The sequence below is a fragment of the Bifidobacterium callitrichos genome (assembly GCF_008698085.1).
GTDB classification, from domain to species: Bacteria; Actinomycetota; Actinomycetes; order Actinomycetales; family Bifidobacteriaceae; genus Bifidobacterium; species Bifidobacterium callitrichos.
In genome coordinates, this window is sequence record NZ_RZJP01000004.1 from 115,344 (window position 1) to 173,014 (window position 57,671).

Annotated in this window: 37 protein-coding genes, 1 tRNA gene and 3 pseudogenes (2 of these 41 cut by a window edge); 33 read left to right on the forward strand and 8 right to left on the reverse strand. The window is 64.0% G+C overall.

Annotated elements, in window-relative coordinates; all coding sequences use genetic code 11:
• The 9 genes from dnaK to EMB92_RS09360 form a co-directional block, all read left to right on the forward strand.
• Window positions 1–425, forward strand: partial view of a molecular chaperone DnaK gene (gene dnaK / locus EMB92_RS09320; RefSeq protein ID WP_150394664.1) — the 3' portion only. It extends 1,462 nt beyond the left edge of the window; 425 of the gene's 1,887 nt are visible here — the last part of the coding sequence; its start codon lies beyond the left edge, outside the window; its stop codon occupies window positions 423–425.
• An 11-nt stretch (window positions 426–436) separates the two neighbouring features.
• Entirely contained in the window at window positions 437–1,156 is a 720-nt protein-coding gene (gene grpE, locus EMB92_RS09325; RefSeq protein ID WP_150394665.1) for a nucleotide exchange factor GrpE, read from the forward strand.
• A 61-nt stretch (window positions 1,157–1,217) separates the two neighbouring features.
• Entirely contained in the window at window positions 1,218–2,228 is a 1,011-nt protein-coding gene (locus EMB92_RS09330; protein ID WP_043166076.1) for a DnaJ C-terminal domain-containing protein, read from the forward strand.
• Window positions 2,229–2,262: 34 nt separating this feature from the next.
• Window positions 2,263–2,856 (forward strand): heat shock protein transcriptional repressor HspR, encoded by a 594-nt coding sequence (locus EMB92_RS09335; protein WP_150394831.1) that lies wholly within the window; start codon window positions 2,263–2,265, stop codon window positions 2,854–2,856.
• A 185-nt stretch (window positions 2,857–3,041) separates the two neighbouring features.
• Complete coding sequence (locus tag EMB92_RS09340; RefSeq protein WP_150394666.1) at window positions 3,042–3,713, forward strand: HAD family hydrolase; 672 nt, start codon at window positions 3,042–3,044, stop codon at window positions 3,711–3,713.
• 44 nt (window positions 3,714–3,757) lie between these two features.
• The gene (locus tag EMB92_RS09345; RefSeq protein ID WP_150394667.1) at window positions 3,758–4,441 is read left to right on the forward strand and encodes a DedA family protein; all 684 of its coding nucleotides are present in this window, start codon (window positions 3,758–3,760) and stop codon (window positions 4,439–4,441) included.
• Window positions 4,442–4,680: 239 nt separating this feature from the next.
• Window positions 4,681–5,229 carry an AAA family ATPase gene (locus EMB92_RS09350; RefSeq protein ID WP_223847676.1) on the forward strand — a complete coding sequence of 183 codons (549 nt, stop codon included), beginning with the start codon at window positions 4,681–4,683 and terminating at the stop codon, window positions 5,227–5,229.
• Window positions 5,230–5,514: 285 nt separating this feature from the next.
• Window positions 5,515–5,587, forward strand: a tRNA-Ala gene (locus EMB92_RS09355).
• A 560-nt stretch (window positions 5,588–6,147) separates the two neighbouring features.
• A complete protein-coding gene (locus EMB92_RS09360; protein WP_150394668.1) occupies window positions 6,148–7,767 on the forward strand; it encodes a C69 family dipeptidase in 1,620 nt (539 codons plus the stop codon).
• 117 nt (window positions 7,768–7,884) lie between these two features.
• On the opposite strand, the gene EMB92_RS09365 is transcribed toward EMB92_RS09360, so the two are convergent.
• Together EMB92_RS09365 and EMB92_RS09370 are read right to left on the reverse strand one after the other, a co-directional pair.
• A complete protein-coding gene (locus tag EMB92_RS09365) occupies window positions 7,885–10,254 on the reverse strand; it encodes a YhgE/Pip domain-containing protein (RefSeq protein WP_150394669.1) in 2,370 nt (789 codons plus the stop codon).
• Window positions 10,251–12,887, reverse strand: a complete 2,637-nt coding sequence (locus EMB92_RS09370) for a YhgE/Pip domain-containing protein (protein WP_150394670.1) — start codon at window positions 12,885–12,887, stop codon at window positions 10,251–10,253. The genes EMB92_RS09365 and EMB92_RS09370 overlap by 4 nt, the downstream gene beginning before the upstream one ends.
• Before the next feature lie 256 nt (window positions 12,888–13,143).
• Between EMB92_RS09370 and rsmI the strand changes: the two genes are divergently transcribed.
• Entirely contained in the window at window positions 13,144–14,106 is a 963-nt protein-coding gene (gene rsmI / locus EMB92_RS09375; protein ID WP_190973642.1) for a 16S rRNA (cytidine(1402)-2'-O)-methyltransferase, read from the forward strand.
• On the opposite strand, the gene EMB92_RS09380 is transcribed toward rsmI, so the two are convergent.
• On the reverse strand, window positions 14,093–14,779 hold the full coding sequence (locus EMB92_RS09380) for a hypothetical protein (protein WP_150394672.1): 687 nt from the start codon (window positions 14,777–14,779) through the stop codon (window positions 14,093–14,095). The genes rsmI and EMB92_RS09380 overlap by 14 nt on opposite strands.
• 1,359 nt (window positions 14,780–16,138) lie before the next feature.
• On the opposite strand from EMB92_RS09380, the gene metG reads away from it, so the two are divergent.
• From metG to EMB92_RS09420, 8 genes and pseudogenes are all read left to right on the forward strand, one after another.
• Complete coding sequence (gene metG, locus EMB92_RS09390) at window positions 16,139–18,037, forward strand: methionine--tRNA ligase (RefSeq protein WP_150394674.1); 1,899 nt, start codon at window positions 16,139–16,141, stop codon at window positions 18,035–18,037.
• Window positions 18,038–18,478: 441 nt separating this feature from the next.
• Window positions 18,479–19,483, forward strand: a pseudogene (locus tag EMB92_RS11940) (ABC transporter transmembrane domain-containing protein); the annotation flags it as partial.
• Between the two features lie 102 nt (window positions 19,484–19,585).
• Window positions 19,586–20,401 (forward strand): annotated as a pseudogene (locus tag EMB92_RS11945) (ABC transporter ATP-binding protein); the annotation flags it as partial.
• Between the two features lie 16 nt (window positions 20,402–20,417).
• Entirely contained in the window at window positions 20,418–22,205 is a 1,788-nt protein-coding gene (locus EMB92_RS09400) for an ABC transporter ATP-binding protein (RefSeq protein WP_150394675.1), read from the forward strand.
• A 535-nt stretch (window positions 22,206–22,740) separates the two neighbouring features.
• Window positions 22,741–24,972: a glycoside hydrolase family 127 protein gene (locus EMB92_RS09405; protein ID WP_150394676.1), complete on the forward strand. Its 2,232-nt coding sequence runs from the start codon at window positions 22,741–22,743 to the stop codon at window positions 24,970–24,972.
• Window positions 24,973–25,005: 33 nt separating this feature from the next.
• Window positions 25,006–25,854: a hypothetical protein gene (locus tag EMB92_RS09410; RefSeq protein WP_150394677.1), complete on the forward strand. Its 849-nt coding sequence runs from the start codon at window positions 25,006–25,008 to the stop codon at window positions 25,852–25,854.
• A 101-nt stretch (window positions 25,855–25,955) separates the two neighbouring features.
• Window positions 25,956–27,275, forward strand: coding sequence for an ATP-binding protein (locus EMB92_RS09415; protein ID WP_223847677.1), 1,320 nt, complete (start codon window positions 25,956–25,958; stop codon window positions 27,273–27,275).
• Between the two features lie 92 nt (window positions 27,276–27,367).
• Entirely contained in the window at window positions 27,368–28,459 is a 1,092-nt protein-coding gene (locus tag EMB92_RS09420) for a LacI family DNA-binding transcriptional regulator (protein WP_107044720.1), read from the forward strand.
• Here EMB92_RS09420 and EMB92_RS09425 read toward each other — a convergent pair.
• On the reverse strand, window positions 28,423–30,933 hold the full coding sequence (locus tag EMB92_RS09425) for an alpha-L-rhamnosidase (protein ID WP_150394678.1): 2,511 nt from the start codon (window positions 30,931–30,933) through the stop codon (window positions 28,423–28,425). The two genes, EMB92_RS09420 and EMB92_RS09425, sit on opposite strands and share 37 nt — an antisense overlap.
• A 246-nt stretch (window positions 30,934–31,179) precedes the next feature.
• On the opposite strand from EMB92_RS09425, the gene EMB92_RS09430 reads away from it, so the two are divergent.
• Window positions 31,180–33,324, forward strand: coding sequence for a beta-galactosidase (locus EMB92_RS09430; RefSeq protein WP_150394679.1), 2,145 nt, complete (start codon window positions 31,180–31,182; stop codon window positions 33,322–33,324).
• Between the two features lie 691 nt (window positions 33,325–34,015).
• Here EMB92_RS09430 and EMB92_RS09435 read toward each other — a convergent pair.
• A complete protein-coding gene (locus EMB92_RS09435) occupies window positions 34,016–34,360 on the reverse strand; it encodes a hypothetical protein (RefSeq protein ID WP_150394680.1) in 345 nt (114 codons plus the stop codon).
• Window positions 34,361–34,386: 26 nt separating this feature from the next.
• Here EMB92_RS09435 and EMB92_RS09440 point away from each other — a divergent pair, with 26 nt between their 5' ends.
• Window positions 34,387–34,929 carry a hypothetical protein gene (locus EMB92_RS09440; RefSeq protein WP_150394681.1) on the forward strand — a complete coding sequence of 181 codons (543 nt, stop codon included), beginning with the start codon at window positions 34,387–34,389 and terminating at the stop codon, window positions 34,927–34,929.
• Between the two features lie 458 nt (window positions 34,930–35,387).
• On the opposite strand, the pseudogene EMB92_RS09445 reads toward EMB92_RS09440, so the two are convergent.
• Window positions 35,388–36,384: pseudogene (locus EMB92_RS09445) on the reverse strand (Fic family protein).
• A gap of 52 nt (window positions 36,385–36,436) precedes the next feature.
• On the opposite strand from EMB92_RS09445, the gene EMB92_RS09450 reads away from it, so the two are divergent.
• From EMB92_RS09450 to EMB92_RS09460, 3 genes are all read left to right on the forward strand, one after another.
• A complete protein-coding gene (locus EMB92_RS09450; protein WP_150394682.1) occupies window positions 36,437–37,015 on the forward strand; it encodes an IS607 family transposase in 579 nt (192 codons plus the stop codon).
• A complete protein-coding gene (tnpB, locus tag EMB92_RS09455) occupies window positions 37,008–38,309 on the forward strand; it encodes an IS607 family element RNA-guided endonuclease TnpB (protein WP_150394683.1) in 1,302 nt (433 codons plus the stop codon). Before EMB92_RS09450 ends, tnpB begins: the two co-directional genes overlap by 8 nt.
• A 522-nt stretch (window positions 38,310–38,831) precedes the next feature.
• Entirely contained in the window at window positions 38,832–39,722 is an 891-nt protein-coding gene (locus EMB92_RS09460) for a DUF8612 domain-containing protein (protein ID WP_150394684.1), read from the forward strand.
• Between the two features lie 98 nt (window positions 39,723–39,820).
• Here EMB92_RS09460 and EMB92_RS09465 read toward each other — a convergent pair whose 3' ends face one another.
• On the reverse strand, window positions 39,821–40,861 hold the full coding sequence (locus EMB92_RS09465) for a LacI family DNA-binding transcriptional regulator (protein ID WP_150394685.1): 1,041 nt from the start codon (window positions 40,859–40,861) through the stop codon (window positions 39,821–39,823).
• 444 nt (window positions 40,862–41,305) lie between these two features.
• Here EMB92_RS09465 and EMB92_RS09470 point away from each other — a divergent pair, with 444 nt between their 5' ends.
• The 9 genes from EMB92_RS09470 to EMB92_RS09510 all read left to right on the forward strand — a co-directional run bounded on the left by EMB92_RS09470 (window position 41,306) and on the right by EMB92_RS09510 (window position 55,239).
• On the forward strand, window positions 41,306–42,925 hold the full coding sequence (locus EMB92_RS09470; protein WP_150394686.1) for a type 2 periplasmic-binding domain-containing protein: 1,620 nt from the start codon (window positions 41,306–41,308) through the stop codon (window positions 42,923–42,925).
• Window positions 42,926–43,125: 200 nt separating this feature from the next.
• Window positions 43,126–44,025, forward strand: a complete 900-nt coding sequence (locus tag EMB92_RS09475; RefSeq protein ID WP_107044938.1) for an ABC transporter permease — start codon at window positions 43,126–43,128, stop codon at window positions 44,023–44,025.
• Between the two features lie 18 nt (window positions 44,026–44,043).
• On the forward strand, window positions 44,044–45,009 hold the full coding sequence (locus EMB92_RS09480; protein ID WP_150394687.1) for a carbohydrate ABC transporter permease: 966 nt from the start codon (window positions 44,044–44,046) through the stop codon (window positions 45,007–45,009).
• A gap of 329 nt (window positions 45,010–45,338) precedes the next feature.
• Window positions 45,339–46,445, forward strand: a complete 1,107-nt coding sequence (locus tag EMB92_RS09485; protein WP_150394688.1) for a glycoside hydrolase family 43 protein — start codon at window positions 45,339–45,341, stop codon at window positions 46,443–46,445.
• A 49-nt stretch (window positions 46,446–46,494) separates the two neighbouring features.
• Window positions 46,495–47,166 (forward strand): YesL family protein, encoded by a 672-nt coding sequence (locus EMB92_RS09490; RefSeq protein WP_150394689.1) that lies wholly within the window; start codon window positions 46,495–46,497, stop codon window positions 47,164–47,166.
• Between the two features lies 1 nt (window position 47,167).
• Window positions 47,168–48,307, forward strand: a complete 1,140-nt coding sequence (locus tag EMB92_RS09495; RefSeq protein WP_150394690.1) for a glycoside hydrolase family 43 protein — start codon at window positions 47,168–47,170, stop codon at window positions 48,305–48,307.
• A gap of 32 nt (window positions 48,308–48,339) precedes the next feature.
• Window positions 48,340–51,525, forward strand: coding sequence for an alpha-L-rhamnosidase-related protein (locus tag EMB92_RS09500; protein WP_150394691.1), 3,186 nt, complete (start codon window positions 48,340–48,342; stop codon window positions 51,523–51,525).
• A 164-nt stretch (window positions 51,526–51,689) separates the two neighbouring features.
• Complete coding sequence (locus EMB92_RS09505; RefSeq protein WP_223847679.1) at window positions 51,690–53,888, forward strand: glycoside hydrolase family 31 protein; 2,199 nt, start codon at window positions 51,690–51,692, stop codon at window positions 53,886–53,888.
• A gap of 52 nt (window positions 53,889–53,940) precedes the next feature.
• Window positions 53,941–55,239, forward strand: a complete 1,299-nt coding sequence (locus EMB92_RS09510) for a LacI family DNA-binding transcriptional regulator (RefSeq protein ID WP_150394692.1) — start codon at window positions 53,941–53,943, stop codon at window positions 55,237–55,239.
• 518 nt (window positions 55,240–55,757) lie between these two features.
• On the opposite strand, the gene EMB92_RS09515 is transcribed toward EMB92_RS09510, so the two are convergent.
• Window positions 55,758–56,816, reverse strand: coding sequence for an alpha-arabinofuranosidase (locus EMB92_RS09515; RefSeq protein ID WP_150394693.1), 1,059 nt, complete (start codon window positions 56,814–56,816; stop codon window positions 55,758–55,760).
• A 333-nt stretch (window positions 56,817–57,149) separates the two neighbouring features.
• Between EMB92_RS09515 and EMB92_RS09520 the strand changes: the two genes are divergently transcribed.
• Window positions 57,150–57,671: the 5' end (the start) of a glycoside hydrolase family 27 protein gene (locus tag EMB92_RS09520; RefSeq protein ID WP_190973657.1), read on the forward strand. The gene runs 840 nt beyond the window's last position; 522 of the gene's 1,362 nt are visible here — the first part of the coding sequence; it begins with the start codon at window positions 57,150–57,152; its stop codon lies off the right edge, out of view.

The window sequence follows — 57,671 nt, forward strand, 5'->3', positions numbered from 1 at the left end:
AGGACGAGATCGACCGCATGGTCAAGGAGGCCGAGGCTCACGAGGCCGAGGACAAGAAGCGCAAGGAGGATGCCGAGACCCGCAACCAGGCCGAGGCGTTCGCCTACTCCACCGAGAAGCTCGTCAACGACAACAAGGAGAAGCTGTCCGACGAGGTGGCCAACGAGGTCACCGAGAAGGTCAACGCCTTGAAGGAGGCCCTGAAGGGCGACGACATCGAGAAGGTCAAGACCGCGCAGAGCGAGCTGATGACCTCCGCCCAGAAGATCGGCCAGGCCCTCTACGCCCAGCAGGGCGCCGAAGGTGCGGCTGGCGCGGCTGGTGCCGGTGCCGCCGGTGCCGCGTCGGGCTCCGCCTCCAACGGCGGTGACGACGACGTGGTGGACGCCGAAGTCGTGGATGACGACGACAAGGACAACAAGTAAGGTTCCGTCCGATGGCTGAATTCAACAAGGACGACTACCTGAAGGATCTGCCGGACCCCGACGACGCGCGCGACACCGCCGCGTCGTCGGCCCCGGCCGACACCCCCGCCGACGCCGCTGCCGCCAAGCAGTCCGCCCCCTCCGACGAGTCCGCCAAGACTTCGGCTCCCTCTTCTGCCGAGTCCGCTCAGACCTCGGCTCCCTCTGATGAGGGAGCTGGCGCGGCGAATGCCGCGACTGAGGGAGAGACCTCCGGCAAGACCGACGCCGCCGGCAAGGACTCCGACAACACCCTGACCCCGCTGGGCCAGGCCAAGAAGGAGGCCGCCGACTACCTCGAGGCCCTGCAGCGCGAGCGCGCGGAATTCATCAACTACCGCAATCGCGCGAAGAAGGAGCAGGAGCGCTTCCGCCAGCACGGCATCATCGACGTGCTGACCGCGCTGCTGCCCGCCCTCGACGACATCGACCGCATCCGGGCCAACAGCGAGATGGACGACTCCTTCAAGGCCGTCGCCGCGAAGATCGACAAGGCCTTCGAGAAGTTCGGCGTCGAGAAGTTCGGCGAGGCTGGCGAGGACTTCGACCCGACCAAGCACGACGCGATCCTGCACAAGCCGGACGCATCGGCCGAAAAGGAAACCGTCGACACCGTGGTGGAGGCCGGCTACCGCATCGGCGACCGCGTAATCCGCGCCGCCCGAGTAGTAGTCTCCTCCCCCCAAAACTGACCATTCGGCTCCCCTCGCAAACAGGGGAGCCAATTTATACGACTTACGAAAGGAGACATGAATGGCTGAGAACGAATGGCTGAGCAAAGACTTCTACAAAGTCCTTGGTGTCTCCAAGGACGCCACCCCCGAGCAGATCACCAAAGCCTACCGCAAGCTGGCGCGCAAGTACCACCCCGACCTCAACAAGACCAAGGAGGCGGAGGAGAAGTTCAAGGACATCTCCGAGGCCTATGACGTGTTGAGCAACAAGGATCAGCGCCAGAAGTACGATGCCATCCGCCAGTTCGGCATGGGCGGCGCCCGCTTCGCCGGCGGTTCCGGTCAGGGCGGCTTCGACGCCTCCGGATTCTCCGACATCTTCGGTTCGATGTTCGGACAGGGCTCCGGCATGGGCGGCAACGGGAACATCCGCTTCACCACGTCCGGCGGCGGCAATCCGAACCTCAACGACATCTTTTCGATGTTCGGCGGCGCGGCCGGTGCCGGGTCGCAGGGCGCGTACGGTGCTGGCCCCGGAGGCTACTCGTATGAGGAGCCTCCGACCCCTACCAAGGGCAAGGACCGCAACTCGAAGATCACCCTGACGCTTCGTCAGGCTGCCAAGGGCGCGACCGTCTCGCTGTCCGTGGACGGCTCGAAGTTCAAGACGCACATCCCCGCGGGCGTGCGCGACGGCCAGAAGATCCGTCTGGCCGGCAAGGGCCACGCGGGTTTGAACGGCGGTGCGCACGGTGACCTGTACCTGCAGGTCAGCGTCAAGCCGGATTCCAAGTTCACGATGCGCGGCCATGATCTGGTGATGGATCTGCCCGTGAGCGTGGGCGAGGCCGTGGCCGGTGCGAAGGTCGAGGCCACCGATATCGACGGCGAGACCGTCACGTTCAAGGTGCCCGCCGGCTCGTCCAGCGGCACCGAGGTGAAGGTCGCCGGCAAGGGCGTGCAGGTCGGCAACACGCCGGGCGATCTCATCGGCCGCGTGATGATCCAGGTCCCGGTCAAGCCGGGTCTGGGCGTCAAGCACGCCGCCAAGGAGTTCGACAAGGCCGCGGGCGACTACATCCCGCGCTGAGCGACAAGTGGCACAAGTGGTTTGGAGGTGAATGATGGCGAGGGTCGCGCGTGAACTGCGCCAGCTGTACGCGATGTGCGCGACGGCGATCGTGCTTGGTCGCGCCGATCTCGACGGCGCCGACGAGGCCGGCTTCGATCTTGAACTGCCGGTGTTCACGATCGGGCAGGCTGCCGAAGTCGCCAACATCCACCCTCAGACGCTCCGCCAGTACGATCGCGTCGGACTGGTCGTCCCGCAGCGTACGGAGGGCGGTGCCCGCCGCTACTGCCTGCGCGACATCGACCGCCTCGTCCAGGCGCAGCGAATGATCCAGACCGAGGGCATCAACCTGTCCGGCGTGACGCGCATCCTCACGCTGCAGGAGGAGAACCGGCAGCTGCGCCGTCAGGTGCGTCGTCTGCAGACGGCCGGCGAGGAGAGCGTGTTCGCCGCCGGGCGCGATGGCGACATCGTCGAGATGCAGCGGTCGAACAGCGCGCGCATGTGGCGTCGCGCGATCCGCACGCAGATGCGCGAGCTGCCGGGCCGCCCGGCGCCGCGCCCGTCGCGTGGCGTGGCGGACGCCGGCGACGCGTTCGGCTACGGTGATTCGCCCGACGACAAGTCGCTGGTCATCTGGCGCTGAATCGCAGATCTTTGTTGTCATTTCCGTACGCGAGGACCGTTATTGCCGGTCCCGCGTACGGTTTTTCTATTTCTCCGCACGATTCCGGCACGTCGCGCGCGGCGACTGTCGGGCTGGTTTGGTGTGATGGAACCGATGGAAAGCCGCGGGGGATCCGTGGCCTACGCGCGACGGACGGAGGAATCATGCTGCTCAAGGCGGTGTTCTGGGATCTCGACGGCACTCTGATCGATTCGGAGCCGCTGTGGCACAATGGCGAATTCGAAATCGCCGCGGCCAACAACGGCACGTGGAGCGAGGATCTCGGCTGGGAGTGCTCCGGCACGCCGGTGCCCGATGTGGCGCGGCGCATGATCGAGCACGGCTGCACGCTGTCGGTCGAGGAGATCGACAGGCAGCTCAAGCAGTACGTGTTCGATCAGGAGAAGATCCACATGCCGTGGATCGACGGCGTGACCGACGTGCTGCGCGCGCTCAAGGGGGCCGGCATTCCGTCGATGCTGGTGAGCACCTCCCCGCGTCCGATCGTCGAGAACGTGCTCGACGCCGCTCCCGGCCTGTTCGCGGGCTACGTGTGTGGCGACGACGACGCCAAGCACAAGCCGGATCCGGCGCCGTACCTGCTGGCCGCCTCCAAGCTCGGCATCGCGCGTGAGGACATGGCCAAGTGCGTGGTGCTCGAGGATACGCTCGTGGGTCTTACCGCGGGCGCCGCGTCCGGTGCGACGACGATCGCGCAGACCTGCACGATCCGCACCGACACGTCCGCCGGCCCGCAGTTCGCCTCGATCAACGGCTACGCGGGCATCGACCCGGCCGCGCTCGACGGTTTCGTGCGCCAGCGTCTGGAGGCGTGAGACAGTCCCGGCGTGACGCCCGCGGCTGATAGAGTGACAGCGCTATGGCTTTTATCAATTTCATTCTTGAACTTCTGAAGGATCCGCGCGCGGCGATCGCCGGGTGGATCGCGATGGGCGTGGCGCCCACGCTGGGCTTCATCTTCCTGATCGTCTTCATCGAGACGGGTGTGGTGTTCTTCCCGTTCCTGCCCGGCGACTCCCTGCTGTTCGCGGCGGGCGTGTTCGCTGCCCCCGACGCCATGACCGGCAAGGCCGCGCTGCCGTTGCACTTCCTGCTGCCGGTCGTCTGGCTCGCCCCGATCGTCGGCGACCAGTGCAACTACTTCATTGGCCACTTCTTCGGCCGCCGCATCATCCAGTCCGGCAAGGTCAAGGCGATGACCCCCGAGCGCATCGCCAAAACCGAGAAGATGATCGAGAAGTGGGGCCCTCTGGCCGTGTTCCTCGGCCGCTTCTTCCCGTTCATCCGCACGTTCATGCCGTTCATCTCCGGCATCTCCGGCATGCGATGGAGCCGTTTCGCGCCGTTCTCGGTGCTCGGCGGCCTCGTGTGGTCGTCGCTGTTCACGCTCCTCGGCTACTTCTTCGGCAACATTCCGGCCGTGCAGGATCACTTCGAGCTGGTGATCGTCCTCATCCTGCTGGTCTCGCTCGCTCCGACGATCATCGGCCTGTTCAAGGCCAAGTTCGGCAAGAAGAAGCCCGCCGCCCACGCCGCCAAGTGACGCCCGCAGCTTCGACGTTCCGGCATTCCGACGCTCCGACTCAGGTCCGGTCCTCATCCTCAGGAGGACCGGACCTTGTCGTATCGGGCGAGTCCCACATTCGGATTTTGGTAGTTGTGAGATTCGGATTTTAGCGGTTGATGCGTAAGGTATTTGCGTGTTGGTAGAAGGAAGGCCGGAATTTGGCGGATTCTGAGGTAACGAGCGAGGGCGTGGGGCGGCGTCGATCTGATGGCATCATGCCGACGGGATATCGCTCGCGGATCGTCGACGCGCAAATTGAAAGATATATGCGCATCTTTGGTGCCGTGGAGATCGCCGGTACCAAGTGGTGCGGCAAGACATGGTCAGCACGTGCGCATGCATCCAGCATCACGTATGTTGATCGCGGTAGCAATCTGGACGTGGCTCGTGCGGATCCGTCATTGATGCTGATCGGAGAACGTCCCCACGTCATCGACGAATGGCAGCTTGTACCGGATATCTGGGATGAGGTGCGCCATGGTGTCGATGACGAGCCGGGAGAAAAAGGGAGATGGCTCCTCACTGGATCGTCCACTCCTCTAGGACGGCAGGCTCCACATCACAGCGGTGCCGGACGTATCCGGATGAACCCCATGACACTTACGGAATCCGGTGTATCCAGCGGTGAGGTGAGTCTTGCAGGTCTGTTTGGTCATCGATTCGCTGCTGCCAGATCCCCGGTTGATACTCGATCCTTGCTGGATGCGGTGTGCCGTGGCGGATGGCCGGAGGCGGTGGGCCGGGATCGAGATCAAGTCCAGTGAGGACAAGGTCCCCGGTGCCGCGGCCAACTTGGTTCGTATGCGCGAGAAACTGCTGAAGAATCCAAGCGCCAGAACACGTGAGCCGGAGTTTTTGGCTGTGCTTGTTGGCGTAGGGGGATTCGCGTACCGACGCAAGGAGGATGGAATCTATGTGATTCCGGTCGGTGTGCTCGGGGCATGACATAAATTGGTGCGATTGGCGATTTCTCCGCGTGTCGAGTTGCGAACGCGTGGGAATCGACTATATTGAAGCGAGTTGTCCTGCGGAGCAAGACAACACACCAAGGGGCTGTAGCTCAGTTGGTAGAGCGCTTCGTTCGCATCGAAGAGGTCGTGGTTTCGATTACCATCAGCTCCACAAACCCTCCGGAATTCCACCTCCGGAGGGTTTTTCTTTTTCTCCGGAAGGTCCGGGATCCTCGCTGGATGGCTCTAGGCGAGAGGTTTCTGCGGGATGGTGTCAGGGGGAGCTCGCTCTGGTCCGGTTCAATGAGAGGCGTGTGCTGGCGGGTGACCGGAATCTCTCGCTGGAGTGGTGTTTGGGGAGAGATCGGTGCTTAGGACTGTCGGGAATCTCTCGCTGATGAGGTACAGGCGGGAGACCTGTGCTGGACAGTGACGGAAACCTCTCGCTAAGCGGGGTGTTAGCGAGAGATTGGTGTCAAGAGCGTGCGGTGAGCTCTCGCCGACAGGGGCTTGGCGAGAGATCCACGGCAGGTGGTGACACGGGTGTCTCGTTGAGTGGGGCTAGCGGGTATGGAGGATGGAGGAGCGCAGTGGCGGTGACCGCCATCCTGCTTCGTGCGGCCCGTGATCCGGTGCCGTCCATTCAGGCTCCGTCCATGCACAGCCCATATCCGCGAATCATCCTTGGGCACGATTTGCCCGGGGGCATCGACCCTCCTAGAGTAGGGCGGCATGTCATGCACCACCATTCTCGTTGGAAAAGCAGCCAGCTACGACGGTTCGACCATCATCGCGCGTGACGATGACTCCGGTTCGGGCCGCTACGATCCCAAGCGCTTCATCGCCGTCGCCCCCAAGGACCAGCCGCGCCACTACAGGAGCGTCCTGAGCCACGTCGAGATCGATCTGCCGGACAACCCGTGCCGGTACTCGATCGTGCCGAACGTCCTCAACAACCGCGGCATCCTCGCCGAGGCGGGCGCGAACGAATACAACGTCGCGATGAGCGCGACCGAAACCATCGCGGTCAACGAGCGCGTGGCCGCCGCCGACCCGTTCGTCGAACTGGTTCCCGCGGGTGAAAACGCCGAGATCCCAGGCGGCATCGGCGAGGAGGACATCATCACCCTCGTCCTGCCGTACGTCAGGACCGCGCGCGAGGGCGTCGCCCGTCTCGGCGAACTGCTCGAGGAGTACGGCACGTACGAGTCGAACGGCGTGATCATCTCCGACGTGGACGAGATCTGGTACGTCGAGACGATCGGCGGCCACCACTGGATCGCCCGCCGCGTGCCCGACGACTGCTACGCGACGATCCCCAACCAGCTCGGCATCGACGACTTCGACCTGTCCGACGCGTTCGGCGATCAGCGCGAGTACATGTGCAGCGCCGACCTGCGTGAGTTCATCGTCGACCATCACCTCGATCGTACGATGCGCGCGCACACCTCCCGTCGCGCCGTCGCCAGCCATCGCCGCGACCGGTTCAACCCGCGCGCGGTGTTCGGCGACTCCACGCCGAAGGACCACATCTACAACACGCCCCGCGCCTGGTACATGCAGCGCCATCTGAACCCGAGCGAGGATTGGGATTCGCCCAACGCGCGATTCACGCCGATCTCCGACGACATCCCGTGGTGCCGCGTGCCCGAACGCAAGGTGTCGATCGAGGACATCGACTTCCTGCTCGGATCGCATTTCGAGGACACGCCCTACGACCCGTACGGCACGCTCGGCACGCCCGAATCGCGCCACCGCTACCGCCCGATCGGCGTCAACCGCACCGGACACATGGTCGCGATCCAGCTGCGTCCGTACGCACCGGAGGCCTCCCGCGCGGTGATGTGGATCTCGTACGGTTCCGGCCCGTTTACGACCGCGGCCCCGTTCTACGCGAACGTGCGCGATACGCCCGCCTACCTGCGCGATACGACGCCGGAGGTGTCGACCGCGAACCTGTACTGGACGAACCGTCTGATCGCGGTGATCGCGGACGCGCACTGGTTCGAGACGCAGAACCTGATCGGCCGGTACGTCGAGCAGGTGCGCGTGTTCGGGCATCGCCTGATCGAGTCGACCGACGCCGGAATCGCGAAGGCGATCGCGGCGTCGACGGCGAAGCGGTCGCCCGCGGATCGACCGTCCGAGGACGCGCCGGCCGGTGTGGGCGATGGCATGACCGGTGTGGGCGGTGCGGCCGGTGCGGCCGACGTGCCGGCCGCGCTCGAAGGCGCCAACGAGCGCATGGCCGCCTTCCTCGAGACCCACGCGCACACGCTGCTGAACGACGTGCTCTACACGTCCAGCAACCTGATGCACAACAGCTTCGCGATGTCCGATCGCTGGATCTGATCCCTAGGATGGCCCCCTCTGATGAGGGGGCTGTCAGCGGAGCTGACTGGGGGAGAGAAGAGGAGCGGACCATAGGGCCGCGTGAGACACGGTATCGGCCGAAGGGCGATGCCGTGTCTACATCACCTTGGTGCTTTCGAGGTTGCGGATGATCCAGTCGTTGAGGCGGATCACGGGCTTGCGCAGCATGAGGCCGAGCAGCAGCGAAGGCACCAGGAACAGGGCGAGCTTGCCCATCGAGATCCAGTACTCCATGCCGTAGTAGCCGGCCATCGCCGAGTGCATCGCGTCGACGCCGTACGGGAACAGCAGCCACTTGGCGATCACCTGGAAGAACGGCGGCAGCGTCTCCACAGGGAACGTGCCGCCGGAGCCGGCCACCTGCATGACGAGCAGCACGACGGCGATCGCCTTGCCGATGTCGCCGAACGACACCGTGAGCGTGTACACGAGGTTCGAGAACACCAGCGAGGCGAGCCATCCGGTCATGAGGAACAGGAACGGATGCTTGCACTGCACGCCGAGGTAGAACAGGTCGCCAAGGCACACGAGCGTGCCCTGCAGCAGCGCGAACAGGCCGAAGATCATGTATCGGCCGAAATACTCCTGATGTAGTCTGAGCCCGAACTGACGCGCGTTGCCGGGCGATTCGGAATGCGGCTTGCGCAGCACGTCGAGCATCGCGCCCGGTCCGGCCGCGCGTCCGATCCTCACCGCCTCGCGCAATCCCACGTCGGAGCCGAGCGGCAGGTTGTTGCCGAGCCCTAGGATCACGGCCTTCTCATGGTCGGAGATCGACACCTTCATCATCGCGGCGAGCACGATCGCGCCCACCCAGATCGACAGGATCGTGTAGAACGGCGTCATCGCGGAACCGTAGTTCGCGATCGGATAGATCGCCTTGCGATCCACCTGAACCGGCGCCGACAGCAGCGAGGCGATCTCCTCCGGGTCCGCCGACATGATCGCCGACAGGCCGTTCGCGCCGGCCCCCGCACCGGACGTTCCACCCGCGCCCGATGCCCCCGACAGTCCGCTCGTCAGCGTCGCGAACTTCGCGTCCAGATCATCCAGCTTCGCCGCCGAATCGGTGAGCGCCTTCGACACGTCGCCCAACGCGCCGCGCGCCTCCTTGAGGCCGCCGCCGATGCCGTCCGCGAGCGACGCCATGCCGCCCGTCGCGCCGGACAGGCGGTCGATCACGGTGCCGGTCTGCGCGGTCAGCTCGTCGATCGACGTTTCCAGCGCGGTCAGCTGCGGCTTGAGCGTCGTGCGATACGTGTCCGCCGCCTTGTCGACCGCCGCACGCGCGTCGGCGACCTGCGCCTTCAGCTCCGCGCGCGTCCGCTCCGCGTCCGCCGTATCGTCGTCGATCCGCTGCGCCGCGTCGCCCAGCGCCGTGGCCGCGGACGAGAGCTTCGCCTGCGTGTCCGCCGCCTGATCGGCCGCCGCGTTGAGCGCGTCCTTCACCGCCGGCAGCGTCGCCGACCCGGCGAGCGCGCGCAGCGACTCGGCGTACTGCCCGTACGCGTCGGCGTGCGCCTGCACCTTGCCCTGCAGCGTGCGCAGCGCGGCCGACGTCTGCCCGGTTTGCACCTTCACGTCGTCGAATGCGGCGTCGATCTCCTTGGATACCTCCGCGTACGCCTTGTCGGCGCGTCTGAGCGCGGCCTCGGCCTGCGCGCTCGCGCTCGACATCACGTTTTTCAGCCCATCGGCGCCCGATTTCGCCTGCGTCATCGCCTGCTTCGCGTCCGCGGCGGCCGATCCGGTCGAGCCGAGCAGCTTGTCGGTCGACGCGACGAGGCCTTCGGTCGACTTGATGAGGCTCGCGTACGCGCCGACCTGCGCGGAGGCGGATTTGAGCTGCGACGACATCGCCTTGATATGCCCGGTGGCGTTGGTCACGTACTGCTTCATCTGCGGCGTGTCCGCGTATTTCGCGACGTTCGACGCCAGTCCGATCGCGACCTGGCCGATCGTCGTGACGAACGTCTGGTCGATGGTCGTGGCGACGGTGGAGGCGCCCTCGTCGGTGATGTGCGGGGCGATCGGGTTGATCTTCTCGTTGAGGTAGTAGTCGAGCTCCGCGTGCTTGACCTTCGTGGAGAACAGGGTCATCATGTCGGCGCTGAAGCTGGAGGGGATGACGAGAGCCGCGTAGTATTCGCCGGAGTGCACGCCGTCGATCGCCTTGTCCTCGCCGACGAACTGCCAGTCGAGCTGGTGGTTGGCGCGCAGGGCGCTGACCACGGTCTCGCCCACGTTGATCGTCACCGGCATGAGGTCCGACTTGTAGCCCTTGTCGGTGTTCGCGACGGCGACCTTGAGCGCCTTCGTGTTGCCGTACGGGTCCCAGCTGGCCGCGATGTTGTACCACGCGTACAGGGCGGGCACGATGACCAGTCCCATCGCCACGATGATCGCGATCACGTTGCGCGTGGCCTGCTGGACGTCCCGTGCGAAGATGCGCCAGATGTTCCTCATCGCGTGCCTCCCTTCTTGCCGTTGCCGCCGTCGTGCTCGCGCCCGTCACGTCCGTTATGCCCGCGTTCGTGCCGTCCGCGCCGCCAGATGTACCCGTTGAGCATCACGTCGCGGAACTGTTCGGCGGTCATCGCGCCCGTGCCCAGCTGGCGCGAGTAGCTTTCGCGCGTGTATTCGACGATGATCAGGTAGGCGTCGATCACGATGATCGACACGATCCACGCGGTGAGCATCGCGATCTTCGCCTGCGTGGCGAACAGCAGCACGAGGAAGACGATCGGCAGCACGGTCAGCATCACCAGACCGGAGACGATGAGCTTCGGATAGCGTGCGAAGAACCGGTGCGCGCGGCGCGTGAGCAGCTCGCGCAGATCCTTGGAGCCGGAGACCTCCCGGAGCACGGAGGTCAGGCTCATCCGCTCGTTGACCATCGTGTTGTGTTCGGTGATCATCAGGTCGGTGTCGCTCAGACGGCTGTCGAACAGGGCGTTCAGGTTCATCGCGTAGCGGCGTACGACCAGTCCGATGAACAGGGCGACCGGCAGATAGTAGGCGAGGTGCAGCATGTCGAGCCAGTAGTGGTTCTCGTACATGCCGCCGATCGGCCCGCGCATCGCGTTGATGCCGTACGTGAACGGCAGCCACGGATGCAGCTCGCGGAAGAAGTCCGGCATCATCTCGATCGGGTAGAGGCCCGAGGCGCCCGGGATCTGCATGATCACGAGGATTACCGCGACCGCCTTGCCGATGTGTCGGAACGCGGCCGCCATCGCGTAGATGATGTTGATGTACACGAACGAGCAGAAGATGCCGGCGAGCAGGAACAGCAGCGGATACTCGCATTGGATGCCGAGCAGCAGGTCGCCGACGCAGGCGATGACCGCCTGCATGAAGCCGATCACGACGAGCAGCAGCCAGCGGCCGAGATAGGCCTGCGTGGCGGTCAGCTGGATCAGCCCCTCGCGGTCAACCTCGAGCTTGTAGATCGCGATGAGCACGAATCCGCCGACCCACAGCGCGAGGTTCGTGTAGAACGGTGTGACCGCCGAACCGTAGTTCGCGATCGGGTAGACGGTCTTCGTGGCGAGCGTGACCGGACTGCCCATGAACGCGCCGAACTCCTTGTCGTTGAGTTTGAGCCGGTCGCGCAGCTTGGCGTACGTCTCGGAGCTCTCGATCGAGGCGACGTCGTTCCTCACGGTCGTCACGTCCTGCTCCAGGGTTTTGAGAGAGTCGCGCGTGCCGCCGATCGTCGTCGACGCCTCGGCGAGCGTCCCGTCGAGCTGGGCGAACAGGCCGTCCGCCTGCGTGATGGTCGTGTCGAGCGAGGTGAGCGTGCCTGCGAGCGTGCCGTTGAGCGCGGCGAAGCTGCCCAGCGACGCGTTGAGGTTCGGCATGATCGAGGTCGTGAGGCTCTGGCGTGCCGCGTTGAGCCCCGCGATACCGCCGCTCGTGGTCGTGCCCGCCACGTTCGACAGATGCGTCGTGACGTCCTTGCCGGCGCCGATGAACGATGTCGTGTTCCTGTGGAAGTCGCTGACCTGCTGCTGTTGCGTCTTGACCGCCGTGTCGATCACGTTGATCTGGCTCCAGATGTGACGTCCCAGCGGATCGGTGGTGTTCTCGTCGATGCCGGCCTTGGCGAGCGCGGCCTTCACATCGGCGATCGTTTGGGCCGTGGCGTCGAGCGGAACCGAGATCGTGGTCGTGATGCGGTCGACCGACGCCTGCGCGTCGTTGAGCGATCCGGTGATCGCGCCGGCCGCGATGTTCGCCTGCACGCCCACACCGGACAGCTGCGCCGACCCGAGGTCGAACGCGCCGGTGAGCACGCCGCCGAAGCGCTGCGCGTCGTTCTGCGCGGTGTCGAGGAGCGTGCCCGCGTTGTTCGACACCTTGCGCGCCGCGTCGAGCTCCTTCCTGAGCTCGACGAGCGTCTGCCGCGCCTGCGCGACGGAGTTGCGCGACTGGTCGAGGCCCGCGCGCGTGCGTCCAAGCGTGTCCGACGCCTTGCGGATGCGCGCGTTCGTCCTGTCGAGATCCGCGATGATGTCGTCGGTCGTCTCGCCCGCCTTGCCCGCGATGTCGTCGCTCGCCTTCGTGACGGCCTTCGCGACGACCTCGCCGACGGTCGACACGAACGTCTGGTTGATCTGCTCGTCGATCGTGTTCGCGCCCGTATCGGTGATCTTCGGCGCGATCGCGTTCTTCTTCTCGTTGACGTAGTACGTGATCTTCGGGCGGTCCGCGGATCCGGTGACCACGCCCGCGAGACTCTCGCTGAAGTCGTCGTCCAGCACGATCGCCGCGTAGTATTCGCCCTTCTGCATGCCGTCCATCGCCTGCGCGCGGCTGACGAAGCGCCATCCGAGCTGGTGGTTCTTCTTCAGCTGCGCGACGACCTGCGCGCCTGCGTCCATCTTGCCCGCGATCGGCGAATCGGTGCCCTTGTCGTCGTTGACGACGGCGACCTGGATGTTGCCGGTGGCGGAGTACGGGTCCCAGTTGGCGAGGATGTTGAACCACGCGTACAGCGACGGGATGATCGCCACGCCGAGCGTGACTACCAGCGCCACCGGATTGCGCAGAATCCGCATGAGATCGCGCGTAAACACCTGCCAGATCGTGCTCATGCCGTTTGCCGTCCCTCTCTTGCCGCGATATCCGCGATACCTGCGATATCGATATCCGAGATGCAGATTACTCAGGACCGGCGTCGCACCGCTATATCGTGGGCGAAAAACAGGTGTGCAGATGAACCGATACTGTCCGGATAGTGACTGCATCGGCGGGCGGAAGATCATCGCCGGTTGGCTCGGGCCGCGCAATTCAGAGGGAATTTACGTAGCCTGCGGTCTCCCACACGCGCGAATGGGGGATACTGGAACCATGACTAGCACAGACGACGTTATCGAAACCCCGGATTCCCAGCTTCACGACGAGCCGCGGCCTCTCGCGGCCGTGCGCATCCCCGCCGGAACCGTGGTGCTCGCGGCCACTCCGATCGGCAATGTGTTCGACGCCTCCGAGCGACTGAAGGCGCTTATCGAACAGGCCGACATCATCGCGGCCGAGGACACGCGTCGACTGTACGATCTCGCGAACCGACTCGGCGTGCACGTGAACGGCCGCGTCATCGCCTACCACGATCACAACGAGCGCAATAAGGCCGACGGCCTGCTCGACAACGTCGAGACCGGCGCGACCGTCCTCGTCGTCTCCGACGCCGGCATGCCGACGATCAACGATCCGGGACTGGCGATCGTGCGCCGCGCCATCGAACGCGGACTGCCGGTCACCTGCGCGCCCGGACCGTCCGCCGTGCTCGACGCGCTCGCCCTCTCCGGCCTGCCCACCGACCGCTTCTGCTACGAGGGATTCCTGCCGCGCAAGCACTCCGAACGCATGCAGCACCTGCGCACGCTCCTGCCCGAACGGCGCACGATGGTCTTCTACGAGACACTGCACCGCATCGACGATTCGATGGACGACCTGCTGGAGGCGTTCGGGCCGAACCGTCGCATGGCCCTGTGCCGCGAGCTGACCAAGGACTACGAGGAGGTGCGCCGCGGCACGATCATCGAGATCCGCGACGGCGTGCGCGAGGATCCGCCGCGCGGCGAGATGGTGCTCGTCGTCGCCGGCGCGTCCGACGAGGAGGCGACCGCCGCCGCGCCGAGCACGCTGTCCATCGAGGATCTGGCCCGACTGGCCATCGACCGCGCGCTCGAGGACGGACTGCGCATCAAGGAGGCGATCAGCCAGGTCGCCGAGGAGCACCCGCTGCCCGACGGCACCCTGCCCAATCGCAAGCAGATCTACACCGCGGTCCTCAAACTCAAGCAGGACTGAATTCCTGCCGATTCGCCCGCCGCTGGGCGTAGATGCGGCTGACCGACCGCAGGAGGGTGCGCGCCTGCGGGACCGTGGGCATGCACGGGTTCTCGTCGAGGATCATCATGCAGTCGCCCGGCGAGAAGTCGTACGCGTCCATGCAGTCGGCGATCGGCTCGATGAGCAGCATGTCCTCCGTGCGATCGCCGAAGATCGTGACGATGTCGCACACCGTGCGCGCCGGCCGCGTGATCCGCAACGGGCCGATGCGCGCCAGATCGCGGTGCTCCACCTTGCGGTCGAACGCGCGCACGCGGCGGCCGTGATGCGTCTTGCGAAAGTGCGAGCGCGACATCACGTCCAACGTGTCGGGGAACGTGCCGCCCATCCACACCCACAGGGCGGTGAACGCGCAGGCGATCGTCGCGAACGGGATGATGCGTTCGGTGATCATCGCCCGCCCGTACAGGGTGTCGGCGTGCTCGGTCCAGTATCCGCTGCGCGAGTCCAGTCCGCCGACCGACCCGATGATCGTCAGACGTTTGAGACTCAGCGGCCCCGGCAGATCTCGGTCGACGAGGATCGGCGGGATGATCGGCTTCGGCCGTGGCGCTAGCGGCATGCCCGGCGTCACCGGCTCGGCCGGCGCGGGAATCGTGTCGCGGGGCGCGTCCGGTGCCGTGCTTCGCAAAGTCGCCGGGGGATTGGGCGGTGACGCATCCTGCGCGATACCCCGCGAGACTGCCGGGGGATTGGTCGGTAACGCATCCCGTGCGGCGTCCGATGGCATATCCGATGTGAGGTTCGATGTGAGGTTCGTCGTTGAACTGTCCATGCACCCACGATACCGGCCGAGCGGTCGGCCGTGTACCCGTCATACGGTTCCCGTGGACGACGGTGGATGACCCGGTGGATGACCCGGTGGATGAGCCGCGGCGTCCGTTCTCGCGTCGGTCTAGTTGCCATAACGCGGTCATTCCGACCGTATCGGCGTGTTATGGCGAGATCCGCTGCCACAAGTGTTCGGGAGGGGGATTTCGGGTGCGTTGTGCCAATAGGTGTCTGAGGCGTTGTGGATGCGATTGTCGTAGAATGGCGGAATTCCAAGGATCCGGTCATGGAGGGGCGTGTCACGACGTTTGCGGTTCGTTGATTTCGCTGTGTTGTGGCAGGACCCGTTGCCACAACTGTTCGAAAGGGGCGGGATTCCCGTGGTGTGGCGGGGATTGCTGCCACGGGATCGCGAAGATGCGATTCCGGTCGCGTTGTGGCCGGGCAGTGGGCCACAACGGTGTGGAATCGGCGCGTCGTGCGGGTTGTGGCAGGAACAGCCCTGGCATCAACACGGCGTCAGCCCAGTATCGACATGGCATCAACTCGGCATCAACTCGGCATCGACCGGCATCGACCGGCATCGACCCAGTATCGACGCGGGCGTCGCCAGACCCTGGGCATCGAGCCTCCTTCCCGCCGGCAATATGGCGGATGATGATACGGCGGATGGCAATGTGGTTGACGATGGAATCGGGCATTCAACACGCCGATCCAATTGCGCACTTACCGAGACAGCCCGACGGTCCCGTTTTGTCTATTACAATTGTAGTGGGATCGATGGGGATCCCAACCTAAGGAGAAAGATGTCAATGAAAAAGATTTTTCCCCAAAAAGGACGATGGTGATTGATGAATAAATGCTCCGTGCTGTCGATCGTGGGTTTGCTGTTTCTTACGATTGCCTTATATTTCACTGCCGTTGGTTCCATTCTGCTGATTATGTGGTGTCTTGTTGTGGCTTTCGTGTGTTCTTTGGTTTCGCTTGTGTTGTTTGCTATTTCTCTATACTGTTCGCGCCGAATCGGTAAGGCGTCTATCGGTCGGAAGATATCCTGTTATGCGATTCCCGTTTCGCTGATGGTTCTTGGATATGCCAGTGTGGTTGTTGTGCTGATGATTTTCCATTTTGCGTTTGCCGGGTGATCGTGGCCGTGGGGTGTGAGGATGCGGGACATGCTCCGTCGACACTTCCACAGCCGCGGTTAGTATCGAGCCTTATGAGTCATATTTTGGTCAATGTTGCATGGCCGTACGCGAACGGCCCCCGCCATATCGGTCACGTGGCCGGTTTCGGCGTCCCGTCCGATGTGTACGCGCGCTACGAACGCATGAAGGGCAACGACGTGCTGATGGTCTCCGGCACGGACGAGCACGGCACCCCGATCCTCGTCGAGGCGGAGAAGGAGGGCGTCACCGCGCAGGAGCTGGCGAACCGCTACAACCGAGTCATCGCCAAGGATCTGTGCGATCTCGGCCTGAGCTACGACCTGTTCACCCGCACCACCACGGGCAACCACGAGCACGTCGTCCAGGAGCTGTTCAAGCAGTGCCTGAAGAACGGCTACATCTACAAGGGCACGCAGAAGGTCGCGATCTCCCCGTCGACCGGCCGCACCCTGCCCGACCGCTACATCGAGGGCGAATGCCCGATCTGCCACACCGAGGGCGCGCGCGGCGACCAGTGCGACGCCTGCGGCAACGAGCTCGACCCGGACGAGCTGATCAACCCCGTCTCCAAGATCAACGGCGAGACCCCGCGCTTCGAGGAGACCGAGCACTTCTTCCTCGACCTGCCGGCGCTCGCCGAGGCGAACCTCGCATGGCTCAACACCCGCGAGGGCTGGCGCACCAACGTCATCAACTTCTCCAAGGGCCTGTTCAAGGAAGTCAAGCCTCGCGCCATCACGCGTGACATCGACTGGGGCATCCCGGTTCCGGTGGCCGGCTGGATCGACAACCCGAACAAGAAGCTGTACGTGTGGTTCGACGCCGTGATCGGCTACCTGTCGGCCTCGATCGAATGGGCCCGCCGCAAGGGCGACCCGGAGGCGTGGCGCGCATGGTGGAACGACCCGAAGACCCCGGGCTACTACTTCATGGGCAAGGACAACATCACCTTCCACTCCCAGATCTGGCCCTCCGAGATGCTGGCCTACAACGGCCAGGGTTCCAAGGGCGGCGAGACCGGCGAACTCGGCCCGCTGAACCTGCCCGAGCAGGTCGTCGCCTCCGAGTTCATGACGATGGAGGGCAAGAAGTTCTCCTCCTCGCGCGGCATCGTCATCTACGTCAAGGACATCCTCTCGCGCTACCCGGTGGACGCGGTGCGCTACTACATCTCCATCGCCGGCCCGGAGAGCTCCGACTCCGACTTCACGTGGGCCGAGTTCGTGCGCCACAACAACGAGGAGCTCGCCTCCTCCTGGGGCAACCTGGTCAATCGCGTCGCCAACCTCATCGCCAAGAACTTCGGCGAGATCCCGGCGCTCGACGAGGATTCGATGACCGACGAGGACCGCGCGCTCCTGACGGAGACCCGCGGCGCGTTCGACTCGGTCGGCGGATTCATCGAGAACCATCACCAGAAGGGCGCGCTCATCGAGGCGATGCGCGTCGTCGGCGACATCAACAAGTACATCTCCGCCGAGGAGCCGTGGAAGATCAAGGACGACGACAAGCGTCTGGCCACCGTGCTGCACGTGGCCGCGCAGGCCGTCTCCGACGCGAACCACCTGCTCGCCCCGTTCCTGCCCCACTCCGCGCAGAAGGTGTGGGAGGCCCTGGGCGGCAAGGGCACGTTCTCGCCGCTGCCGCGCCTCGAGGAGGTCGAGGACCTCGACAAGCCGGGCTTCCACTACCCGATCATCACCGGCGACTACGTGATGGGCGAGACCGTCCATCCGTGGGAGAGCGAGCCGATCGAGGTCGGAGCGCCCGTCGCCAAGCCGACGCCGATCTTCGCGAAGATCCCGAAGGAGGCCGTGGAGGAGGAGCTGGCGCGCTTCGACGAGGCGCTCGCCGCCCGCCGCGCCGCTGAGGCCGAGCGTCTCGCGGCGGCCAAGGCCAAGCTCGCGGATGCCGAAGGCAAGGCTGAGGACAAGTCCGAGAACAAGTAGTTACAAACCTGTCACACAGTGTTGAGAGTTCTTTCAGGAACGCGCATCGTTCCTCTAAGAAACGGGCGGTTAACTAAAGACTGTCGGCGGATGAAGTTGAACCGCAGGCGAGGTTCTTCCGGACCCCATAACTGAACCCTTCTTCTCTCTTCTCTCTCACCCGGCGGCTTCTCACCGCCGGGTTTCTTTTTGCCAACACGCGGAGGTTCGCGGATTGCGAACGGGTGGGGGTTGTCTAGACTGGTATGCGTTTGCGAAACGCGACGCGTTCGACGCCGTGCGCCGGCCAGGAAGCCGGAGGCGGGCGTCGGCCGGTGGTGAAGGAGAGGCCGGTCACACGCGTGTGGTCGTGAATCGTGGCGGCAACGAATGCCGCGCGCGGCGAAGGAGAGCGCCGTGCCAACCACAGGCAAACAATCCGAAGAAACGGTGACTTCCCCCATGTACGTCGATCCGGGAACCAACCAACAAGCCGGCAACATCCGCTGGATCCTGCCCTACTGCAAACCCGATCTTCCGCGCGTCGTCGGCGCGCTCCTCCTGTTCATCGCGAACAACGCGATGGCCCTGACCATCCCGATCATCTCCGGTCTGATCGTCGACCGCGTCATCGTCGGCGGCCACACCGACGAACTGCTCAAGTTCTGCGCACTGATGATCGCGATGACCGTCATCCGCGTCGGCGCGCGCTACGGCTACCAGATGTGGATGGAGCGATTCGGCCAGAACTCCGTGTACCGCCTCGTCTCCGACGAGTACGAGAAGCTGCACGAACTCGACTTCACCTACTTCAACCACACGCGCACCGGCGACATCATGAGCCGTCTGACCTCCGACACCGACGCGATCCGTCACTTCCTGAGCTGGGTGAGCTACCAGATCGCCGACTGCGTGGTCATGTTCATCGGCGCCCTGTGCGTGATGGTCGCGATCGACTGGCGACTCGCGCTCGCGCTCGCCTGCGTCACCCCGTTCATCTTCATTCTCACGCGCGGCCTGTCGACGCACGCGCACCCGCTGTTCTTCGCGATCCGCAACTCGCTGGCATCGCTCAACTCGATGGTCGAGGAGAACATCGAAGGCAACCGCGTGGTCAAGGCGTTCGTCCGCGAACCCTACGAGACGCAGCGATTCGACGAGCACAACGACGACTACATGCAGCGCAACATGGCGCTCGCCTACAACTCGCGCCGGTACATGCCATGGCTCGACGGCCTCGGCTTCTCGCTGCAGCTCATCACGCTCGGCTTCGGCGGCTTCCTTGTCATCAAGGGGTACATGACGCTCGGCAACCTCGTGAGCTTCAACTCGTTCCTGTGGATGATCGACGGCCCGGTGCGCGCCTCCGGATGGCTCATCAACGACTGGCAGCGATTCAACGCCAGCTGCATCAAGATCAGGAAGCTCCTGACCGAGAAGTCGCGCATCGTGGAGAAGGCCGACGCCGAACAGGTGGTCGCCGGCAGGACGGCGGCTGCGGCCTCGGCCGCGTCCGCGGCGTCCGCGTCGGGCAAGACCGCCGCATCGCCCGCAACAACGGCCCCAACCCTGCACATCACCGGCGACATCCGCTTCGACCACGTCTCCTTCTCCTTCCCCGACGACCCGAACACGCCGATCCTCACCGACCTCGACTTCCACGTGCCCGCCGGCACGAAGCTCGGCATCCTCGGCGAGACCGGCGCGGGTAAGTCCACGCTCGTCAGCCTCATCTCGCGCTTCTACGACCCGACCTCGGGCCGCGTGCTCATCGACGGTGTCGACGCGCGCGACTGGCCGCTGGCCACGCTGCGCTCGCAGGTGTGCATCGTCGCGCAGGACACGTTCCTGTTCTCCGACACGATCAGGGGCAACATCGGCTTCGGTGCCAATCGCCTCGACACCGACGGCTACGGACGTCCGCGCACCGGCTCAGGCGACGGCGCCGACGACGAGTTCATCCGTCGCATGGCGCAGATCGCCGGCGCCGACGGCTTCATCCGCTCGCTGCCCGACGGCTACGGCACGATCGTGGGCGAGCGCGGCGTCGGCCTGTCCGGCGGCCAGAAGCAGCGCCTGAGTCTCGCGCGTGCGCTGGCCGACGACCCGTCGATCCTCATCATGGACGACACGACCTCGGCCGTCGACATGGAGACCGAGGCCGAGATCCAGCGTCATCTGCGCGAGATGGACGGCGACAAGACAATCGTCACCATCGCGCATCGCATCTCGTCGGTGAAGGATTCCGACCTGATTCTCGTGCTCGAGCGCGGGCGGATCGTCGAGCGCGGCACGCATGCCGAGCTCGTGGCCGCGCACGGGCGCTACTGGAGCATCTACTCGAAGCAGCTCGGCGCCCAGTCCGGCGCCGCGCAGGGATTCTAAGAGGACTTGACTTACCATGGCACAACGTAATACGTTCCGCGAGGACGAGGAACTCGAGGAGACCATCAACCTGCGCGACATCGCGCGCGTGGGCGTTTATCTCAAACCGTATCTGCCGCGTGTGGTGCGCATTCTGGCGGTCGTCATCTCGATGAGCTGCATCGTCGTGAGCGTGCCGTACCTGACCAAGATCATGATCGACGAGGCGATCCCGAACAAGGATCTGACCAAGCTGGGGCTGCTGGCCGGCGCGCTGGCGTGTCTGATCGTCGTCTACGAGCTGGCGCTGCGCTATCGTACGGTGGCGATCACGCGGGTCGGTCAGCTGATGCTCAAGGACATGCGCCGCGACCTGTTCACGCACATCCAGACGCTGCCGTTCAGCTACTTCGACTCGCGTCCGCACGGCAAGATCCTGATCCGCGTGGTCAACTACGTGAACACCCTGTCGGACACGCTCTCGTCGGGTCTGATCAGCGTGTTCGCCGACGTGTTCACGTTCTTCGTCACGCTGATCGTGATGTTCGTGATCGACTGGCAGCTGGCGCTGTGGAGTCTCATTCTCTTCCCGCTGCTGATCCTGTGGGTGCGCGTGCTGCAGCATTTCCAGCGCAAGGCGTATCAGAAGCTGTCGAATAAGCAGAGCAACTTGAACGCGTTCATCCACGAGTCGATCGCCGGCGTCAAGACCACGCAGACGTTCGCGCGCGAGAAGACCCAGTTCATGACGTTCCAGCAGCAGCAGGACGACGTGCGTACCGCGTGGATGGCGGCCAAGCACATCGAGTTCCTCATGTGGCCGGGCGTGCAGACGATCTCCGTGATGACGATCTCGTTCATCTACTTCGTCGGTATCACGGGCTTCGGCGGCGTGGACGTGACCACCGGCATGCTGATCGCGTTCGTCGGCTACGCGAACAACTTCTGGAACCCGGTCATCAACATCGGCAACTTCTACAACCAGCTGGTCACCTGCTCGGCGTACCTCGAGCGCATCTTCGAGACGCTCGACGTGGTCCCCGAGATCGAGGACAGGCCGGGCGCGCGCGATCTGCCGCAGATCGCCGGCCGCGTCGACTTCAACGACGTCGTCTTCCGCTACGAGGAGGGCGGGCGCAACATCCTCAATCTGGTCGACTTCCACGTCGAGCCGGGGCGCACGATCGCGCTCGTCGGTCCGACCGGCGCCGGCAAGACCACGATCGTGAGCCTGCTGTCGCGCTTCTACGACGTGTCCGAGGGGTCGGTCGAGATCGACGGCCACGACGTGCGCGACGTGACGCTCGCCTCGCTGCGCCGCCAGATGGGCGTGATGCTGCAGGATACGTTCATCTTCTCCGGCAACGTGCGCGAGAACATCCGCTACGGACGGCTCGACGCGACGGACGAGCAGATCGAGGCGGCGGCCCGCGCCGTGCACGCGCACGAGTTCATCATGGAGCTGCCCGACGGCTACGACACGGTGGTCGAGGAGCGCGGTTCGACGCTGTCCGCCGGCCAGAGGCAGCTCATCGCGTTCGCGCGCGTGCTGCTCGCCGATCCTCGCATCCTGATCCTCGACGAGGCGACCTCGAACATCGACACGCGTACCGAGGAGGCGCTGCAGGCGGGTCTGCGGCACCTGCTCAAGGGGCGCACGTCGTTCATCATCGCTCACCGTCTGTCGACGATCGAGAACGCGGACGAGATCTTCTACATCGACCACGGTCGGATCGTCGAGCACGGTTCGCACGCCGAGCTGCTGGCCGCGCGCGGCGCGTACTGGCGCCTCTACGAGTCGCAGTATGCGGCGATCCGCGCGTAGGGTGCGCGGGATCCGGGGGATCCGAGGGACTCAGCGTCGATTTCGTGTGTATTTGCGTTGAGTCCCGCGGATTCGTGGGACTCAACGCGATTTCCCGCGATTTGTTCACTGAGTCCCTTGGATTCTCTTGATTTCACTCAACGTCGTCTGCTGCCACTACTCAGAAACGGCGGAATTCCAACGTTTTCTTGATCGGCATTCAGTCGTTGGCGATGGAGGTGGGATTGGTCGTGGGACTCAGCGTTGATTTCGTGCGTAATCGCGTTGAGTCCCACGGATTCAAGGGATTCAGCGTGACTTCCCGCGATTTGCGCGTTGAGTCCCACTGGATCCCACCGAGTCCCGCGACAGGCGCCGTTGTTTCACGTTCCGCGTGTCATGGATAAAAGTAGGTTAACGTTAAACATAAATGATGTGAGCGGTAACAGACCGCATCCGCCTACTGCGATCCTGTGGCGCCGCGCCGTGGGGGTCGCTGGTCGGCGCGATCCCCACGCACATGCGATTTTCACGGATGTCAAAGGAGCATACGAACATGACCGATTCCGCAACGACGCCCGAAGCCGCGCGCCACAGCACGCCGCTCAAGCTCAGGGACGTGACCGTCACCGACGCGTTCTGGCACACCGAGCAGGAGCTCGTGCGCACGGCGGTGCTGCCGTTCCAGTGGAACGCCCTGAACGACAACGTGCCGGGCGCGGCCCCCAGCTACTGCATGCACAACTTCAAGGCCGCCGCCGCGCAGAATGCGCGCAAGAACACGGAAGGCAAGCAGTTCGTGCCGCCGGCCTACTCCTACCGCGGTTTCGAGTCCAAGCCGGAGGATCCGGCCCACCCCGATCCGGACAAGTTCTACGGATTCGTGTTCCAGGACACCGACTTCTCCAAGTGGGTGGAGGCGGTAGGCTACAGCCTCGCGCATCACCCGGACGCCGAACTCGAGGCCACCGCCGACAAGGCGATCGACATCGTGTGCGCCGCCCAGCTCGACAACGGCTACCTCGACACCTACTACATCCTCAACGGCATGGACCGCGCGTTCCACAACCTGCGCTGGCACCATGAGCTGTACTGCCTCGGCCACCTCATCGAAGGCGCGATCGCCTACTACGAGGGCACCGGCAAGGACAAGCTGCTCAAGGCCGCCGAGCGTTTCGCCGACTACACCGCCGAATACTTCGGCCCGAACGAGGGCCAGTGCAAGGGATACCCGGGCCACGAGATCGCCGAGATGGCGCTCGCCCGCCTCGCCGGAGTCACCGGCGATCGCAAGTACCTGGACCTCGCGAAGTTCTTCATCGACGAGCGCGGCACCGAACCCAACTACTTCCGCTACGAGGGCGAGCGCGACAAGAAGGACGGCAGCGCCGACACCGACTGGCGGTTCGACTATCCGTACGCGCAGGCCCACGAGCCGGTGCGCGAGCAGACCGAGGCGGTCGGCCACGCGGTGCGCGCCGGATACCTGTACTCCGGCATGGCGGCCGTCGCGCGCATGACCGACGACCCGACGCTCGCCAAGGCGTGCGAGAACCTGTGGCGCAACATCGTCGACAAGAAGCTGTACGTGACCGGCGGCATCGGCGGCACGCGCGAGGGCGAGGCGTTCTCCTACAACTACGACCTGCCGAACGACTCCGCCTATTCCGAGTCCTGCGCGGCGATCTCGCTCGCGTTCTTCGCCCGCCGCATGCTCGAACTCGACCCGAAGGCCGAGTACGCGGACGTGATGGAGCTCGCCCTGTACAACACCACGCTCGCGGGCATGGCCCTCGACGGCAAGAGCTTCTTCTACGTGAACCCGCTGGAGGTCAATCCGTACGCCTGCCACAAGGATCGCAGGCTCGACCACGTCAAGCCGGTGCGCCAGAAGTGGTTCGGCTGCGCCTGCTGCCCGCCGAACATCGCCCGCATCGTCGAATCGGTGCAGGAGTACGCGTACACGGTCTCCGACGACGCGTCCACGCTGTACACGCACCTGTACATGGGCGGTGAGGCGAAGGCCGCGCTCGGCGGCGTGCCGGTGCGTCTGAGCGTCGACGCCGACCTGCCGTGGCACGGCGACGGCTCGGTGGTCGTGCACCTCGGCGAGGACTCGGACGGCGTGTCCGGCCGATTCACGCTCGCCTTCCGTCTGCCCGGCTGGGCCGGCGCGCAGGGAGCGGCGGCCGCCGCGATCTCGGCGACCGGCGAATCGCCCGAAGCCGACGGATCGCCCCGCATCACGCGCGACGTGCGCGACGGCTACCTATACCTCACCGGCGAATGGCGTGATGGCGACATCGTCTCCTTCGACTTCCCGATGCCGGTGCGCATGCTCAAGGCCAACCCGCTCGTGCGCGAGGACGTGGGCAAGGTCGCGTTCACGCGCGGCCCGATCACGTTCTGCGCCGAGGAGCGCGACAACGGCGCGAACCTGCACCTGCTGCATGCCGACGTGGCTAGGATCCTCGCCGATCCTGGCTCCATCAAGGTCGAGGACTTCGATTTCCATGCCGGCGCCAAGGGCATCGACGATCAGGGCCAGGGCGAGGTCGATCAGGTGACCCGTCACATGGTCAGGCTCGAAGTGCCCGCGTGGCGCGAGGTCGTGCCCGCGTCCGTCGCCGACGCTCCGGCGGGCGATTCCGCGGACGCGCCCGCGTTCTCCCCGCTGTACGCGCAGTACGCGCCGGCCGAACGCGAGTCCGTCACCGCGACCCTCATCCCGTACTTCGCATGGGCCAACCGCGGCGAAAACGAGATGACCGTCTTCCTGCACGACTGATCGCCCGACCCTATTCCGACTAGACTGACCCGTATGACCGATGATCAGCAGAGTCAGACGAACGGCGGCGGAGCGCTGAACGACGAGCAGCAAAGCTCGATCGCGGCGCTCGCCGCCGAGAACACCTATGTGAAGCAGTCGAAGTGGAAGACGTTGCGCGAACTGCCGGCCGCCGACAAGTGGCCGTTCTTCGTGCAGCATTTCCTCGTCGGCACGATCGCGGTGGTGGTGACGATCGCATTCGTCGTCTCGCTGGCGGTCACGTGGCTCACCAGGCCGCCGCAGACGGAACTGTCTGTCGCCGGCATCGGCATGGGGGAGTACTCCGCCCAGCTGGACGAGCTCAAGACCGGATTCGTCAAGGCGGAAAAGATCGACGACGACCGTCTGATCGACATCGACGGGTCGTTCACGATCGCGATGCCGGGCGGTTCGGGCACCGCCTCTCCGACCGGCTCGTCGAACGGTTCGACCAACTCGTACACGGACGACTCCGCGAAGCTCATGACGATGGTCTCCGCCGGCGACGTCAACATGATCGTCGCCGACAAGGCCACGTTCGCCGAACTCGTGCATCGCGGGCTGATCGGCAAGGTCTCCGACGTCGAGAAGGGCGATGCCGCGCTCGGCAAGCTCGCCGCCGCCGGCGCGCTGGTTGACAAGAAGGGCGAGCCGATCGCGGGTACGTCCTCTTCGGATGACGCCGCCGCGGCCGGCAAGGCGTACGGTCTTGCCTTGTCCAAGTCCGCCACATGGTCCGGAGCTGGTGTCGCAGGCGGCAAGGGCTTGCCCGACGACGCCGTCATCGGCTTCGCCAACGTGGTCGACGCCACCCACGCCTCCCGCGCCCGCGACTTCGTCACCTACCTCCGCTTCGAGTGACGCAGGAAACGGGGTTGACTTGCACATTTCTTGTACGTAATATGTGTTCTACTTGCACATTTTCTGTATGAGTTATGGGGTGAGGTATGGAACGTACGGCTATGGAACAACTCGACGCATGGAAGTCGTCCCGTAACCGTAAGCCGCTTCTCATCCGTGGCGCGAGGCAGACCGGCAAGACATGGCTTTCGGAGGAATTCGGACGTACTCGGTATTCTTCGGTCGCCCGGATCGACCTGATGAACAACGAACGTGCACGGGGATTCTTCGAGGGTGATCTGGATGTGCGCAGAATCCTGCGAAACATCAGCCTTGAAACCGGAGTCCCCGTCACTCCGGACACGTTGGTCCTGCTCGATGAGATTCAGGAATGCCCCAGGGCGTTGACCTCATTGAAGTATTTCTGCGAAGACGCCAGAGAATATCATGTCATCGCAACCGGGTCATACATGGGTATCGCGCGGCACAGGGATTCGTCATATCCGGTCGGCAAAGTGGACACGATCACCCTGCGTCCCATGGATTTTCTGGAATATCTCCGGGCCATTGGACAGGGGATGACGGCCGATGCTATTCGGGACGGCACCGAAGACGGCGGAATCGCGCAGTTGGATTCCGTGTTCCGGGACCGCCTATGCGCATGGCTCAAAGAGTACATGGTGGTGGGCGGCATGCCGGCTGTGGTCTCTGATTTTGCGGAGCATCACGATTTCGCCGAAGCCCGAAGACTGCAGCGGGAAATCCTCGACGATTATGACAGCGACTTCTCCAAACATGCTCCGCTGCGTATGCTGGAACGGATCCGCATGGTCTGGGCTTCTCTGCCATCGCAGCTCGCCAAGGAAAACAGGAAATTCATCTACGGCGCCCTTCGATCCGGCGCCCGTGCGCGGGATTTTGAAGAGAGCATCCAGTGGCTTCGCGACTATGGGGCCATTGCCAAGGTCTCGGCGGTGAAGGCCATTCGCACTCCGTTGGCCTCCTATGAGGATCCATCGGCATTCAAGCTGTTCGCCGTGGATTGCGGCCTTCTGGGTGCTTTGGCGCGGCTTAATCCCGCTGCGATACTCGAGGGAGACGCCCTGTTCACGGAGTTCAAGGGTGCCTTCACCGAACAGTATGTGTGTCAGCAACTGATTGCGCAGCACTTGACCCCGTATTATTGGGCATCGTCGACAGGGCGCGCGGAAGTTGACTTCGCGGTCGATCATCCCGACACGGTGTTGCCCATCGAAGTCAAGGCCCAGGAGAACCTTCAGGCGAAAAGCCTGCGTGTGGCGGCCAATCATTTCGGGCTGGATAGGGCGGTGCGCACCAGTCTGGCCGGTTATCGCGACGAAGGATGGCTGCTCAATCTCCCGCTGTGGGCGATCGGACAACTATCGAACACCGACATGCGTCGGTCGATGACGCAAGATTGATCACAGATGCCGGTACGAGTGGCGGGAATAGGCAGACAGGCGACAGGTGGGAAGAACCGGGATAGGGGCTGCGCATGAGCAACAAGGGAAGGATCACTGGCGGCAGGACGACGCTGCGGGACGTGGCGGCGGCGGCCGGCGTCTCCCCGATGACCGCGTCGAACGCACTGCACGGCAAGCCCGGCGTCAGGGAATCGACCCGGACCAGGGTGCTCGCCACCGCCGAAAGACTCGGCTATCGCATCAATCTGACGGCGAGCATGCTCAAATCGGGGCGCAGCAACATCATCCACATCATCGTCAACGCGTTCGACGCGCCGTTCTACTCGAAATTCGTGCAGTCGCTGACCGTCGCGACCGCCGAACGAGGTCTCACGCCGTTCGTCGAGCAGACGCACTATTCGCCGGCTGAGGGGCAGCGGGCGCTCGCCTCCAACCCGTTCTCCGGGCAGCTGTTCGACGGGGAGATCATCAACGCGGCAGGCCTGGACGCGCCCGGGCTCGAATCGACGGGACTCGGTGCAGGCGCATCGCATCACGGTCGTCCGATCGTGCTCATCGAGGGCTGCGAGGAGACGCCCAGCGTCGACTCGGTGAACTTCCCCAACGAGGATGGGGCGCGCGCCGCCATACGCCATTTGATCGATCGCGGATGCCGTCGCATCGCCATCGCCGTGGGATGCGGGTACCTGTCCCGCGCGGATCTGACGCATGCCGAGGATCCGCAGCAGCTGCGACTGCGCGGAGCCGGCGCCGCGCTGCTCGACGCCGGACTGCCATGCGACGAGACGACCGTGTTCACTGCGTACAACGCCGCGACCGGCATCGAGGCGGGCCACGCCATTGCCGATGCGTCCGATTCGTCCGACTCATCTCAGGCGTTCGACGGCGTGTTCGCGGCCACCGATTATGCGGCGTTCGGCGTGCTGCGCGGTCTCGCCGATCGCGGGGTGCGCGTGCCTGACGACGTGAAGGTCATCGGCTTCGACGGCGTCACGGCCGGCACGTACTGCGTGCCGACCCTGAGTACGATTCAGGTCGATTTCGACCAGCTCTCCCGGTTCGCCCTCGACATGATCGCCCGACGCATCGAGGAACGCGGCGATTCGTCCACGCCCGCCGCGCCCCCGGAACGCGTCACCGTGGGCTACACGCTCGTCGCCCGCGAATCCACGGAGGTGTAGAGCGAGAAGCGATGCTCGCCGGCCTCCAGTGTGGTTCCGGCGGTGACGGCCTCATGCGTATCCTCGTCGACGATGTCGTCATCAAGCTCGTCATCAAGCTCGCCAAGGCCGAGATCGAGGATCGCGTGTACGCCCTCCGGCACGGTCACGACGAGACGGCAGGAATCATCGTCGCCTGCCGTCCACGACACCGCGATCGTACCGCCGGACGGCACCGCATGCGAGGCCGCCCCGGAACGGATCCCGTGACGAATCGCTTCGGCGATGAGTGGAGCCACGCGCACCGTGCGCCAGCCGGGTTCCGTGATCTCGAGTCCGCCGATCGCCGTGTGCATCCAATCGGCCACGGCACCCAGCGCGTAATGGTTGAACGAGGTCATGTCCCCCGGATTCACCTCGCCGTTCGGCAGCATCGAATCCCACCGCTCCCACGTGGTTGTCGCGCCCATGCGTACCTGATACAGCCATGAGGGGCAGCGGTCGGACAGGAACAGCGAGAACGCCTCGCGGGCGTGGCCGGTCGCGCACAGCGCGCCCAGCACGTACGGGGTGCCGGCGAACCCGGTGCCCACCACGTACCCGCGCTCGCGCACCAGTTCGACGAGCCTGTCTCCTGCGATCTCGCGCAGGCGATCGCGGTCCGTGGCATCGTCCTCGAGCAGATCCAACGCAATCAGCAGCGCGTACGCGCACTGCGTGTCCGAGGTCATGCGGCCATCCGGCAGCACGAACCGCCTGCGGAATCCGTCGCGTATATGCGCGGCCAGCTGCTCGTAGTGCGCCGCGACCTGCGGATCGCCGACCACGTCAAGTATCCGCGCGACCAGCTTCGCCGAATTCGCGGCGAACGCGGTCGCCACGAGGTTCTTCTCGGTCATCGCGCGAGCGGCGTCGTCCGGCGGGGCCGTCGGGTCGAGCCAGTCGCCGAGCTGACCGCACCACACCTCCGGTCTGCGATCCCACACACCATCGTCGGACAGCAGTCCCGCGACCTCGTCCATCCAGCGACGGGCGAGCGGCAGGTGACGACGCAGTATGGACGCGTCGCCGGTCGCCATGTACAGCGCCCACGGCACCATCACGACCACATCGCCCCACAAGGCGACCGCCGCCGGCTTGCCCCAGCCGGGCGAGGGGTACGGCACGTAGTAGGGCACCGTGCCCCACTTGTCGGTTTCGATCGCGACATCGTCGAGCCAGCTGTCGAGGAAGCCGGTCACGTCGTACAGGTATGCGGCGGTCGGCGCGAACACGGCGATGTCGCCGGTCCAGCCGAAACGCTCGTCGCGCTGCGGGCAGTCCGTCGGAATGGAGACGAAGTTCGACAGCATCGACCAGCGGATGTTCTCGTGCAGGCGATTCACGCGATCGAGCGAGCAGGAGAAGTCGCCGAGCGGGCGTCGTGCGGAGCTGTAGACGCGCGTGAACAGATCGTCGGCGGTGAGCGGGCGATCCTCGGGCCAGCCGCTGATGCACGCATAGCGGAACCCGTGCATCGTGAACCGAGGCTCCCACCAGCTCTGCGTGGTGGGATCAGGGCCGTTTGATCCCTCGCGACCGGACGCGATGTAGTGATCGCGCTGCACCGCGCGACGCAACGGACGCGTCGCCGGAGTGCCGTCCGGATTGAGCACTTCGACATGCTGGATCGTGATCTCGGCGCCTGCAGGCAGCCCCTCCGGGATGCGCAGGACCACGCGCTGGGTGCAGTTCTGGCCGAAATCCACCAGCCAGCGGCCGTCGGCAAGACGGGTGATCGCGCTGCCTGCGGGCAGATGGCGCTCGCCGATCTCTCGCACCGCGGTCGACTCGTCCGCCGGGTAGAGCACGGACGGATCGAACTCCAGCTCCTCGACCGGCTGCCAGCGTGCGGAGTCGGTGCCGGGGCCGACGGCGCTGAGCGGCAGTCCGAATCCCGGCAGGGCCTCGCGCGCATCGTAGGTCTCGCCCTCGTACAGTCCGCTTGCGAGGATCGGGCCGTTCGTCGTGCGCCACAGACCGTCCTCGGCATTGCTTGCGATGACGGTCGTGCCGCCGTCCGCGTCGACGATCTCCAGCTGGGCGATCAGGCCGAGCCGGTCGCCGTAGCAGTCGCGCTCGCCGCCGCCGAAGCCGATACGGCCGCGATACCAGCCGTCGCCGAGCCAGAAGGCCATCGCGTTGCGGCCGTCCGCGATGAGATCGGTCACGTCGTACGTCCAGTACGGCAGGCGCTTGCCGTAGACCGTCCATCCGGGCGTGAGCACGTCGCGGCCGACCCTGTGGCCGTTGATCTCGCATTCGACCAGACCCCACGCGCTCAGCGTGAGATGCGCCGAGGCAATCGTGGGGTGTGAGTGGAGTGGGTGGTCGAACTCGCGCAGGAATACCGGCGGCCGGCGCATGTCCGGCGCGCGGTCGAACGGCGTGGAGTCCGGCCCTGCGATCATGCGCGCCTGCGACGGCGCGTGCGGGGCGATCGGTCCATCTGTCATGAGGTTCCCTTTCCGCTTCGGCCGTCAGTGGCCGTTGCAGAGACCTAGGTGTATGTAACGGTACATATTGTACTGCGCAATCGGCAAAAGAGACAGTGAAGAAATGTCGTGTTGCATATTGTTGTGACTGTAATTACGATATGTATCGATACATATAATAATGCTGTTCGTATATATATCAATGACTGGGATCCATGGATGGTCGGGACCCGTGGCGAACGGCGATGGAACGAAAGCGAGAGACATATGTCCGAGAACGCGTCAGCGTCCGCCACATCCATCGATCGCATCCTGTTCGGATGCGCCTACTACGACGAATACATGCCCTACGACCGTCTCGACAGGGACATCGAGATGATGAAGGCCGCGCACATCAACGTCGTGCGCATCGCCGAATCGACCTGGTCCACCGAGGAACCGCAGCCGGGCGAATTCGACTTCCACCACGTCGACCGCGTGCTCGACGCCGCCGAGCGCGCCGACATCAAGGTGATCATCGGCACGCCCACCTACGCCGTGCCTTCGTGGCTCGTCCGCCTCGACCCCACCGTGCTCGCCGACACCCCGAACGGCCACCGCGGCTACGGTCCGCGCCAGATCATGGACATCTCCAACGCCACGTACCGATACTACGGCGAGCGCATCATCCGCCGGCTCGTCGCCCACGTCGCCGATCGCCCGAACGTCATCGGCTATCAGGTCGACAACGAAACCAAGTACTACGACGTCGTCTCGCCGAACGTGCGCCAGATGTTCGTGCGTCACGTGCGCGAGCTGTTCGACGGCGATCTCGACGCGCTCAACCGCGCGTGGGGACTCGACTACTGGTCGAACCGCATCGACGCGTGGGAGGACTTCCCCGACCCGACCAACTCGATCAACGGGTCGATGCGCGGCGAGTTCGACGCGTTCCGCCGTGGGCTCGTCAGCGAATACCTCGCCTGGCAGGCGTCGATCGTACGCGAGTACGCGCGCAGCGACCAATTCGTCACCCAGAACTTCGACTTCGGCTGGAAGGGCGGATCGTACGGCGTGCAGCCGGCCGTCGACCACTTCGAGGCGGCCCGCGCGCTCGACATCGCCGGCGCGGACGTGTACTTCCCGACGCAGGACGAGCTCGACGGGCGGCGCATCGCGTTCGCCGGCGACCTGACCCGCGGACTCAAGGGCGGACGCAACTATCTGACGCTCGAAACCGAGGCGCAGGGCAACATGGGCTGGCTGCCGTACCCCGGCCAGCTGCGATTGCAGGCGTACGGCAACCTCGCCTCAGGCTCCGATTCGGTCATGTACTGGCATTGGCATTCGATCCACAACTCGTGGGAGACGTACTGGAAGGGCATCCTCTCGCACGATTTCGAGCCCGGTCGCACGTATCGCGACGTCATGGCGATCGGCGCCGAACTCGAGGCGCACGGCGATCGGCTGCTGCACTTAAGGAAGCGCAATCGTGCGGCCGTGATCGTGAGCAATCGGTCGCTCACCGCGCTCGAGCAGTTCTCGCTGGAAGGCGGATTCCGCCGCGGCGGGTCCCAGACCGATTACAACGACGTGGTGCGATGGATGTACGACGCGCTCTACGAGCTCAACATCGAATGCGACGTGATCGACGGCGACCGGCTGGGGGAAAGCGGCGTCACCTCCAGCGGACGGGCGCTGAACGAATACGACCTCGTGCTGGTCCCGGCCATGTACTGCGCGTCCGATGCCGCGCTGGAGGCGCTGCGCGCGTACGTCGCCGGCGGCGGTCATCTGGTCGCCTCGTTCAAGTCGTTCTTCGCCGACCCGCAGATGAAGGTGCGGTGTGATCGCCAGCCGCACGCCATGACCGACATGTTCGGCATGTGGTACAACGAATTCACTCCGCCGCACAACGTGGGCCTCGACTTCGCGCAGGCGCCAGCCTCTTACGTCGACGATGAAGCCCACGATGAAGCCCACGCTGAAGCCCAAGTGTTCATGGAACTGCTCATGCCCGCGTCCGCGGACGCGTCCGCGGACACCGAGATCCTCGCACGCTACCATCACCCCGCATGGGGCGATTACGCCGCGATCACGCGCCACATGTTCGGCGGCAACGACGGCTGGGCGGAATACATCGGCACGATGACCTCGCCCGAGGTCATGCGCGGCCTCATCGCCGACGCGGCCGACGCTGCCGGACTGACCGGCGCCGACGACTGGCCGCGCACGCTCGCCGGCACGGTTGACGTGCGCCGCGGCGTCAACCGCGCCGGCGAACGCATCGACTACTTCCTCAACTACTCCGCCGATCCGGTGACGTTCACCCTGCCCGTATCCGGCGAGGATGTGCTCTCCGGCGACGCCCGTTCCGCCGGATCGCAGGTCACTCTGGCTCCCTGGGATCTCCTCATCCTCGCCGAGTCATGAAGATGAGGTCGACCTCTAGCATCTCGCGCCGTTAATTCGTTTGTCCCACTCTCGGCTCCCTCCTTGTCGGGGGAGCTGGCGATGGCGAAGCCGAGTCTAGATACTCGGTTGCACCGCCGCAGACCGACTCGATTGCGTTGCCTGGCTGTGCGCCTTAGCCGTGTCGCTCGGCTGCGTTGCCCGGCCGTGTTGCTCGGCTGTGTGCCACTCAACGCAATTTTCGGCGATTTTGGCGTTGAGTGGCACGACGATGCGTCATCACCGCCTTGCCGTCTTTTTGACATGTTGTCAAAAGGGCCATTTTCCAACGATTCTGCGATAGTCGATATTGCAAGGGCTGTCCCTGCCGACGATGTGTCTGCCACTCAACGCGAAAAATCACCAAAAACGCGTTGAGTGGCGCGGTTTTCTGCCACTCGGCGAACATCAAACGATTGACATGCGCTGAGTGGCAGACCCGTCACGCTGCCATCACCGATCCGCCCCGATCACCGTATCGGATCCTACGGGATCGGATGTTTTTCGCAACCTCGCAACCCCCAATAACGTTGGATCCTACGGGATCGAACGTAATGGAACGAGAAATGGGGGTTCTCGTAGTGGATCCTATAGGATCGGACGCAATGTGCCTAGACCGGGGCTAGACACTCAGGCCTGATTTGTTTAGCGAGCGGATAGTTGACGGAGGGCACTAGCCGATGGCGATGCGGAAGGTGATCGGGGCGTCGCCCGGGACGGCAGGCGCGTGGACCTCGAGCGCGTGCTCGTCACGCGTCCACTCCAAGCCCTCGCCATCGCCCTCGCCATCGGTCGGCCCACCCAGCAGATCGATGCGTCTGATGAAGCCGTGGAAGTCCGCGTTGTGTGCGGCATCGCCCTTCCTGAGCCGTTCGAACCGGTACACGCCGTCGTCCGACGGGCGCATGACGATGGCGTACAGGTTGCCGCCGTTGACCGTGTAGCGTACGCCGTTGGGGAAGCCTGTTGCTACGTAGGAGCGGCGTGGAGTTGTGGTGCGTCGCCGTTTGCGGGACAATGGAGATACACAGGGAAGTGGGGGCGATGATGCGTGATTCAGGACAGGTTCCATTCGATATGACGCCGGTCGAGGAGCCGGATCTCGCCCGATACCATATCGGCGGATTGACCAAGCCGGCCGAGTGCTCGGAGGATCTGGCGCTGCCGGAGCAATCACGCACCGACGAGCAGGCGCTGCGCGATGATATCGCCCGATTGCGGACCCGCCTGAATGAAGCCGTTCAGGCCGAGCAGGCAGCGAGCCAGACCGAGGAGGTCGATCGGTCCGTCGAACAGCAGAACGTCGAGGAGGAAGAAGAAGAGGACTCCACAGGTCAGGCCGGCATCCTCAGCAGGATGGGCTATATGAAAATAGAGGCTTCCTTGTTGTTGGATGGCGATTCATTGCATCCGGCTCCGAACACCCCGGCAAGGGCCCGGTTGCAGGCTGCATACGACAAAGCCGTAGCGGCGGGCAAGACCGGCGAGCGGGATGTGGTGCTCATCGAGGAGCTTGAGAACGCCTATGTCGCGTATTTCGGCGATCGTTATCCGGGCAAGCAGCCGACGCTACGGAAATGGGATTGAGTCCTCCGTCTCGGCAGTCCGCGGGGGACTCAGCGCGGTCAAGGCCGATTCCGGCGTTGAGTCCCGCGAATCTGTGGGACTCAACACGATTTCCCACGTTTTTCGCGTTGAGTCCCGTGACCACACCCGCCCGCACCGGTACCGGACCGGAAACGACCCGTCAAGACCGCCGCAAAACGGCGGAATTCCAATGATTTCTATTCTGCGATCGGCGGGCGGTCACGGGGTGGGCGTTCAAGTCCGCGGGACTCAGCGACGAAATCGCCTGTAATCGCGTTGAGTCCCGCGAATCTGTGGGATTCAACGCGAATCCCCACGTTTTTCACGCTGAGTCCCCCGCGAGTCAGGCGGACAAGGCGAACAGGAGGCGCAACAGGGACGGGCAGCTTAAGGAACTCTTGCGTTGGTATGCGCCGTCGTCCGACGGGTACATGACGACGACGTACGGATGCTGCCGCTCAGCGGATGCGGACGTAACGCGTGGCGCGTCCGGAACCGATCTTGCGGATGGTGCCGTCGTTCTGCAACGTCTTGAGTGCGCGTTCGATGGTGGTCAGGCTGATGTCCGGCAGCTTGGCGTGGACGTCGGCCTTGGATATCGGCACAAGTGTGTCGTCGAACAGGGAGGCGATGCGCTGCGCTTTGGTCGCCCGTTCGCGGGTCGTCGAATTCCCTGTACGCGGTGAGGATCATGCCGAGCAGGTAGTTCGTGAACGGCTCGTAGTCGTTCTCTCCCTCGTTCCATCCGACGGTGCTCGCCGCCAAGGCGTCGTAGTAGGTGTCCTTGCTGCCTTCGATGAGATGTTCGATGCTCACGTATTTGCCCACCTGGTAGTCGTTGCGGTAGAGCAGCAGCAGTGTCAGCAGTCGACTCATGCGCCCGTTGCCGTCGTTGAACGGGTGGATGCAGGTGAAGTCGAGTGTGAACATGGCGATGGTGAGCAGAGGATCGGTATGCCCATCCTGAATCGCCTCCGCGTATGCGTTGCAGATGCGCCCCACCAGTTCCGGCGTGGCCAGTGCCGATGGCGGGGCGAAACGTACGCGCCGATTGCCATCGGTGTCCCGCTCGATGATGACGTTGTCGCTGTCCTTGAAGCGTCCGCCGAAGGTCAGCGGCGTGTGGCGGAACAGATCCCGATGAAGTTGGAGTATGACGTTGGGCGTGGGCGGGATGTAATCGTGGCTTTCGTGGATGATGGCGAGCACGTCGCGATATCCGGCGATCTCCTCTTCGGCGCGATTGCGCGGGGTGACCTTTTCGGCGACCAATGCGTTGAGTCGTTTGTCGCTGGTCGCGATGCCCTCGATGCGATTCGAGGCGTCGGTGCTTTGGATGCGCGCGATGTTCGTCAGCGTGGTGAGCACGTCCGGCCGGATGCCGGTTCTGGTGTTCTGCCGTCCTCGTTCCTCGTGGATGGCGGTGAGCAGGCTCGTCGTGCGTGGGGTTGTCAGTTGTTATGGTTTTTACTTGCTTTGCTCTGTTTTACCGTGATATGTTTTGTTCATGCGCGCGAAGGAGTGGGCGGCCCGTGAGGGTTTGAACGAGCAGACGGTGTGGAAGTGGTGCCGTGAGAACCGCATGCCCGTTCCGTTCGAGCGTTCGGGTAGCGTGTGGCTCATCCATGACCCGAAATACGAGAAGACCGACATCTCCGCTGGCTCTCGCGTCGTCTGCTATGCGCGGGTGTCATCGTCCGACCAGAAGTCCGATCTGCAACGACAGGCGGATCGGTTGAAGTCGTTCGCGATCGGCATGGGCGCGACCGACATCCAGGTGGTCATGGAGACCGGTTCGGGCATGAACGACAAACGGCGCAGACTCAACCGCATTCTCGCCGATCCGACCGTGGGTACGATCGTCGTGGAGCATCGGGACCGGTTGGCGCGCATGAACGCGGGACTCGTTGAATCCGCGCTGAAGGCACAGGGGCGTCGGCTCGTTGTCGTGGACGACTCGGAGCTGGATGATGATCTGGTGCGTGACATGACTGAGGTGCTGACCTCGTTCTGCGCACGCCTATACGGTCGGCGCGCTGCGAAGAACAAGGCACGGGCCGCGTTGAAGGCGGCGCAGGATGCTTGAGGCGGTCAAGGTGGCGCTTGACCCGACGCCCGCGCAGGAGCGTCTGCTGTTGTCGCACGCGGGGGCGGCCCGTTTCGCGTACAACGCGGGATTGGCGCACGTCAAGGAAATGCTGGAGGCCAGGGAGAAGCCGGAGTGGTCGCTGTACGCGCTGCGCCGCTGGTGGAACGTGAACAAGGACATGCTGGCCGTGGGCTCGGACGGGACTCCGTGGTGGCGGGAGAACAGCAAGGAGGCGTACAACAGCGGGCTGGAGGCGTTGGCGGCTGCGTTGTCGAACTGGTCGAAAAGCCGTGAGGGGCAACGCAGGGGCCGCAGAATGGGTTTCCCGAAGTTCAAATCGAAGGGCAGGACGACGCCGAGATTCGCGTACACGACCGGGAGTTTCGGGCTGATCGACCGTGACTCGAAGGCGTTGAGACTGCCGCGTATCGGCCGCGTGCACTGCATGGAGAACATCGCCGAACGCGTCGGCGGTGCGAGGGTGCTGCGCATGACCGTGAGCCGCCGTGCGGGACGCTGGTACGCGGCGTTGACCGTCGAACGCGAATACAGGACGCCGGCACGTCCGCCGAAAGGCGGCGCGGTGGGCGTCGATCTGGGCGTGAAATCCTTGGCGACGCTCTCGGACGGCACCACGATCGCCAACCCGCACACGCTCAAGGCCAATGAACGCCGTCTTAAGCGGGCGCAACGCTCGCTGAGCCGCAGACAACCCGGCTCGCATCGGCGCGCCCACGCGCGGGAACGAGTCGTCCGACTGCACGCGCGTGTCGCCAATCAGCGCCGCGACACGTTGAACAAGCTGACCACATGGCTCGCCGACACGTACTCGGACATCGGCATCGAGGATCTGAACGTGGCGGGCATGGTCAGAAACCATCGGCTCGCCAAAGCCATCGAGGACGCGTCGTTCGCGGAACTGCGCCGCCAGCTCGAATACAAGACCATGCGCACCGGCGCGCGTCTGCATGTCATCGACCGTTGGCATCCAAGCTCGAAACTGTGCTCGAACTGCGGGAGCGTGAAAACCAAACTCTCCTTGGGCGAGCGCACCTACCATTGCGGGACCTGCGGTCTCGTGATCGACCGCGACCTGAACGCGGCCATCAACATCCAAGTCGCCGGGAGTGCCCCGGAGACCCTAAACGCGCATGGAGGGGACGGAAGACGGAACGACGCATCACGTCGTGCAACGCAGACCCCGGTGAAGTGCGAACCAAGCAGCCACGCAAGCGGCGTGAGACTTGGAGCGGACGATCGCAAGACCGTCCTGCAAACCAAAACAAACTAGTTTGCAACGGTGAGCAGCCCGCCCGCCGAGGCGATGTAATCGAAGTCCCGCATGCGGCGCCTTCCTTCTGCATCATCGGCTTTATCTGCATCATGTTTTCTGCATCATATGATACCAAAATGATGCAGAAAACAGGGGGGCGAAAATCGAGAAGGACAAGACTGATCCCGTCCGTATCCCGCTAGGGAAGGTCAACTTCTTGCGGGAATCGGACGCTGACCGTGCGCTGGGCGTCTGATCCCTGATAATAGAGGGCGATTTCTGGCGAGAAACGGACCCTAACAACGCGAATCGCGTCCGATGCCCGCGAGGAGTTCGGTTGCTCTATCGGCTAACGGATGCCGGGATGCCGGAGCGTGCGACTTACCGCGGGCGATGCAGAACTCCGATGGTCATGGTGCCAAGTGTGGTTCGAAGAGGTCTCTCCGCACGCTGACCGTTGATTTTGTGAGTATCGAGGTCTTCGTAACTGTTGATTTTGTGATTTTAGACTAGACTGTAACCGTTGAGTTCCTTTGGGCGATGGGTGAGGAGCCATTGTCCCGTGCGATCGCGGATTCGTATGCGCGGCTGCGGCCGCTGCCGGATTCCCTGCATCGCAAGGCGATGCGTTTGTTCAGGGAATACATGCTTGTTGGAGGCATGCCCCAGGCGGTCGAGACGTATATCCGTACTCGTGACTTTCACCGAGTGGATGAAGTCAAACGGGACATTCTGAAGCTATATCGCGACGATATCGTCAAGCATGCCGGTTCGGCCCGACGTCGTGTCACGCTGTTGTTTGACGGGCTGGTTTCGCAGCTGTCGCAGCATGAGAAGAAATACCGTGTGTCGTCGTTGGAGCCTAACGCGCGGATGCGTGAATACGATGAGGCGTTCTTCTGGCTTGCCGATGCGTGTGTCGTCAATGATTGCGTCAACTCGACTGATCCGACTGTAGGCTTGAGCGCCTATGCGGATCGGGCGATGATCAAATGCTACATGGCGGATACCGGGCTGCTGGTCACTCAGGCGCTCGCCGATTCGAACGTCACCGAGGATGACATCTATCGGGATGTCCTGTTGGGGAAAATCTCCATCAACGAGGGAATGCTGACCGAGAACGTCGTGGCGCAGCTCCTTCATTCCAGTGGACATGGCCTGTACTTCTATTCTCGCAATGACCGTGATGACGCCTCGAGGACCATGGAAATCGACTTCCTGATCGTTTCCCGTTACCCGAATGCGGCGATGAAGCCGCGCGTCAGTCCGATTGAGGTCAAATCGAGCAACCGATACCGTACGTCGTCCCTTGACAAGTTCAAGGAACGGTTTTCCGGGCGTGTGGGGCTGGAGTACGTGCTCCACCCAAAGCCATTGGAAGTCAGAGGTGACAGGCGCTATCTGCCGTTGTATATGGCGGGATTGCTGTGACGACATTCCCGATAACGTTCGTCGATGACAGGACGGGGTCGTCGTCCTGTCACCGACTTCGGGCGATGCTCTGAGCAGCGGACGCCGGAGCGTGCGACTTACCGTGTGGATTCGCGTTCGATGAGGGTGAATCCGACGGTCGTGGTCGAGGGGCGCCAGTCGCCATCGGGATTCTCGATCTGGCGCAGCAGCTGCGAGACGGCGATCTGCGCGAGCTGGTCGAGATCGACCGAGATCGTGCTCAGGGTCGGTACCGAGTACTCGCCGGTGCGGATGCCGTCGAATCCGATGACGCGTGCGTCGTCGGGCACGCGCACGCCGCGATCGGCGAATCCGCGAATAAGGCCAAGCGCCAGTGAGTCGTTCATGCACATGTATCCGTCGAAATCGGCGTGCTCATCGGCCAGTTTGTGCGCGATGGCGACTCCTCGTAGCTCGTCCATGCCGGCGATTCTGATGACATGCTCCGGATCGTAGGGGAGCCCGTTGTCGACGAGGGCCGAACGTGCGCCGCGCAGTCGCAGCGGATCGTTGGAGGCGTGATCCTTCATCAGCTCCTCCACCTCCATGTACGGGCAGGTGGTGACGATGCCGATGTTGCGGCATCCACGATCGATGAGATGCTGCACGCCGGCTCTGGATCCCATCTCGTTCGGCCAGTTGACGGCGCTGACGGTAGGGTTGTGCAGACAGTCGTCGAGCAGCACGGTGGGGTTGCCGGATTTGACGATCTCCGGTTCCGTGATGCCGGAGGCGTGGGCGATGGTGCCGTCGAACATGCTGCCGGAGAAGTACGGGCTGCGCATGGCCTCGGCGGCGGATTCGGCGGAGTATCCGGTCTTCTGCAGGAACGGGGTGAGTCCGTTTCGTATCACCTCGGTGGACAGCGAGTCGATGAGCTGCGAGTAGAACGGCAGCCGGTACTCGTTGACCATGATGCGGATGATGCCGCTGCGGCCTGATTTGAGCGAGCTGGCCTGCACGTTGACGCGGTAGTTGAGTTTCTCGGCGACGGCGAGCACTTTGGACCGCGTGGATGCCTTGACTCCGGGCATGTCGCGCAGCGCCTTCGACACGGTCATCGGTGTGACGCCGACCTCCTCGGCGATGTCCTTGAGCGTCGGTGCTTTTGCGTTCATGATCCTGTGTGCTTCCTTCTTCACTTACGTGGCGGATGATGCGGCCGTGCATAGTCCGATGTCGTCTATGGCTGTCCCGCCGCGGTGGTGGTTGAGCTGCCTCTACCTAGTTGACTCAACCATACCTTTGCATTGGGATAACGATAACTATAGTTTATCGGTAACCGTGTGGCAAGAAACGCCGGTTCGCCACGCCGATGAAGAAAGATGAGGGCGCTAAAAACGTTGGAACATCAGGGATGGTAGCGTAATCTCAGAATCCGGTTTGACAGCTGGGATTCTTTGATGCTATAACTTTTGACTGTGGAGAAAAGTTAACGATAATCATCCGGTTCGCGCCACGAAGATGTGCGATCGAAGCGGTCTTGCAAAGGACCGCTGACGGCGATGGCGAGACGTGGACCGGATGGTGATCGTAGTGATCTTCAGAAAGGAAGATTCAAAATGACACACCGCAGTGTAGCGAAGAAGAAGATCGTTGCGGCCGTCGCGGGCGTGAGCGCCCTGTCGATGCTGCTGGCCGGTTGCGGCGGCAGCGGCAGCGAGGCCCAGATGGAGAACGGCAAGCCCGTCGTCACCATCATGGTCCAGCAGAACACCGCCCAGATCGACGTCGCCAAGCAGAAGTGGGCGCAGGACCTCGAGAAGGAGTCCGGCGCAGTCATCAAGTGGCAGCGTGTTGACGACAACGCCTGGACCCAGCAGAAGAACGCGTCCCTGACCGGTGGCGATGTCGCCGACCTGTCCATCCGCGCCTACCACCCGGAGGATGCCGCCCAGTACCCGCTCTTCGAGAACCTCGCCGACGACATGGACTCCCTGCCGAACGTCGCGAAGTTCTTCAAGGAGAAGCCGCTTGCCAAGAAGATGGTGGAGATCGACGGCCAGATCAACGTCCTGCCGTCCTCCCGTGGCAAGTCCTTCCAGGCTTCCGGCCAGCACATGCTGATCAACAAGGTGTGGCTCGACAAGCTCGGCCTTGAGGTCCCGAAGACCTGGGACGAGCTGACCAAGGTGCTTGAGGCCTTCAAGACCCAGGATCCGAACGGCAACGGCAAGCAGGACGAGATCCCGATGAACGTGCGCGCCCTCGGTACCGGCTCCCTCGGCAACTGGTGGAGCATGTTCCTGCTCATCAACGGCGCCGGCGTCGTCACCTCCTTTAACGCCGGTCCTTCCGGCCAGGGCATCGCCGTCAAGGACGGCAAGGTCTACAGCTGGGCCACCTCCGACCAGTTCAAGCAGGTCGTCGAGTACTACCACGAGCTGTTCCAGAAGGGCCTCATTCCCAAGGACGCCCTGACCAAGGACGACTCCAAGTACCAGGCCGAGCTCAAGTCCGACGGCGAGACCGCCCTCACCGGCGTGGCCTTCGGCTGGGACGGCACCCAGTTCGGCGTCATCGGCTCCAAGCTCAACAAGGAGTACATCACCATCCCGGTTCCGGCCGCTCCGGGCGTCTCCCAGGACGAGACCGTCTGGGACGCCTCCGGTGACTACAACGAGTACGAGGACTACCACATGGCGATGAAGAAGGATCTGCCGGAGGAGACCAAGAAGGCCGCTCTGAAGATCATCAACCTCCTCTACTCCGAGAAGTACTCCGTCGAGCAGCTCTACGGCTCCATCCCGGACTACACCACCGATGACGGCAACCACACCTACACCATCAAGAAGCAGTTCTTCAACGAGGCCGACAACGGCAAGGCTCCGGCCCTGCAGGATCGTCTCGCCGGCTGGATCCCGGACAACGTGAAGTTCAACGGCGCCCAGGACGCCGACGCCATCCAGGCCGCCGACGCCCCGTACAAGGAGCAGTACTCGCACCTTGACCAGACCAAGGACAAGATGCCGGTGTACGTGCGCCAGAACACGGAGGACACCAACACCTTCTCCAACAACAACGCCCAGATCTGGAACTACGGCATCCCGGTGGTCTCCAAGTGGATCCTCAACGGTGGTGTCGACCAGCAGTGGGACGAGTACGTCAAGCAGGTCAACAACCTCGGCATGAAGCAGAACGTCGAGCTGTGGCAGAAGGCGTACGACGCCGCGGTCAAGTAAACCGATGATGTGAACCGGTGGTTCGGCCGACCATGCGAATGGGCGTGGCCGGCCGAACCACCGGGGACCGTCATCCTACTTCACGCGAGTAAGGAGGAGTTGTGTCAAGCGTTGTAGCAAACAATGTGACGCCGGTACGTAAGGCGGCAGGCGTCTCGGACGCGGTCGAAGTCATCGACAACGAGAAGGCGCTCAAGGCGATGCCGCTGCCGAAGCGGCTGGCCCGTCACCTCAAGATGTACTGGCACCTGTGGGTGATGGTGCTTCCGGCCATGATCTTCGTGGGCATCTTCGCCTACATCCCGATGTACGCCCTGCAGATCGCCTTCCGCGATTTCGATCCGACCAAGGGCCTGACCGGTGGACGATTCGCGGGTCTCAAGTACTTCAACCAGTTCTTCAAGTCCCCGATCTTCACGCAGGTGCTCACCAACACGGTGCGCATCTCGCTGTGGACGCTGGTCATGGGCTTCATCGCCCCGATCATCCTCGCCCTGCTGATCAACCAGATCGGCTCGAAGAAGATCAAGGGCTTCGTGCAGACGATCACGTACATGCCCCACTTCATCTCCACGGTCGTCATCGTGGCGATGATCAACATCTTCCTGGCTCCGAACACCGGTCTGATCGGCCGCTTCTTCGAGGGCTCCAACCTGCTGGAGAGCACGGGACTGTTCACCACGATCTACTGGGTCACCGAGGTCTGGCAGCACGTCGGCTGGAACTCGATCATCTATCTGGCGGCGTTGAGTTCGGTCGACACATCGCTCTATGAGGCCGCGAAGATGGATGGCGCAGGCCGTCTGCAGCTCATCCGCTACGTCGACATCCCGACCATTCTGCCCACGATGTCCATCCTGCTCATCCTCAACATGGGTAACGTCCTGAACGTCGGCTTTGAGAAGGTCTGGCTGATGCAGAACGCCATGAACCTGCCCGTCTCCGAGGTCATCTCGACCTACGTGTTCAAGATGGGTATTCAGAGCAACCAGATTTCCTACGCAACGGCCATCGGCCTGTTCAACACATTGATCAACTTCTTCTTCCTCGTGCTTGCGAACTTCATCTCCAAGCGCGTGTCGGATACGAGCATCTTCTGATAGGAGGGTATGGGTCTTATGAGCGCAGCAACATCTCAGGGCTCCGTCGCCCCGCGTCTGAGCGGGGACGAGATTCCCTTCAACAAGCATCGCAGGTTCAAGCAGCAGTCGGTCGGCGACTGGATCGTCGACATCATCATCGCCCTGCTCGTGGCGTTGATCGTCCTGCTGATCCTCTACCCGTTGTGGTTCATCATCATCGCGTCGTTCTCCGATCAGGGACTGGTCTCCACCGGTAAGGTGACCATCGTTCCGCTGGGCTTCCAGCTGGGCGGCTATGCGAAGATCCTGGCCGACTCCCGTATCTGGCTCGGTTACTGGAACACCATCGTGTACACCGTGATCGGTACCGCGCTGAACATGCTGGTCACCATGCCGGCCGCGTTCGCGCTGTCCCGCCGCGAGTTCAAGCCCCGCCGCATCATCCTGTTCTTCTTCACGTTCACGATGTTCTTCGCCGGCGGCATTATCCCGAACTACCTCCTGTACAAGCAGCTGCACCTGCTCAACACGATGTGGGTCTTCATCCTGCCTGTCGCGGTCAACGTATTCAACCTGATCATCGCCCGCTCGTTCTTCGAGACCTCCATCCCGGAGGACCTGCACGACGCGGCCCAGATCGATGGTCTGAGCTACGGCGGCTACTTCCTCAAGATCGTGATCCCGCTGTCCGCGGCCATCATCGCCGTCATCGGCCTGTACTACTTCGTCCAGCACTGGAACGACTACATGACGGGTCTTATCTACGTGCGTGACTCCTCGAAGCAGCCGTTGCAGATCGTCCTGCAGAACATCCTGCTCGCCAACCAGACGCAGCAGGGTGGTGCCGGAACCGGCGGCGCCTCGATGGCCAACCAGCAGCAGCTGGCCGACCAGATCAAGTACGGCGTGATCATCGTCTCCACCCTCCCGCTCCTCGTCCTCTACCCCTTCCTCCAGAAGTACTTCAACAAGGGCGTCATGATCGGCGCGGTCAAGGGCTGAGCCGTTAAGCGGGAAGCCCGGTGGGCTTCCCGTAGGCTCAGCCTGAGTGAGGCGAAAGCCGAGCGAAGGTGGCGTTGAGCCCGGTCGAAGACCGGTCCTCAATTGCTGGATTGATCGGAGATCAGTCCTTGAGGACAGCCCAGTGGGCTGTCCGACGGCACCGCCGAGGATCCGCCGAAAGGCGGGCCGAGGCAGCATTGAGCAATACAATTCTTGCCGGAGCCAGCGTGCAAGCCGGAAGGTAAACATCTCTCCTTCCTACCAACCGGTTTGCCGCCGGCCCCGGCATCCTCTTTTTCCCCCGAACTATCTCCCGAAAGGCGTATACCATGACCATTCACCGCGTGCCGCAGCCCCAGGCGCCGGCCGACCCGTACGGCTACCTGCTGGTCCACTTCATCGAGGATCCGGAAGGCTACGCCGAGCGCATCTACCTCGACCTGTCCGACGGCGACAACCCGGAGCGTTGGAATCCGCTCAACGGCGGCCAGCCGATCCTCACGTCGAACCTCGGCACCACCGGCGTGCGCGACCCGTATCTGACCCGCAACCCGCAGACCGGTCGTGTCTACATCATCGCCACCGATCTGCGCGTGTTCGACGGTTCCGGCCGCGGCTCCGACGCCAGCTCCCCGTGGTACGACTTCTCGCATCACGGCAGCACGAACCTCATCATCTGGTACTCCGACGATCTGGTCCACTGGAGCGAACCGCACGAGCTCGACGTCTCCCGTCGCGCCGACGGTACGCACGCCCAGCTGGGCATGGCGTGGGCGCCGGAGGCCCTGTGGGTGCCGGACTACTATCCGGAAGGCTCCGAGGCCGAGCATAACGGCAGCCGCGGCGCGTTCGTCCTCTACTGGTCGAGCAAGCTGTTCGCCGATGACGACGTCGAACACAAGGACGACGACGTCTACGATCGCGTGCTGTGGGGCGCGACCAGCGACTTCACCAACGACACGTTCGAACTCGGTGGCGTGTTCATCGACGCGGGCGTGCCCACGATCGACACCACGATGCTCCAGCGCGAACTGTCCGACGGCACGATCCGCACCTACCGCGCCACGAAGAACAACGGTCCCCACTCCAACATCTGGCTCGACGCGACCAACGTGCGCCGTTGGTGGGAGCCGGGCGTCCTGTGGGAGCCGATCCAGCACGAGATCGGCGCGGATTGGACCGAGAACGGCAGCGCCGGTGGCGTTGAAGGCCCGGCCCTGTTCGCCTCGCACACCGACGATCGCGTGTTCCTGTACGTCGACGTGATCCCGTCGATCGGCTATCGCCCGATGGTCACGACCGATCCGGACAAGGGCTTCGACTACCTGCGCTCCGACGACTTCCACATGGCCCCGCACACCAAGCACGGCGGCGTTATCTCGCTGTCCCGCGCGGAATACGAGCGTCTCAAGGCCGCCGACGGTACGATTGGCTGAAAGCGGGTCTTAGGGTAGCCGGTATCGCAATTCGACGAAAGGAGCGGTCGTGCATCGGTTCGCACGCGGATACGAGTACTTCTGCCGCATCATCCTGATGCTGATGGTCGTGCAGGTCGCATTCATCGCACACCTGCTGCTCGGCGTAGTGGTCGTGGGATTATTCCCCTCGATCGCCGCCTCGTACGCCACCTATCGCACATGGCTGATACAGGTGGACGACCGCTCCTGGACCATCACCCAGACGTGGACGACGTTCCATCGCGCATGGAAGGCCGAGCTGAAGCGCGCGAACATCTTTGGATGGCCGCAGTTCCTCATCTGGCTGCTGCTGGTGTGGAACTACTATCTGCTCAACTGGAACGACATGGGGCGTCTCGGTCTTGCGCTGTCCGGCGTGAGTCTGCTGGTCAACGTGCTCTACGGCCTGTTCATGATGGTCTCGTGGGCCGTGTACGTGAATTTCGACGAAAGCCCGTGGTGGGTGGCGCGCACTTCGATGCAGATGGTCATCGCCCGCCCGTTCTGCTCGTTCATGGTCGCGGTCCTGTTCGTCGTGACCGTGTGGCTGTACACCACGTGGACCGGATTGATGGTCGCGCTCGGACTGAGCGTGCCGATCTTCCTGACGATGATGGCGATCTACTCCTTCGGCCGGCTCCCCGGCATGGACGTTCACGTCCTGGAACCAATGGAAAAAGACCTCAAGAAAAGCAACTGATATGACTCATGACGTATACGAGGCCTATGTGTGGGCCTACTTCACCGGCGACACCGGCGGCAACGAGCGGGTGAGCCTCGCCGTGTCGAACGGCAACGACGCGCTTTCATGGCGCACGCTCAACGGCGGCGAACCGCTGTTCGTGTCGCAGTACGGCACGAAGGGACTGCGCGACCCGTTCATCATGCGTCTGCATGATGGTTCGCCCGACGGTTCGCGGTTCGCGATCATCGCCACCGACCTCAACGTGGCCGCCCTGCACGGCGACTTTGGCAAGGCGCAGCGCGAGGGATCGCGATACCTGGAGATCTGGGAGTCGGACGATCTCGTGCATTGGGGAGCGCAGCAGCACGCGCTCGTGTCCGGCCCCGAGGCGGGCAACTCGTGGGCGCCCGAGGCCCACTGGGTCGAGGAGACCGGCGAATACGCGGTCTATTGGTCGTCGAACCTGTACGGTGGCGAGAACGGTGGTGAGGTCTCTCCAGACCAGCGCACCCACCCCACCTACGGGCGCATGATGATCGCCACCACCAAGGACTTCCGTACGTTCTCGCGCCCGCAGGTGTGGATGGACGTGTGCCGGGGCAACGGTTCCGACGGCCGCGGTCTGATCGACGCGACCGTCGCCCGCGACGGCGACCGTTGGTACCGGTTCGTCAAGGACGAGAAGACGATGACCGTGCGCGAGGAATGGTCGCACGATCTGTTCGCGCCGGTCGTCGGAAGCCTGCCGGGGGAGTCGGGCTCCCTGTCGGACGCCACTCATGATTCGGCCTCCGGCTGGCACCTCGTACGCGAGAACGTCGGCGTGGGCCTGCCCAACGGCGAACGCGACGAGACCACCGGCGAGCCGAAGCTCTTCACGCGCGGCGAAGGACCCTGCATCTTCCGCGCGAATCCGGGCGATGTCAACGGCTTCAACTGGTACCTGTTCATCGACCAGCCCAGCTACCACGACGGCCCGAACCATTACATCGGCTTCGCCACGCAGGACCTCGCCGATCCTGACGGCTGGACGCCGGTCAGTGGCAAGCTGCGCGAAGGCCTGCCGGTCAACGCGGACGGCGGCAAGCCGCGCCACGGTACGGTGATGCCGATCACCGCCGTTGAACGTGATCGCCTGATCGCCGCATTCGGGTGATTTGACTTCCGCTGCAGATTGAAGGTTGCATCATGTTGCTGATCAATGACCGTCGAGCCCCCGTCGACCTGGAACCCGGCTGCGTGCCGGTACTGCATGTGCGGGATGATGCCGCCGAGACGGCTGGGAAACTGGCCACTGCCGCGGACCTCGTGCACGGCGGCGATCCGGTCGCCTATCAGATCGTCGTCGACGAGACGCCGACCGACGCGGCCGCCGGTCGCGGCGCGATCTGGGCATCATGGAACCAGCCGGCGGCGTCGCAATCCGTGGACCGACAGGCATTCGGTGAACAGACGCCATCATCGTTGCCGATGCGGTCATTGCCCGAGCCGCCTGAGTCTCCCGACATCTGGACGGATGGCGATGCATGGGGCGGCGTCGCTCTGGACGGCCTCGACACCTCTCCTTCGCGTCGCTACTGGGCGTCCCTACGTTGGCGGTACGCCGACGGCACTCACGGTGCGTGGACCGAACCGGTCATGTTCGGCACCGGCGCGGGACGCGCATGGCAGGCCACCCCCATCTGGGGCCCCGACCCCGACGACCGTGCCGGCAATCGGCCCCCTCTGACGAGGGGGCTGTCGGCGAAGCCGACTGGGGGAGAGACCAGCCAGACCACGAAATCCTCCGACCTTGGCAACACCTCCGGCTGGGCGTTCCTGCGCGGTTTCCTTCGACTTCCCGACAGGCCCATCCGCTGGGCCACACTCAATGCGACCGCCGCGTCGACCCGCCCTGCGCGTCAGTTCGTCTATCGCATGTGGGTCAACGGCACGTTCGTCGGCGTCGGCCCGACCTTCCCGATCGGCGATGAGACCCGATACGACGGCTACGACGTCACCGGACTGCTGCGCGCGAACGATAACAACGCGATCGGCGTCATCGCGTACACGATGGAAGATCGCCGCTTCCTCGCACAACTCGACGTGTGCTACGAGGACGGCGAGATCGAACACTACGGCACGGGCGATGCGGGTGACGCGACCGCCGAGAACTCCACGCGTGCGATAACCTGGTGCGCACTGCCCGAGCCGTGGGCCGTGTACCCGCCGTCCGCGTCGATCGGCACCCAATACTTCGAGGCGCCCGCCGAGAACCTCGATGCGGACCGATTCCCGCACGGCTTCAGCGAACCCGATTTCGACGATTCCGCATGGGCGCCGGTGCAGGTGAAGCCTGCGTTCGAGCGGCTGGAAGCCACTCCGACAGACAAGATGATCGCCGTGGACGTGCATCCCGCGATGCTGCGATGCGTGACCCGCTCGCTCGACCGCGACGCCGCCGATGGCGAAGTCGCCGCCGCGCCCCGTCTCGTCGGCGTCATCGCGGACTTCGGCGCGGGGTACATGGGCGGCATCCGGCTGGACCTCGACCCGCGTGAGCCGATCGACGTCACCATCCGATACGGCGAAACCCTGAACGCCGACGGATCGGTGCGCTACCACCTCTCCGCCGGCAACGTGTACGAGGAGCACTGGCATGTGACCCCGGGCAGCGGACCGCTGGAAACATGGGGTCTGCGCGTGTTCCGCTACGTCGAGATCGACGTCGCGCAACCGCCGGCGCAACCCTCCTCGTGGGACGTGCCCACGCCGACCGGGCTCGACGAGCGCGCCGCGGCGATCGGACGCATCATGTCGCGCGGCATCGGACCGGACGGCGCGATCAGCGCGGTCGCTCTCGTTTATCCGTCGTTGGCGGGGCGGTCGACAGAGCGTTCTGCGGGCCGGTCGGCGGGGCTCCCGGACTCGCTCGCGAATCCGCTCGCGTACCCCGGGTTGTTCCGTTCCTCCGACCCGGCGCTCGACAACGTCTGGCGTCTCTCCGCGCACACCATCGAAGCGTTCAACGGCAACATCTACGCCGATTCATGGACGCGCGAACGCGCCCCGTACGAGGCCGACACGTGGATTCAGCAGCGGGCGCACCTCGCGCTCGACGCCGCCCCATCGCTCGCCGAATACACGATCGACTGGCTCGCCATCAATCGCACATGGCCCACCGAATGGCCGCTGTACCTGATCCTCGCCGTGCACGACGCGTGGATGTACTCCGGTTCGGTCGAGTTCGTCGAGCGACTGTACGACCGGCTCGTCGCCCTGCTGCCCGAGCGGTACGTCGACGATGAAAGCGGTTTGGTCGTCAAGGAACCCGGCGAATCAAGCCATATGGACGGCGATCTGGTCGACTGGCCGCCGTCCGAACGCGACGGCTTCGCCTTCGGCGAGGTCAACACGGTGGTCAACGCGCTCGCATCACAGGCGTACGCCGACATGGCCGAACTCGCCGGCGTTCTGGGGCGGGGGAGCGACGCATCGCGATTCGCCCGCGTCGCCGCGCGCATGCGCTCGGCCATTCACGAACGGCTCTACGACGCCGATCTCGGCGCGTACCGCGATGGTCTCAACGGGTTGAACAGGCCAGACCATGCGCTGCAACCCATCGAACACGCGTCGCTGCACGCGTCGGCGTTCGCGCTCACCTTCGCCGAAGTGCCGCAGTCGCGGGTCGATCGGGTCGCCGCGTTCCTGCGCGGCAGGGGCATGGCGTGCAGCGTGTACGCGGCCGCCGCGTATCTGCTCGGACTGTATCGCAATGGATTCGGCGCCGACGCGACCGTGATGATCGCGGATCCGCGCACCACGCACTCGTGGGCGTACATGCTCGTGCAGAATGCGGGCGGGGTGATGGAGGCGTGGGACATCGCGCGCAAACCCAACACGACCTACTCGCATCCGTGGGGCGCCTCGCCGGCGTTCCTGCTGTCCGAGGGGCTCATGGGCGTGCGTCCTCTCGAACCGGGCTATCGCCGCTTCGAGGTTGCGCCCCAGCCGTGGGTCGGCAAGCGTGTCGGTGGCGTGGATGTCGGCGGTGACGCGGATGCCGGTATGGGTGCTACTGACGTCATTCGCGAGGCCTCCGTGGTCGTGCCCACTCCCGCGGGCGACATCAGCGTCTCGTATCGGGTGCTTGCCGGCGAATCGTCGGCATCATCGGCATGCCTTGACGGGGAATCCGCCGCGCACGCGAATGACCAATCCGGCGCGCAGGGGCATGACGGGCTCAGGGTGCCCGAGGAGGTCGTGCACTGTGTCTCGCCTGCGCCTGTCCTCGAACTTGATCTGACCGTCCCCTCGCGCACCCGCGCGGATGTGATCCTGCCGACCGCCAGCTACCGGGATCTCGGCCCCGGGCATCATCATCTCATCGGCTGAAGCCGTGCCGTTGGTCGGCTGTTAGTCGGCAGGTACTGGTCGGCGTTGATTGTCGGCATCGGTAGGCGTTGTGCTTCGTGCGCGTTGGCTTGCCGGTTCATTGTTGTAGCGCTATAATTATAGCGCTACAACAATGCAGTGCATGCGAAGAAGCGAGGTAACTCATGAGCGCAGTAACCGTGTCCGGCAACGCCGGCAATGGCGCCGAGGACAACGAGACCAACAAGATGACCGCAGCTGCCGACGTCAGCGTCGAGAACTCCGGCGCCGACGCCAAGAAGCTGGATCCGGCCGCCATCGCGGCGCAGATGTTCCGCGTCGACGAGTCCGGAACGGCCGTCGAATGGACCGGCGACGGCGAATACATGCGCGTCGAGGCGTGGGGCGCCGACAGCGTGCGTGTGCGCTCGCGCCTGATGAACCGTCCGCTCGACACCGACTGGGCGCTGCTCAAGCCCACCACCGATTCCGAGTCTGGAGCCGATGCCTTGGGCGCGAAGCCGACGATCACCGTCGACGGCACGGGCGCCGTGCTCGTCAACGGCAACATCACCGTCCGCCTCGCCATCTACGGATGGCAGCATGACCACATCCGCCTCTTCTTCGAGAACACCGCCACCGGCAAGACCCTGTTCAAGGAAGCGTCCGACGGCGGCGCCCTGCGCCTCAGGGCCCGGGCCCATCGCCCGCTCGAATCCGGCGCCGAATCGCCGATCGCCTCCTTCGAGGCGCCGGCCGGCGAACACCTCTACGGCATGGGCGAATACCAGCAGAGCGTGCTCGACCTGAAGGGCTCCACGCTCGAACTCGCGCACCGCAACTCGCAGTGCTCGGTGCCGTTCGTCATCTCCTCCGCCGGATACGGCTTCCTGTGGAACAACCCGTCGATCGGCCACGTCACGTTCGGCCTCAATCGCACCGAATGGCACGCCGACTGCTGCGACCAGATCGACTACTGGGTCACCGCCGGCGACAGCCCGGCCGAAATCGAACGCCACTACGCGGACGCAACCGGCCATGCGCCGGTCATGCCCGAATGGGGCATGGGCTTCTGGCAGTGCAAGCTGCGCTACTGGAATCAGGAGCAGCTGCTCGAAGTCGCGCGCGGCTTCAAGGAGCGCAACATTCCGATCGACCTGATCGTCATCGACTTCTTCCACTGGCCGCTCATGGGCGACTTCCGCTTCGACGAGGAGTTCTGGCCGGACGCCAAGGCCATGACCGACGAACTGCACCGCATGGGCATCAAGCTCATGGTCTCCATCTGGCCACAGATCGACCTCGAATCCGAGAACTACGACGAGATGAAACGCCGCAACTTCCTCGCCAAGACCCGCACCGGCAAGGACGTGGGTATGTGGTGGCCGCGTGACAGCCAGTTCTTCGACCCCACCAACCCCGAGGCGCGCGAATGGGTCTGGGCCAAGATCAAGCAGAACTACACCGACCTCGGCGTCGACGCGTTCTGGCTCGACGAGGCCGAACCGGAGTGGGGCGGCGACTACGACTACGCGCACTACCTGTTCCACCTGGGACCGGTCGGCAAGGTCGGCAACATCTATCCGGCCCTGTACAACAAGACCTTCTACGACGGACAGCTCTCCATCGGACGCGAAGGCAACACCGTCAACCTCTCGCGTGCGGCATGGGCCGGCGCCCAGCGCTACGGCGCCCTCGTGTGGTCGGGCGACGTGCACTCCACGTTCGACGACTTGAAGTCGCAGATCACCTGCGCGATCCACATGGGCGCGGCCGGCATCCCGTGGTTCACCACCGACATGGGCGGCTTCGCCGGCTCCGACATCACCACGGACGACTTCAAGGAACTGTTCGTGCGCTGGTGCCAGTTCTCCACGTTCCTGCCCGTCATGCGCAACCACGGCGACCGCGGCCCGAACAACCACCAGGTGCTCGACAAGCGCGGCAACAAGATCACCCACGTGCACACCGGCGATGACAACGAGCCGTGGAGCTTCGGACCGCAATTCGAAGCGACCATGGTCAAGTACATCAACCTGCGCGAGGCGATGCGCCCGTACACGCGCGAACTGTTCCGCGAAGCCCACGAGAACGGCCAGCCGCTCGTTCGCGGCCTGTTCTACGAGTTCCCCGGCGAGGAGGCCGCAGCCGACATCGCCGACGAATACACGTTCGGCCCCGACCTGCTCGTCGCGCCCGTCACCGAACTCGGCGCCCGCTCGCGCGAAGTCTATCTGCCCGGCGGCGAGACGACCACGTGGACGAACCTGCACACCGGAGAGACCTTCACCGGCGGCCAGACCATCGATGTCGACGCCCCGCTCGACGTGGTGCCTGTGTTCGCGCGCGACGGCCGCGATCACGGTCTCGCCGGTCGCATCTGAGTCGCCCCCCCGTCTCCTCGTTCCCCGTCTCAGGTAGGTAGAATCGACAGCTATGGTCACACTGGATGATGTCGCGGCGAAGGCCGGAGTCTCGCGCATGACCGCGTCGAACGCGCTGCGCGGCAAATCGGTCGTCAAGGCGTCGACCGCGCAGCGAGTACTCGCCGCCGCCGCCGAACTCGGCTACCGGCCGAACCTCGCCGCCCGCCAGCTGAGCTCCGGGCGCACGCACATCATCGGCCTGTCCGTGGCGGACCTCGACTTCATCTTCCCCGCCGCGCTCGCCGCCGATCTGTCCGACGAGGCGGCGCGGCGCGGCTACCAGCTCATCACCCAGCAGACGCGTATGTCGTCCGACTACGAGCGTGCGATGATGAACTCGGCCAGTGCGCAGATCTGCGACGGCACGATCGTGTGCTGGCCGAGCTCCGACCTCGATGCGATGGCCAATTTCGCCGCGACCCATCCGCTGGTCGTCCTGGACGGTCATGGCCTCGAAGGTCGCGTGGACACCGTGTTCACGCCCAATCGCGATGGTGCCCGGTCCGCGGTGACGCACCTCATCGAGCAGAGCGCGCGGCGGATCCTGGTGCTTGGTGCGCGGTATCTTCCCCCGGAGGAACTCGCCCGGATACGGGACTGCGATGACGCGCGGGTCGGCGGTGCGCCGGACCGCGACACGCAAGGCGGCGGTGCGGTGTTGGTCGAAAGCACCGTGCAGGTCAGCAACGCGAGTCTGCGCCTGTGCGGCGCATGGGAGGCGATGGGCGAACATGGCGGCGTTCCGTACGAGCCGGACGACGTCTACCTGTGCGGCTGGGATCGCCGATCCGGCTACGAGACGATGCGGCAGATCCTGTCCGAGCGTTCGCCGCGCGACTTCGACGCCGTCTTCGCACTGACCGATTCGATCGCGATCGGCGCGCTGAAGGCCCTGACCGAAGCGGGCGTGCATGTGCCCGAGGACGTGATGGTCATCGGCTTCGACGGCGTCACGGACGGCGCATACATGAATCCTGGCCTCACCAGCGTGGCCATTGACACCAAGGAGATCGCAACGGTCTGTCTCGACCTGCTCATCGACCGCATCGAGGGTGCACATGGCGGCATGAGCGCGGCTGCGCGCAATATCGGCGAAAACCATGCAACCGCAGCCGCTGCAGGGGTCATAGGGGCGTCTGTTGGTTCAGTGGTTCCTGCGCCTGCCGCGATTGGCGGACCGGCTGGGGGCTCCGCGGTCGCCACGGATCCCCGCTTTGCAGATCGATCTGCGGGTCGTTGCGTTCCGGCCTCTCGTACTCGTGTCCTTTCCTACCGCATAGTCGCCCGAGGCAGCGCCGAGCGGCGTTAAGCGCGGAGAGGCGCGGTATCTGCGTCATGAGAGATACTTTGGGCCTCTTGCGGACATCCATCTGCGTTACGAGGGGTACTTACCTCATGTATAAAGGCCCCAAAACGGCTTAATCTCGTTGAGGACAAGCCGTTTCAGAGCCCCTATACCCGCGAGACGTACCCCTCGTAACGCAGATGGATGTCCGCAAACCCCCAAAAAGCACCCCTCATAAGCGAGATGGCTCTCGTCAGGTGACATCGCGATCCTTACGCTGTCACGTTTTGCGTAACGTTTTTCCTGAGTTTTATGGGTACGTTTGTCACGTTTTGCGTAATAGGTGCACTGGGTCCGCATCCATTACGCGGTCTATGGGCCCATCGCGCGGTGAAGTGACCATCGCGCCATGTTTGGCCCATGGAGCGGTGTGGCAAAATGGCGGAATTCCGCCAATCCGTAAAATCGGCTCACCGCTCCATGGGGATTTCACAGCGCGATGGATGACGCAACGGGTGGATGGGAAACGCACGCATCCGCGCTCACAGCGCGAAGGCGGCCTCGATGGCGTCGTATTCGGCGGCGGTGATCGGCAGGATCGCGCCGTGGCGCTTCTTGAGCTTGCCGAAGTCGATGTCGTCGGCGACGGCCCAGTCCTCCGGCTCGCGGCTCGACAGGTCGGCCGAGCGGAACGACAGGTAGCCCTTGGCCTCGGCGAACTGGTCGCACATGAGGCCGTAGCGCATCTCGCGGCCGTTGATGACCTTCACGTCGGCATCGTTGTAGTGGAACAGCTCCGGACCTTCGAGGTAGTTCCACGAGTAGCGGCCGTTGCCGAGGATGTCGGTGAGCGTGCCGACGTACGACCACTCCTGCGGGTCGTCGGTGCGCAGCGTCTCGCGCATGGTCGCGTACGGGTTGCGCGTGCGTTCGATGGTGATTTCCAGATCCTTGGAGGCGCGGTACCACCAGCCGTCATCGTCGCGCATCATCGTCGTGTCGATGATGCCGGCCGCACGATCGATCCACTTGACCGGATCTGAGAAGGTGCGGAAGTCGGTGGTGGTCGCGTAGTACATGTTCGTGCGATCACCGAGTTCGTTGTTGAGCGGGCTGCCCGGCTCGTCGGTGTTGGTCCGCGTGGCCCAGAACACGATCCACTGCTCCTTGTCCGGATCCCAGCAGGCCTCCGGGGCCCACGCCATGCCGGCTCCCGGGATCTTCGAGGCGACGTCCACGAGCCGCGGCTCATCCCAGTGGACGAGGTCGGGGGAGTCCCAGACGACGAGTCCGGTCGATCCGTTGGTCGTGGCGCCGTCGTTCGGACCCCATCCGCCGCGGTAGTGGATGGACAGGTCGGTGGCGATGATGTGGAAGCCGCCGCGCGGGTCGCGTTGGATATGCGGATCGCGCACGCCCTTCTCGCCGCCGGTCCAGGTGAGCGCCGGCTTGCCGGCCGGACGCAGGTCGTGCCAGTGCACGCCGTCGCGGCTTAGAGCGAAGTAGATCTGTTCGTCCAGTGGGGTCTTCTCGTCGCCAATGAAGTGGACGAACAGGTAGGCCTCGGTCTTCGGGGTCGACGCAGTGCTTTGCGTGATCATGGGCACTCCTTTGTCATGCTCTTGTCGTGGTTGTCGCCATCGTCGGTGGTTACTGAAGCCCAGTATATGGTTATCGATAACTCTAGGCAAAACGGTGTTTTGCGTGTGGGTGTAGGTGTTCGAGTGAATGCTGCATACTTGCGTGCGCTTACTCATGATTGACGTTTGGACACGTCTGTGACGGTGTGCTATGGGGTGCTGTGATGCGGACGACTGCGACTTGCTGTGTCTTGCCAATACTGATAGTAGCGCTACAATAATTAACGTTAACCACAGTAGTGAAAGCAGGATACGATGACGAATCAGACGCTTCCCCAGGCGTGGCGCCCGCCGATGGGCTGGAACAGCTGGGACTCCTACGGCACCACCGTCACCGAGGACGAGCTCCTCGCCAACGCACGCTTCATGGCCGAGCACCTCAAGGACGCGGGCTGGGACACGCTGGTCATCGACATCGACTGGTACGACCCGACCGCGCGCGCCCACGGCTACAACGCCAACGCGCCGCTCATCCTCGACGAATACGGCCGCCAGCTGCCCGACCCGGTGCGATTCCCGTCTGCGGCCGGCGGCAAGGGCTTCAAGCCGCTCGCCGACAAGGTCCACGAGCTGGGGCTGAAGCTTGGCGTGCACATGATGCGCGGCATCCCGCGCCTCGCCGTCGACAAGAACCTGCCCGTGTACGGCACCGACTACACTGCGAAGGACGTGGCCGACCTCAAGCACGTGTGCAAGTGGAACCCGGACAACTACGGCCTCAACCAGAATCACCCCGGCGCACAGGCGTGGTACGACGCGCAGCTCGACCTGTTCGCCTCCTGGGGGCTTGACTTCCTTAAGGTCGACGACATGCAG

Coding starts and splice junctions, on each gene's coding strand:
- grpE (WP_150394665.1), top strand. CDS start 437: ATGGCTGAATTCAACAAGGACGACTACCTGAAGGATCTGCCGGACCCC.
- EMB92_RS09330 (WP_043166076.1), top strand. CDS start 1,218: ATGGCTGAGAACGAATGGCTGAGCAAAGACTTCTACAAAGTCCTTGGT.
- EMB92_RS09335 (WP_150394831.1), top strand. CDS start 2,263: ATGGCGAGGGTCGCGCGTGAACTGCGCCAGCTGTACGCGATGTGCGCG.
- EMB92_RS09340 (WP_150394666.1), top strand. CDS start 3,042: ATGCTGCTCAAGGCGGTGTTCTGGGATCTCGACGGCACTCTGATCGAT.
- EMB92_RS09345 (WP_150394667.1), top strand. CDS start 3,758: ATGGCTTTTATCAATTTCATTCTTGAACTTCTGAAGGATCCGCGCGCG.
- EMB92_RS09350 (WP_223847676.1), top strand. CDS start 4,681: ATGCCGACGGGATATCGCTCGCGGATCGTCGACGCGCAAATTGAAAGA.
- EMB92_RS09360 (WP_150394668.1), top strand. CDS start 6,148: ATGTCATGCACCACCATTCTCGTTGGAAAAGCAGCCAGCTACGACGGT.
- EMB92_RS09365 (WP_150394669.1), bottom strand. CDS start 10,254: ATGAGGAACATCTGGCGCATCTTCGCACGGGACGTCCAGCAGGCCACG.
- EMB92_RS09370 (WP_150394670.1), bottom strand. CDS start 12,887: ATGAGCACGATCTGGCAGGTGTTTACGCGCGATCTCATGCGGATTCTG.
- rsmI (WP_190973642.1), top strand. CDS start 13,144: ATGACTAGCACAGACGACGTTATCGAAACCCCGGATTCCCAGCTTCAC.
- metG (WP_150394674.1), top strand. CDS start 16,139: ATGAGTCATATTTTGGTCAATGTTGCATGGCCGTACGCGAACGGCCCC.
- EMB92_RS09400 (WP_150394675.1), top strand. CDS start 20,418: ATGGCACAACGTAATACGTTCCGCGAGGACGAGGAACTCGAGGAGACC.
- EMB92_RS09405 (WP_150394676.1), top strand. CDS start 22,741: ATGACCGATTCCGCAACGACGCCCGAAGCCGCGCGCCACAGCACGCCG.
- EMB92_RS09410 (WP_150394677.1), top strand. CDS start 25,006: ATGACCGATGATCAGCAGAGTCAGACGAACGGCGGCGGAGCGCTGAAC.
- EMB92_RS09415 (WP_223847677.1), top strand. CDS start 25,956: ATGGAACAACTCGACGCATGGAAGTCGTCCCGTAACCGTAAGCCGCTT.
- EMB92_RS09425 (WP_150394678.1), bottom strand. CDS start 30,933: ATGACAGATGGACCGATCGCCCCGCACGCGCCGTCGCAGGCGCGCATG.
- EMB92_RS09430 (WP_150394679.1), top strand. CDS start 31,180: ATGTCCGAGAACGCGTCAGCGTCCGCCACATCCATCGATCGCATCCTG.
- EMB92_RS09440 (WP_150394681.1), top strand. CDS start 34,387: ATGATGCGTGATTCAGGACAGGTTCCATTCGATATGACGCCGGTCGAG.
- EMB92_RS09450 (WP_150394682.1), top strand. CDS start 36,437: ATGCGCGCGAAGGAGTGGGCGGCCCGTGAGGGTTTGAACGAGCAGACG.
- tnpB (WP_150394683.1), top strand. CDS start 37,008: ATGCTTGAGGCGGTCAAGGTGGCGCTTGACCCGACGCCCGCGCAGGAG.
- EMB92_RS09460 (WP_150394684.1), top strand. CDS start 38,832: ATGGGTGAGGAGCCATTGTCCCGTGCGATCGCGGATTCGTATGCGCGG.
- EMB92_RS09465 (WP_150394685.1), bottom strand. CDS start 40,861: ATGAACGCAAAAGCACCGACGCTCAAGGACATCGCCGAGGAGGTCGGC.
- EMB92_RS09470 (WP_150394686.1), top strand. CDS start 41,306: ATGACACACCGCAGTGTAGCGAAGAAGAAGATCGTTGCGGCCGTCGCG.
- EMB92_RS09475 (WP_107044938.1), top strand. CDS start 43,126: ATGCCGCTGCCGAAGCGGCTGGCCCGTCACCTCAAGATGTACTGGCAC.
- EMB92_RS09480 (WP_150394687.1), top strand. CDS start 44,044: ATGAGCGCAGCAACATCTCAGGGCTCCGTCGCCCCGCGTCTGAGCGGG.
- EMB92_RS09485 (WP_150394688.1), top strand. CDS start 45,339: ATGACCATTCACCGCGTGCCGCAGCCCCAGGCGCCGGCCGACCCGTAC.
- EMB92_RS09495 (WP_150394690.1), top strand. CDS start 47,168: ATGACTCATGACGTATACGAGGCCTATGTGTGGGCCTACTTCACCGGC.
- EMB92_RS09500 (WP_150394691.1), top strand. CDS start 48,340: ATGTTGCTGATCAATGACCGTCGAGCCCCCGTCGACCTGGAACCCGGC.
- EMB92_RS09505 (WP_223847679.1), top strand. CDS start 51,690: ATGAGCGCAGTAACCGTGTCCGGCAACGCCGGCAATGGCGCCGAGGAC.
- EMB92_RS09510 (WP_150394692.1), top strand. CDS start 53,941: ATGGTCACACTGGATGATGTCGCGGCGAAGGCCGGAGTCTCGCGCATG.
- EMB92_RS09515 (WP_150394693.1), bottom strand. CDS start 56,816: ATGATCACGCAAAGCACTGCGTCGACCCCGAAGACCGAGGCCTACCTG.